Annotated in this window: 45 protein-coding genes (2 of these 45 only partly in view); 19 read left to right on the plus strand and 26 right to left on the minus strand. The window is 33.0% G+C overall.

All coding sequences use genetic code 11. The features are described 5' to 3' along the window. The 6 genes from WN975_RS10740 to WN975_RS10765 all read left to right on the plus strand — a co-directional run. Nucleotides 1–365 carry the 3' portion of a DUF4159 domain-containing protein gene (locus WN975_RS10740; RefSeq protein ID WP_337966523.1) on the plus strand. Its footprint begins 274 nt before the window's first position, so only the last 365 of its 639 coding nucleotides appear in the window; its start codon lies beyond the left edge, outside the window; the stop codon is at nt 363–365. Nucleotides 366–375: 10 nt separating this feature from the next. Continuing rightward, entirely contained in the window at nt 376–873 is a 498-nt protein-coding gene (locus WN975_RS10745; protein ID WP_337966524.1) for a TrmH family RNA methyltransferase, read from the plus strand. Between the two features lie 305 nt (nt 874–1,178). Then, nucleotides 1,179–2,129, plus strand: a complete 951-nt coding sequence (locus tag WN975_RS10750) for a zinc metalloprotease (protein WP_337966525.1) — start codon at nt 1,179–1,181, stop codon at nt 2,127–2,129. A 112-nt stretch (nt 2,130–2,241) separates the two neighbouring features. Beyond that, nucleotides 2,242–3,333 (plus strand): AI-2E family transporter, encoded by a 1,092-nt coding sequence (locus WN975_RS10755; protein WP_337966526.1) that lies wholly within the window; start codon nt 2,242–2,244, stop codon nt 3,331–3,333. A gap of 3 nt (nt 3,334–3,336) precedes the next feature. Then, nucleotides 3,337–4,518 (plus strand): class I SAM-dependent methyltransferase, encoded by a 1,182-nt coding sequence (locus tag WN975_RS10760; protein ID WP_337966527.1) that lies wholly within the window; start codon nt 3,337–3,339, stop codon nt 4,516–4,518. A 2-nt stretch (nt 4,519–4,520) separates the two neighbouring features. Beyond that, the gene (locus WN975_RS10765) at nt 4,521–5,087 is read left to right on the plus strand and encodes a hypothetical protein (RefSeq protein ID WP_337966528.1); all 567 of its coding nucleotides are present in this window, start codon (nt 4,521–4,523) and stop codon (nt 5,085–5,087) included. Here the strand turns inward: WN975_RS10765 and WN975_RS10770 are convergent, their stop codons facing one another. The 15 genes from WN975_RS10770 to WN975_RS10840 form a co-directional block, all read right to left on the minus strand. After that, entirely contained in the window at nt 5,088–5,741 is a 654-nt protein-coding gene (locus WN975_RS10770) for a M15 family metallopeptidase (RefSeq protein ID WP_337966529.1), read from the minus strand. 141 nt (nt 5,742–5,882) lie between these two features. Then, entirely contained in the window at nt 5,883–6,527 is a 645-nt protein-coding gene (locus tag WN975_RS10775) for a hypothetical protein (RefSeq protein ID WP_337966530.1), read from the minus strand. Between the two features lie 148 nt (nt 6,528–6,675). Further along, on the minus strand, nt 6,676–7,308 hold the full coding sequence (locus WN975_RS10780) for a hypothetical protein (RefSeq protein ID WP_337966531.1): 633 nt from the start codon (nt 7,306–7,308) through the stop codon (nt 6,676–6,678). Beyond that, entirely contained in the window at nt 7,308–7,436 is a 129-nt protein-coding gene (locus WN975_RS10785; RefSeq protein WP_337966532.1) for a hypothetical protein, read from the minus strand. The genes WN975_RS10780 and WN975_RS10785 overlap by 1 nt, the downstream gene beginning before the upstream one ends. Before the next feature lie 438 nt (nt 7,437–7,874). After that, complete coding sequence (locus WN975_RS10790; protein WP_337966533.1) at nt 7,875–8,708, minus strand: hypothetical protein; 834 nt, start codon at nt 8,706–8,708, stop codon at nt 7,875–7,877. A 219-nt stretch (nt 8,709–8,927) separates the two neighbouring features. Then, a complete protein-coding gene (locus WN975_RS10795) occupies nt 8,928–9,740 on the minus strand; it encodes a hypothetical protein (RefSeq protein WP_337966534.1) in 813 nt (270 codons plus the stop codon). Continuing rightward, nucleotides 9,740–19,528: a SpvB/TcaC N-terminal domain-containing protein gene (locus tag WN975_RS10800; RefSeq protein WP_337966535.1), complete on the minus strand. Its 9,789-nt coding sequence runs from the start codon at nt 19,526–19,528 to the stop codon at nt 9,740–9,742. The genes WN975_RS10795 and WN975_RS10800 overlap by 1 nt, the downstream gene beginning before the upstream one ends. Nucleotides 19,529–19,808: 280 nt before the next feature. After that, nucleotides 19,809–21,773, minus strand: a complete 1,965-nt coding sequence (locus WN975_RS10805) for a T9SS type A sorting domain-containing protein (protein ID WP_337966536.1) — start codon at nt 21,771–21,773, stop codon at nt 19,809–19,811. A gap of 31 nt (nt 21,774–21,804) precedes the next feature. After that, on the minus strand, nt 21,805–22,536 hold the full coding sequence (locus tag WN975_RS10810; protein WP_337966537.1) for an outer membrane beta-barrel protein: 732 nt from the start codon (nt 22,534–22,536) through the stop codon (nt 21,805–21,807). Between the two features lie 14 nt (nt 22,537–22,550). Next, nucleotides 22,551–23,252: an outer membrane beta-barrel protein gene (locus tag WN975_RS10815; protein ID WP_337966538.1), complete on the minus strand. Its 702-nt coding sequence runs from the start codon at nt 23,250–23,252 to the stop codon at nt 22,551–22,553. Nucleotides 23,253–23,713: 461 nt separating this feature from the next. After that, nucleotides 23,714–24,817 carry a fatty acid desaturase gene (locus tag WN975_RS10820; RefSeq protein ID WP_337966539.1) on the minus strand — a complete coding sequence of 368 codons (1,104 nt, stop codon included), beginning with the start codon at nt 24,815–24,817 and terminating at the stop codon, nt 23,714–23,716. A 364-nt stretch (nt 24,818–25,181) separates the two neighbouring features. Beyond that, the gene (locus WN975_RS10825; RefSeq protein ID WP_337966540.1) at nt 25,182–27,116 is read right to left on the minus strand and encodes an oleate hydratase; all 1,935 of its coding nucleotides are present in this window, start codon (nt 27,114–27,116) and stop codon (nt 25,182–25,184) included. 492 nt (nt 27,117–27,608) lie between these two features. Continuing rightward, complete coding sequence (locus WN975_RS10830) at nt 27,609–28,583, minus strand: integrase core domain-containing protein (RefSeq protein WP_337964803.1); 975 nt, start codon at nt 28,581–28,583, stop codon at nt 27,609–27,611. Nucleotides 28,584–28,732: 149 nt separating this feature from the next. Further along, a complete protein-coding gene (locus tag WN975_RS10835) occupies nt 28,733–29,554 on the minus strand; it encodes a phospholipase A (protein WP_337966541.1) in 822 nt (273 codons plus the stop codon). A gap of 98 nt (nt 29,555–29,652) precedes the next feature. Then, complete coding sequence (locus WN975_RS10840; RefSeq protein WP_337966542.1) at nt 29,653–30,675, minus strand: hypothetical protein; 1,023 nt, start codon at nt 30,673–30,675, stop codon at nt 29,653–29,655. 199 nt (nt 30,676–30,874) lie between these two features. Here WN975_RS10840 and WN975_RS10845 point away from each other — a divergent pair, with 199 nt between their 5' ends. From WN975_RS10845 to WN975_RS10885, 9 genes are all read left to right on the plus strand, one after another. Continuing rightward, nucleotides 30,875–31,390, plus strand: coding sequence for a sigma-70 family RNA polymerase sigma factor (locus WN975_RS10845; RefSeq protein WP_337966543.1), 516 nt, complete (start codon nt 30,875–30,877; stop codon nt 31,388–31,390). 49 nt (nt 31,391–31,439) lie between these two features. Continuing rightward, entirely contained in the window at nt 31,440–32,339 is a 900-nt protein-coding gene (locus tag WN975_RS10850; RefSeq protein ID WP_337966544.1) for a FecR family protein, read from the plus strand. 27 nt (nt 32,340–32,366) lie between these two features. Beyond that, on the plus strand, nt 32,367–34,874 hold the full coding sequence (locus WN975_RS10855) for a TonB-dependent receptor (protein WP_337966545.1): 2,508 nt from the start codon (nt 32,367–32,369) through the stop codon (nt 34,872–34,874). A gap of 310 nt (nt 34,875–35,184) precedes the next feature. Beyond that, nucleotides 35,185–36,090, plus strand: coding sequence for a hypothetical protein (locus WN975_RS10860; RefSeq protein WP_337966546.1), 906 nt, complete (start codon nt 35,185–35,187; stop codon nt 36,088–36,090). Nucleotides 36,091–36,305: 215 nt separating this feature from the next. Next, nucleotides 36,306–36,710, plus strand: coding sequence for a hypothetical protein (locus WN975_RS10865; protein ID WP_337966547.1), 405 nt, complete (start codon nt 36,306–36,308; stop codon nt 36,708–36,710). 7 nt (nt 36,711–36,717) lie between these two features. After that, nucleotides 36,718–37,560, plus strand: a complete 843-nt coding sequence (locus WN975_RS10870) for a DUF5777 family beta-barrel protein (protein WP_337966548.1) — start codon at nt 36,718–36,720, stop codon at nt 37,558–37,560. Nucleotides 37,561–37,583: 23 nt separating this feature from the next. Further along, nucleotides 37,584–37,988, plus strand: a complete 405-nt coding sequence (locus WN975_RS10875) for a cytochrome c (protein ID WP_337966549.1) — start codon at nt 37,584–37,586, stop codon at nt 37,986–37,988. 5 nt (nt 37,989–37,993) lie between these two features. Continuing rightward, nucleotides 37,994–38,548, plus strand: a complete 555-nt coding sequence (locus tag WN975_RS10880) for a YceI family protein (protein WP_337966550.1) — start codon at nt 37,994–37,996, stop codon at nt 38,546–38,548. A 161-nt stretch (nt 38,549–38,709) separates the two neighbouring features. Continuing rightward, the gene (locus WN975_RS10885) at nt 38,710–39,135 is read left to right on the plus strand and encodes a hypothetical protein (protein ID WP_337966551.1); all 426 of its coding nucleotides are present in this window, start codon (nt 38,710–38,712) and stop codon (nt 39,133–39,135) included. 28 nt (nt 39,136–39,163) lie between these two features. Here WN975_RS10885 and WN975_RS10890 read toward each other — a convergent pair whose 3' ends face one another. After that, nucleotides 39,164–39,403: a CopG family transcriptional regulator gene (locus tag WN975_RS10890; protein ID WP_337966552.1), complete on the minus strand. Its 240-nt coding sequence runs from the start codon at nt 39,401–39,403 to the stop codon at nt 39,164–39,166. A 348-nt stretch (nt 39,404–39,751) separates the two neighbouring features. Between WN975_RS10890 and WN975_RS10895 the strand changes: the two genes are divergently transcribed. From WN975_RS10895 to WN975_RS10905, 3 genes are all read left to right on the plus strand, one after another. Continuing rightward, nucleotides 39,752–40,897, plus strand: a complete 1,146-nt coding sequence (locus WN975_RS10895; RefSeq protein WP_337966553.1) for an AraC family transcriptional regulator — start codon at nt 39,752–39,754, stop codon at nt 40,895–40,897. Nucleotides 40,898–40,993: 96 nt separating this feature from the next. Continuing rightward, nucleotides 40,994–41,722, plus strand: coding sequence for a hypothetical protein (locus tag WN975_RS10900; protein ID WP_337966554.1), 729 nt, complete (start codon nt 40,994–40,996; stop codon nt 41,720–41,722). Between the two features lie 2 nt (nt 41,723–41,724). Then, nucleotides 41,725–42,426 carry a M23 family metallopeptidase gene (locus WN975_RS10905; RefSeq protein ID WP_337966555.1) on the plus strand — a complete coding sequence of 234 codons (702 nt, stop codon included), beginning with the start codon at nt 41,725–41,727 and terminating at the stop codon, nt 42,424–42,426. A 315-nt stretch (nt 42,427–42,741) separates the two neighbouring features. On the opposite strand, the gene WN975_RS10910 is transcribed toward WN975_RS10905, so the two are convergent. From WN975_RS10910 to WN975_RS10955, 10 genes are all read right to left on the minus strand, one after another. Further along, nucleotides 42,742–43,743, minus strand: coding sequence for an NADP-dependent oxidoreductase (locus WN975_RS10910; protein ID WP_337966556.1), 1,002 nt, complete (start codon nt 43,741–43,743; stop codon nt 42,742–42,744). A 21-nt stretch (nt 43,744–43,764) separates the two neighbouring features. Then, nucleotides 43,765–44,532 carry an SDR family NAD(P)-dependent oxidoreductase gene (locus tag WN975_RS10915; protein ID WP_337966557.1) on the minus strand — a complete coding sequence of 256 codons (768 nt, stop codon included), beginning with the start codon at nt 44,530–44,532 and terminating at the stop codon, nt 43,765–43,767. Nucleotides 44,533–44,538: 6 nt separating this feature from the next. After that, the gene (locus WN975_RS10920; RefSeq protein WP_337966558.1) at nt 44,539–45,231 is read right to left on the minus strand and encodes an SDR family NAD(P)-dependent oxidoreductase; all 693 of its coding nucleotides are present in this window, start codon (nt 45,229–45,231) and stop codon (nt 44,539–44,541) included. 89 nt (nt 45,232–45,320) lie between these two features. Beyond that, complete coding sequence (locus WN975_RS10925; protein ID WP_099708693.1) at nt 45,321–45,911, minus strand: TetR/AcrR family transcriptional regulator; 591 nt, start codon at nt 45,909–45,911, stop codon at nt 45,321–45,323. 420 nt (nt 45,912–46,331) lie between these two features. Beyond that, complete coding sequence (locus WN975_RS10930) at nt 46,332–48,770, minus strand: DUF4982 domain-containing protein (protein ID WP_337966559.1); 2,439 nt, start codon at nt 48,768–48,770, stop codon at nt 46,332–46,334. Between the two features lie 86 nt (nt 48,771–48,856). Then, entirely contained in the window at nt 48,857–49,888 is a 1,032-nt protein-coding gene (locus WN975_RS10935; protein WP_337966560.1) for a glycosyl hydrolase 53 family protein, read from the minus strand. Nucleotides 49,889–49,891: 3 nt separating this feature from the next. Continuing rightward, a complete protein-coding gene (locus WN975_RS10940; RefSeq protein WP_337966561.1) occupies nt 49,892–50,989 on the minus strand; it encodes a glycosyl hydrolase 53 family protein in 1,098 nt (365 codons plus the stop codon). A gap of 100 nt (nt 50,990–51,089) precedes the next feature. Beyond that, the gene (locus WN975_RS10945) at nt 51,090–52,157 is read right to left on the minus strand and encodes a SusE domain-containing protein (protein WP_337966562.1); all 1,068 of its coding nucleotides are present in this window, start codon (nt 52,155–52,157) and stop codon (nt 51,090–51,092) included. Between the two features lie 30 nt (nt 52,158–52,187). Next, nucleotides 52,188–53,795, minus strand: coding sequence for a RagB/SusD family nutrient uptake outer membrane protein (locus WN975_RS10950; protein ID WP_337966563.1), 1,608 nt, complete (start codon nt 53,793–53,795; stop codon nt 52,188–52,190). Nucleotides 53,796–53,805: 10 nt separating this feature from the next. Then, entirely contained in the window at nt 53,806–56,748 is a 2,943-nt protein-coding gene (locus WN975_RS10955) for a SusC/RagA family TonB-linked outer membrane protein (RefSeq protein WP_337966564.1), read from the minus strand. A 703-nt stretch (nt 56,749–57,451) separates the two neighbouring features. Between WN975_RS10955 and WN975_RS10960 the strand changes: the two genes are divergently transcribed. Next, nucleotides 57,452–57,671, plus strand: partial view of a hypothetical protein gene (locus WN975_RS10960; RefSeq protein ID WP_337966565.1) — the start only. It continues 743 nt past the right edge of the window; the window shows 220 of its 963 coding nt (coding positions 1–220); its start codon is at nt 57,452–57,454; its stop codon lies beyond the right edge, outside the window.

Consider the following 57,671-nt stretch of genomic DNA (forward strand, 5'->3'; position numbering starts at 1 on the left):
GAAATTATCTAAATGGCGGAGGATTTCTTCATATTGATGATAATTATGGAATGGATCAATATATTCGAAAAGAAATCAAAAAAATATTCCCTAATAATAATTTAGTCGAACTTCCGGCAAATCATCCAATTTTTCAAAAACCGTTTCCATTTCCGAATGGATTACCAAAAATTCACGAACATGATGGAACTCGTGCTCAGGCTTTTGGGATTTTTATAGACAATAAACTTGTTTTATTATATACTTACGAATGTGATTTAGGTGATGGCTGGGAAGATGCAGAAGTGCATAACGATCCATTGGCCGTTCGAGAAAAAGCATTAAAAATGGGTGCTAATATTATCAATTATATCTTTACCAATTAAACTTAAAAAAGTGCAGCTTACTCACGAAGAAAATCAATTTCAAAGAAAAACATTTCCGATAACACTGGTTTGTGATCACATATATTTTCAACAGAATATTGGTTCTCTCTTTAGAATTGCTGAAGCTTTTGGTGTCGAAAATATCATCTTTTTAGGAAAAGATATTCCGCTGACGCCCCGTAAAATCAACAAAACTTCAAGAAGCACGCATCTTCACGTGCCTCATTCTGTAATCGAAGAAACTAGTGTTCTTAAAGATTACTTACTTCAAAATAACTTTGAAATTATTGCTTTGGAAATCGCAAGCAATAGTAAACCTCTTAAAGAAGTTGTTATTCCTGACAATAAAAAAATTGCACTTTTACTGGGAAGTGAAATCGATGGAATCTCAGACGAACTTTTAAAAATTTCAAACCAAATTGTCCACATAAATATGTTTGGCCAAAATTCAAGCATGAATGTGGTGCAGGCCGCAAGTATAGCTTTATACGAGATTACTTCTTTGTGAGATTTTGTTAAAATATTACAAAACAATTACTAAAATCTGAACCGATTTTGGATAGCCTTTAACAGAAATATTTAAAACCCTCGATTAAAGACAAATAACATCGTCAAAATACATCCAAAAAACAATAAGTAAGAAAAAACATCTTAAAAATAACTTTAACATTTTTGTAAGAACTAGATTATACAAGGGATTGTAAAATTCTCACAAATATTTTATTGTAAAAGTTTTGCTACAACATGTTTTTGTTATAAAATTGCCACATAATTAACCAAATGTAATTTTTTATAACAAAAATCCAAATTATTATGAAAAAAGTTCTGATTACCGCATTCACAGCGTTAGTGCTGTTTTCTTGTCAAAATGACCAATCTGAAGCTGCTGGCTCAGAAACAAGTGCAACAGCTCGTCGTGGATGCGCCACACAAGAAGTTTTAGAAGCGCAATTAAAAGCTGATCCGATGTTAGCGATCAGAATGAATGAAATTGAAGCATACACAAACAAAGCAATGCTTTCCGGAAAACTTGTAAATGGCAAAGTTCAAATTCCGGTTGTAGTAAATGTTTTGTACAAAACAGCTGCTCAGAATATATCTGATGCTCAAATTCAATCTCAAATTGATGTTCTTAACAAAGATTTCAATGCATTAAACTCAGATTACAATAGCGTACCTGCTCTTTTTGCTGGTGTAAAAGCTAATGTTGGTATTTCTTTTGTTCTTGACCAAATCATCAGAAAATCAACTACAAAAACTTCATGGGGTACAAACGACGCTGTGAAAAAAGTTGCACAAGGTGGTTTAGCGCCAACTTCGCCAACTACAAAACTTAACTTATGGGCTTGCGCAATTGGCGGCGGAATCCTGGGTTATGCACAATTTCCTGGAGGAGCTTCTGCTACAGACGGAGTTGTAATTGATTCTAGATATTTTGGATTATCAGGTGCTGCAAATGCTCCTTTTAACTTAGGTAGAACTGCAACTCACGAAGTTGGTCACTGGATGAACTTACGTCACATCTGGGGAGATGCAACTTGCGGAAGCGATTTAGTATCTGATACTCCAACTCACAACGAGGAAAACTATGGTGTACCTGCTTACCCTCACTACAGTACTTGTTCTGGTACTCCTGTAGAAATGACAATGAATTACATGGATTATGTTGACGATAACGCAATGTACATGTTCTCTAACGGGCAAAAAAGCAGAATGGCTGCAATATTCCTTTCTGGAGGTCCAAGAGCTGCTTTTGGAATCTAAGAAAAGAAATCAAGATAGCAAACTTAAAAGCGAGATGTATTCATCTCGCTTTTTTTTGTTTCCATCAAAATTTTAAAAGCTTTTTCCTATATTTATCCTCTAAAACCTAAACATGATAACATCTAAAACTATTTCAAACGGAATCCTAAGAGCTTTGGCAACAATCTTAATTATCGCCGCCATTTTATTCTTTTTGTACGAAATACAAACCGTAATTGTTTATTTATGTGTTTCCTTGTTATTATGTTTGCTTGCCAATCCGTTGGTACAGTTTTTAAGAAAAAGATTGAAATTCAGTAATTCACTTGCCGCAACAACTGCGCTGATTATTTTTATACTTGCAATTGTTGGTTTTATTCTATTGTTTGTTCCGTTGATTATTTCGCAAGCCAATAATTTATCTTTATTAGATACCAATCAGTTACAACATCAATTTATTGAAAGTGAGAAAAGTATCGAAACTTATTTCAATATTCAGCATGTTGATTTTGACAAGGTTTTAAAGAATCCTAAAGTAACTTCATTATTAGATTTTAGTTATTTCACAGCATTTCTAAACTCTATTTTTGGGTTTATGGCCGATATGGGAATGGGATTGGTTTCTGTATTTTTTATTACTTTCTTCTTTATAAAAGATCAGGACGCTTTTAAAGTTAGCGCAAGAAAAATTCTTCCTGATACAAATGAAGATAAAATTCTAAACTCAGTTACAAAAATAAATCACTTTTTAACCCGCTATTTTATTGGTTTATTGCTTCAATTAACGGTTGTGTTTATTCTGTATTTTATTGTTTTAATAATTTTTGGAAATAAAAATGCTTTTGTAATTGCGTTTTTATGTGCCATTTTAAACATTATTCCTTACATCGGACCAATTATCGGAACTATATTAGCCGGAATTTTAACGATGATTAGTTTAATTGGAAGTGATTTCAGATCTGAAATTCTGCCTACAACTATATATGTAATCATTGGCTTTTTGCTGGTTCAGGCGATTGATAATAATATTAGTCAACCTATAATTTCGTCAAAAAGTGTAAATTCGCACCCGCTGGAAATATTCTTAGTTACTTTAATCAGCGGAATTACTTTTGGAATCGTCGGAATGATTATTGCAATTCCTGTTTTTACAATGCTGAAAGTAATTTTGAAAGAGTTTTTTCCTAACAACAAAATTGTCTCCATATTAACCGAAAGAATTTAAACATTGAATACTTCTATTTTAAGCCAAAATATTCAGGATTTTATAACTCAAAATAGTGGTGCCCCAATTACAAAATTAGCGCTTCAGAAAAATCCATTTCCTGAAGTAGACTGGATTTTGATTTTAAATCAGATTGAAGCTAAATCTAAAGCAAAAGACAAATTACCAACCTGGTTTTTGACAGAAAACATCATTTATCCAAGTAAAATTTCTGTAGAACAAACCTCATCCGAAAAAACGGCAGCTTACAAAGCTTCTTTGATTTCGGGAGAATGTTTAATTGATCTTACGGGAGGTTTTGGCGTTGATGATTATTACTTTTCAAAAAGATTTAAAAACATTGCGCATTGCGAAATAAACGAAGATTTATCTGCAATTGTAAAACATAATTTTGAACAGCTTAAAGTTGAAAATTGTGTTTGTTATGCCGATGATTCTGCTAATGTTCTGAAAGAATCAAATCAAAAATGGGATTGGATTTATATCGATCCTTCCCGCAGAAATGATGCAAAAGGCAAAGTCTTTATGCTTAAGGATTGTTTGCCGAATGTTCCGGAATCTTTAGATTTTTACTTCGAAAAAACAGACTCTATTTTAATAAAAACAGCTCCTTTACTTGATATTTCTGCTGGTTTATCTGAACTCAAATTCGTAAAAAACATTCATATTATTGCGCTTGAAAATGAAGTAAAAGAATTGCTTTTTGAAATTCACAATAATTATTCGGGCGAAATCACGATTAAAACTGCCAATATTCTAAAACAGAAAACTGAAACTTTTGAGTTTGTTTTAGGTGACGATTCGGTTTTTGCTTTTTATCATTTGCCTCAAAAATACGTTTACGAACCCAATTCTGCTATTATGAAATCTGGTGGTTTTGATGAAGTAAGTGTTATTTTCGATATTAATAAATTGCACAAACATTCTCATTTATATACTTCAGATGAATTAATTGACTTTCCGGGAAGAACTTTCGAAATAGAAAAAGTGATTCCGTACAGTAAAAATGAAATGAAATCTGAACTTGCAAATCAACAGGCAAACCTTACTACGCGAAACTTTCCGGACACGGTAGAAAACATTCGGAAAAAATGGAAAATAAAAAATGGTGGAAATTTGTATTGTTTTTTTACAACAGATAAAAATGATAACAAAATAGTTTTAATTTGCAGAAAAATAACTTAACAATGAAACAACTAATTACACTAACTTTTTTTCTATTAACCCTTACTGCATTTGCCCAAAAACCATGTGAATACAGTGCTAATGTAACCGACTCGATTGGTACTTATAAAATAACTAACGAATACTTAATCAGTGAGAAAAACTTTGGAGGAACATCCAATTATGTTTTCTTCGCATTGGCTCAAACGGATGGTTTACCAACCTTAAACCTGCAATTGATTCAAAAAAGTAAAGACTTTATAAAAGCAAATTGTTTTGACAAAAACTCAAAAGTATTTTTACAATTAGAAAACGGTAAAATCGTTACTTTAATTCACGTTAATCAGGAAAATTGTGGAACTCTTATTCACGATGACAAAGGTTTTGACAATCGTGTAAACACCGGATATTTTATGTTCCTGAAAGATAACTATGATGAACTAAAAAAATCGCCGGTTTCTATTATGAGAATAAAATACTTAACAGATGTTGAAGATTATATTGTCAGACCTGATTTAACATCTGAATTGAATGGTAAAGTTTATCATCCAAATACTTATTTTATTGACAACATTAGATGTGTTGAATAATTAATTACAATCCCATTTTTGATTGGAAACTTTATCATTTAAACCTGTTTTTAGATTATAATGCCACCATTCTGAATCAAACGAATTAAAGCCATTTTGAATCATTACCATTTTCAGATACTTTCTGTTTGCTCGTACTGATGTTGGAAATTTTTTATAATTATGGCTTGCTTCAATTCCAAAGAAATCAAAAGTTGTTCCCATTTCGAGATCTTCTCCCTGGGCATTTACTAAAGTAATATCTACGGCTCCTCCTCTATTATGGATGGAGCCTTTTTTTGGATCTGCCACATACTCCGGATTCGAAACGATTTCCCACATTTTTTTCTGAATAGATAAAGGTCGGTAACAATCGAAAAGTTTTATTTTGCAGCCTTGCTTCATAAATTCTTTATTGGCTGCAATTAAAGCTTTTACGGTTTTATAACGCAACATACATTCGGCACAATCATAAACTTTGGCTTTCAGGAAATTATCTTCTGTCGCATACTTCATATCATAAATAAAGTCCTGACTGTAATCTTTTAAATTCACAAAAGTAGTATCCTCAACCTGATGTTCTGCAGGAGTTGTATATACTTCATGTTGCGCATTTGAGAAAGTCACCCAAAAAAGAAATCCTGCACAAAAAATAGCTTTCATTAATTGTTTCATGAGTCATATAATTTGAGAAATGAAATTACGTAAAAAAAATCAATCTCCTGTTTAATATTTTTAAGTACTAAATTTATCGTTAATCAAAAACAAAACCCACTCATTTTGAGTGGGTTTTGTTTTCTATATTTTTTAAAATGCTTATTTACATTTATACTTTTCGAAAATTGCTTTCAATTGATTCAAAACATCTCCGTTTTTGAAATTTTCTTTTGCGATTGCATCAATTAATTTAGGACAATCTGCAAAAGCTTCTTTAGACATTTTTCTGATTAATGAATCTGTTCCTATCGCAAAACCCATTGAAGCTGTAGTTGCATTACCAAAAACCAATTCTTCACTGTTTTTTTTACCAAAATAATATGCCGTATTTGCAAAAGTAACTATGGTACTTGTTCCGCCTGCATTTGGTCTTCTGCTTCCTTCGGCACTAATACCGCCAATTTTTACATCTTTGTCGTAAATAATATAAAACCATAACTTTTTTCTGGATCTGGAAAATTTTCCGGTCAAAAGATTGGCTGTTGTTGCATATAATCTTTCGGCTATATACTTACTCTCATCAGATGATAGATATTCGATTTTTTTGATATCTGTACTTGCAATTTTTTCTTTTTTTGCTTCTTCATCAGTTTTGAAATTCACTTTAGAATCGTCACTTTCTACCATTTCAGCAAGACCTTTTTTTATTGATCCGTCTTCCATATACAAAACTGCTTTATTGTATTTGGCGTGTCCTACAGTTGCAAATAAAAAGGCTATTGCAACTAAAATTATTTTTTTCATCGTTTATTATATTAACAGTAAATATAGTATAAATCTCTACATATTCTCTTAGAGTAGTTTTTCTGCTTCGGTAATTTTGTTGGGCGCTTTAGTGTATTAGAAACTGTATCTTTTATTGAATCGTAAATTACAGGCTCGGTAGCAGAATTTAAAACATATCCCTTTCATGTTTTTCTATCGGAATCAAATCATAAAAAGTATAATTTTCTAAATCAACAAATAAATCATCAATATGAAGATATTTCTTTGTTTTATGGGTAGACCAATTTTTATCAGCTGGTATAAAATCAACTTCAAACTCATATGCTGCAAAAAAACAAATTGTAACGAAGAAATCTAATCCAGACATATCTATTCTAACAACATAATCATCTATTTTTTGGCTATTTACAATCCTTAATGAAAATTTCTTCCATAAAGTCTGAATCGTTTTTTTTGATTTACATTCAAAATAAAAAAATTGCTCTAATTGTTTACATTTTATAAGATTTTGTAAATATTCAATATACTCTAAGGCATCTTCTACAATATCAAACTGCTTTAAGGTAGTATCATAATTTAAATATTGTTTCACACCATAAACAGACTGATTTAATACTTCCTCTTCTGTATAATAAACATATATCTTCTGATCAAATCCTAAATAAATGCCATTACTAAAATTGAACCTGCTTATATTTTTTGAAAGATCAACTTCATAATCTAAATATTTAAGTTCATCTTTCGACTTTAAAATATTAAATACTTTTACATTAAAACTTTCCAAATTACTATTTATCATTATTCAACAAGTTTATTTACAACCACTTTTCCTTCTCTAATTATTTGAAAACCACCATTTTCTAATATCCTAGTATAATTTCCTTTTCCGGCCTGCATTATAATCCTTTCTCCAACTTTTTCAATCACATTTGTTTCACCAACTAAGATATTTTAAAACTTTATTTATATTAGAATAAGACAATCCGAAACACATAAAAAAAACCTCGCTTCTCAGTAAGGTTTTTATTTTTATTTGTTCTTTGTCCATTCTTTGCATTCATAAGCAAGATGCTAGCGCCAGAATGAGAGTACAGAAAATATCCAAGCAATCAACTCTTCTATTCCTGTTCACTTCGAGAGATTTTTTTTAAAATAATTTTTAATCCAATAATTATAAGAATATTTATTAAAATCGAAAAAATAAAAGATCTATCTGTTTCAATTGGAATCTTATGACCGCTTCCGTGGTACATAAACCACAAAATAACGACTAATCCAAGCAATATATAAAATACTACTAATAAAATGTAAATTGATATTCTCATTACTATCTATTATTTATCATTGATATATCAAAAAAAAAAATCACATTTTATATTTGTAATCATTAAAATTTACTCCTTTACTTTTAAGTTTCTCAATAAGTTTTTGCGTCTTTTTATAGCCCTCAGTTCCTTTTTCATAAGAAAAAAAATTATTTATATAATCTTGTACATAAAGCTCTGTCAATTCATTTGAAGGTTGTCTATTAACAATACTTAATGGCTCTTTTAAATCAACATTTAAACTATCAATATAGTAATTTGTTATCTCGAATTTATTCTTAAATCCTTTTAAAGCACTTGAAAAAGGAGAGCTTTGATTTTGTTCCAATTTTTTATAAGGATTCGCTCCTCCTTTTATTAAGATTTTAACCATTGTCAGATCTAATGCACTAGCTTCATGAAGTGCAGAAGTTGCCATGTGATAGTTCCCTTCTTTGTCTGTAAAATCATTTTCTACAATGTAATTTGGATTAGCCCCTTTCTCTAACAATAATCTAATATATCTTAAATCAATAGTATAAGGTTCTGGTTTATTGTAAAAAGTAGAAGCATCTATTAAAACACTTCGTTTAGTAATAGGATTAATAAAATTTGGATTAGCTCCTAATGCCAATAATTTATTAAAAGATTCAAAATTTTCAATTGTCAATGCTAAACTTAAAACATTAGAACCTGAAATAGGATCAATTACTTCCAGTAGTTTTGCATCGCTTTTAACTAAATTTTCAACTTCATCTAAATCTTCTTTTTCAACAGCTTTAGCTAAATCATAAGCTTTTGTATCTTTAAAAAATACAACATTCCTATCCTCTTGTTTACAACTTACTAATAACATAGAAATTGCAAAAATTACAAGTTTAAAATAAATCTTCATAATTCTTTTGTATTTTTTAATTCATTTAAATTTATATGATAACACGAATTAAAGAGTCATTTTAAAACTTTATTTGTATTAAAATAAGACAATTCTAAACCAACAAAAAAACCTCGCTTCTCAGTGAGGTTTTTGTTTTTATTACGTTTTTATCTGTGCATTTTACAAGTGAAAAGTCAGAGATATTTGCAAAGCATCTACACTTTGCGGAGCCAGGAATTAAAGCTTATAGAACCATTTAGATTTTTTTCTGTCAAACATGTCATAAGGCAATATTACACCATTTTCTTTCATCATTTTAACTTGTTCTTTTGATTGCTGCACTTTTATAAAATGTTTCTCATCAATGTCAAAGTTATTATTTTTTAAAGAATATAAAGGAATCGTGTCTTTTTTAAAATCCCAATTCATATAATCCAAAAAACCATCATTATTGAAATCTCCAAAGCAATCTTTGCCAGAAATATATCCATCTATAAAACAAAAATATTTGATAACATCTCGATCTTTAACTTGCAGTAATATCCAATAATTTCTTTCTAAATTTCTAAAAAATCGTCTATCTCTTGCTGATAATAAAATAAAATCATTTCCATTAAAACTGAAGCTATCAATACTTTTTGTGAAAACAATATAATTTTCATCTGAATACTTTTTTTTACTTATATTCTTTTCTAAAAGCGAATTGATATTTATTTTTGTATCATAAAACTGCAAATATTCCTTATTGTTTATTTGATTTTCATTTGGAATAAAATCATAACAACCATGATAGATCTCGTATTTACCACTTAGTTTTACTGGGTAAATCTTAGATTCTGTAACGCTATCAGCTTCCTCAATTAATGAAATTCGATCATCATAAATTTGACCTTCAACATTAGCTAACATAATATCTTTAAATATTATTTTTCCACATTTTAATTTGTCAAATGCAAATTGCTCATGATTTTTATTTTCTGTAAAATTGCTAAAAAGCAATATTGAAAAAAAGCTTAATAAAAGCGTATTTTTCATTTTCAATTTTCTCATTATTCAATAATTTTTGCTTGTCCCGAGTATTTTGTATTTAACTTGAAAAATCTATGCCAATATTTAGATCCTGCTGGTAAATTTAACTGCATTTCGCCAGAACCTTTTCCTCCACGCCATTGATTAGAACCACCAGTTGGGTCTTTTTCTGGATGCAACTGCGTTTTAAACACTGCTGCCACTTCTCCCATCATTTCACTAGTCATTTTTGAAAAATCTTTTCTAGCTTCCCAAAACGGTTTACCACTCTGATTTTCATAGCCACCTGATAAATACTTACTTTTATCCAATCTCCTTACTTTCCCTGTATCTGGGTCAGTATCCTGCATACCATAAAAATACATTTTTTTCTCATTTCCTGCCACCTTCTGAAAATTATTCATAGAATAAGCATAGTATTCCGGAGCATATCCTTTTCCTTCCGCATAAGCCCAGTTTGCCCTGTCTAATACTTGGGTATGAGTCAAACCGTATTTTTCTGTAAAGTCAGTAGTATTTGAAGATGATTTTACTGAATCCCAGTTTACTTTTTTATTTTTTGTATTATCATCAATAGTTTTTTTATTTGTTATATAAACTTTATCATCTACTTTTCCATCATTACCTAAATGTTTTCCTTCTTCTGTATAATAATCCCCAGGATCTCTACCATCAGGATCTGTAAACTTAACGGGATTATTATAACAATAGTTATACGCAGACCAACCTTGAAACTTTTCAGCAAGAGGGTCAACACTCAACCATAAACTGGTCTTCATGTCTAAATATCTCGCACCGTAATAGGAAGTATTCGTCTCCCTATCCAATTCCTTCCCGTTAAACAAATAAGGACTAGAAAATGAACTCGAATGTTCCTCAAACAAAACCTCTCCATATGCAATATACTCCACGTGTTGTGAGATAGAGCCGTTTCGAGTGGTAATATACGAAGTACTTCCTAAATGATCGGGATGAAAGTAAAAAATATCATTTTCCGGCATGCCAATTCCTGTGAAGCCTTCTCCTGCTTTTACCGTTGTAGGTTCTATTGGTGGTCCAAATTGTACTGGCGGTCCGGGAACATCTCCCGGAGCATTAAAAATTGGCTTACGTGGCCAGCCTTCCGGTGGTTCCTGATTTTCTTCTACTGGTTTTAGTACTCCGCTTGGATAAGGATTACCTGTAAACTCAGGCGTACCATAAATACCTTGTTGTGTTGGCGGACCCGGAGGCAATCCTAAACTTTTTACATATGCATCTAAAGCTTTTTGTTGCTCAGCGGTAAGTTTAGTATAATTTACTCCTCCGGCTGTAATGCCTAATGGCTGAGCAAAAGTTCCGTTACCTAACTTACTTACAATACGTCCTGCACCTTCAAAATAATGCTTGGTAAACTTTCCTTTGCTTATTACAAAATACGGAGAAACATAGCCTGTATAATCATCTGTATGGACTATAGTCGCCGCAGTTTCACCATTAATGGCTACATTTTGAAAATCCCCAGAACTTTTAATCACTCTTTCTCCACTTGCATCATACGTATATTGGTGAATTCTACCGTCGTCATTGATTCCGCTTAAACGGTTTTCTTCATCCCATGTCATTTTTCTGAAACTTTGATATTCCGTATAACTTGTTGGGTTTCCGTTCCCATCGTACGCATATTGTCGCGGTTCCTGTTTTCCGGTTTCGGCAATTTTGTTTGGCGCGTTAGGATGCAATTCATTGTCATAATTATAATCCAAAACATACCCTTTTTGCACATTATTTACTGTATGTACCAAATTTTTATTGGTAATATTATGCATCTTATTATAGCTCATATTCAGCTCATAACTTGCTTTGGTAAACTCGCCCTGATACGTCGCTTTTGCAGATTTTAACCTGTAAAAATCGTCGTATTGATATTCATGACTAGAGTTTCCGCCTAAGGTATTGTTTACGATTGGAGCCGTATTTTTAATTCCTAAAACATTTCCAACCAAATCATAACTATAACTGTTATTCATGACTTGTCTTGCACCGCTTTTTACCTGCAATTGCTGTAATCTGCGCAATACAGCATCATAAGTATAATTGGTTTCAGTTCCGTTACCATACTTTAAATACTTGCGTTGCTCAAATTCGTCATAACTCAATTGTTTGATATAATCATATGTATGGCTTTCTTTCTTCCCTTGCATACTTTGCAGATTTCCTGCACGGTTATAGGTATAATCCACCACTTCGCCATCAGGATAAGTCATTTTCTGGATTCTGTTCCAGGTATCGTATTCGAATTGAGAAATATAAGTCTGTACATCTGTTGGTGTGATACGAAGCGTACGAATTTCTTTTTCGACTTCACCCAGTTTTCCATAGAAAAATTCCTGTCCTCCACTCGCATCCTGTACAAACCAAAGCCTTCCTCTACGTGATGCAGTTCCATCGGCTTTGCCATAATTGTATTGTACATTATTTTGCGGGTTTTTAGGGTATTTTATAGACTCTAGTCTATTAAAATTATATTCATATTGTATTGCTCCGCCATTTGGTACTGTATTTTTGATGTCTTGCGTAATACGCGAAGTCAAATTACCTGCCAAATCATATTGTAACGTTGTTGTTCCTGCATCAGGATGTGTAAACTCAATACGTCGGCCTAACCAGTCATAACTGCTTTTGGTAATATGATCCATAGCATCCGTCACTTTTATGGTTTCGCCCAAAGCATTCGTTTCAAACTTTGTAAGCAAATCATTTTGCTTACTAGCCATATTCAGACCTGTTGCATCTGTGTAAGTTTCACTTGTTTTATTTAAAGCATCGGTTTGAGTAGTTCGCAATGCCGGAACTCCATCATAATCTTCTAATGCAAATGTCGTTGTATTGCTGCTTCCATCCGGAAGAGTCACTTTTACAGCACGCCCAACCTCATCATATTCCGTTTTGGTTGGTGCTACTGTTGATAAAGCTGTGCTAAAATTGTTATCTACAGTTGTTGTCGTAGTTGGATAATAACTGGCGGTTTGTCTTCCTAATCCATCATAAATAGTTTTTCCGGAAACAATTTGGGCTTCCTGATCAGGACTTCCGGCTTGGGTAAATAAACTTGCTGTTTTTTTAACCTGCAAAGCTCTTCCTAAGCCATCTGTGTAGGTAAAAGTCTCAATATCTTTGTCTAATTCCGGATCATAATTTTTGGTTTTGGCATATGGAACTTTTGCTTCCGGAAAATATTCATACGCAATTGTATATGGTTTTCCTGAAGCAATTTCATAAGGTGCTTTTATAGTTGCCAGACGTCCCTTAGCATCCAGTGTGATGATATTACTTTGATCATTGCGATCTGTAGTTTTTAATACAACTCCAAAACTATAATCGTATTCCATTTTACTCTGATACCCAAATGCATCTTTTATTACCGTCATATACTGATGATTGTCTGCATCATAAGTATATTCTAATGTCATTCGCTGTGCTTTGTAATTGGCTGTCCCTGTTATTTTTTGCAGGTTTCCGTACGTATCATATTCAATATCCGTAAGTGCAATTTTATCGGCAGCACTATAATTTTTTATTTGAGTAACTTCTGCTGTTGTTGTATTTATAGAAGTAGCTCTTTTACGACGTAAACCATCAGTTGTGAACACTTCCAATTGTTTCGGAATTCCGCCATAATAAGGCGTTGTGCTTTCGTAATAGCTAATTTTTGCTGTTACTTTATCATCGGCCGTTCCGTTTCCTAAATCTTCATATTGTATGATGTTTCCATTCGCATCATACGTATTAAAAGTATTAGTTTCCAAATAATCGCTTCCGCCTTCATATACTTTTTGATTGACATGAATCAATCCCACAAAAATACGTTTAGCATCACATATTGGTAAATTCAAGTCAGATACCGGAACGCTTGCCTGCGTTGCAACATCAATAAGACTATATTCGTTTTCTGACTCCTGACGCATTTTACCGTTTTTATCTTTTGTATAACTGTGTTTCAAAAGATTTTTACGGAAATAATCCTGATTGTAAAATTCCTGAACAGTTGTCATAAAAACCGAATTATCGGCAGCGTCAATTTGTTCCTGAATTATTTTTCCAAAACCATAAAATTCTCTTTCACGACGATCATGATAGCCGTCTTCATATCTGAATTTTGCAATCGTATGATCGATTCCATCACCTACGTGTCCATCAAAAATATCTACAGATTGTAAAACCCATTTTGCAGAAGGATTTTCATAACTTGGTTTTAATAATTCATAATCGACCACATAACTATTTCCTGCGGCATTGGTAACGCTTTTTAATTTATTGGTTCTTCTAATGTTCGAAAGCTGCGCTGTAAGATGTCCATCATCTTTAGAAATAATATAATCAAGATTTCCGTCGCCATCAATATCCGTAAAAGTCCCCTCAGAACGATTGGTACTCCATCCTTTACTTCCTCCAATAGTTGGTGTAATTCGTAACAACCAGATACTAATATCGATCGATACATTGGCATTAAAACCATAACTAACTCCTTTGTTCTGGTTCATTTCTGCGAATCTCGGATAGTTAATTGGTGTATCAAAAGAGCCTCCTAAATTCAGGGAAACCAACATGCTATTTCCCTCATATCTTATTTTATCAGCTAATCCGTCACCGTTAATATCCATGAAAGATTCGTCACTATCAGACTGAGATCTCGAATAATTGGCACCTCCGGAAATTGAACCTTGCTTAATACTATATCCCAAACCAGCACTCCAATCTGTAGAATTACCACTATTTATACTGTCAAAATTCCATTTTTCGACCGGTAAAAAACCATATCCAGTATTCAAAAATACATCTCCTGATTCTGATATTTTATCCGGCAATCCGTCTCCATTAATATCGCTGTGTATCATTGTCGAACGGTCTTCACCTTTTCCTTTAGAAGCACTTACAGAAATGCTGTTTCCTCCTTTTTCGGCTTCGTCTGAAGCGGTGCCTTTTGCAGAATCTTTTTTGACACTTGCTTTTCCAATTGTGACACTCAGGGAATTTGAAGGTGATCCGTGGCTATAACTTCCTCCAAAATTAGGTCCCTCAGAACTTGTTTTAGAATGACTGAAATTATCTCCAAGATTGACAACCTCATCTGATACAGATCCAACAGGAGCGGTTAATTGTACGTTTTCTCCACGAATATAATCCGGAAATCTATCGCCATTAAAATCACTCATCGTTTGTGTCACATACGAATCTCCATCAATCGATTTACTGTAACCAATGTTTGCCTGACCCGCAGAAACTCCCGCAGAAATACTTTTACTCTTGCTTTCGTTAATCATATCAAGCGCCGAAGTACTTCCTCCAGTTAAAGTTGGCATAGAAAAATCAGTATAATCGGCAATATCATCTTCTCCCAATCTCGAAGTTCCTATTGTTTGTCCTTTTATATAAATTCCTTCTTCCAGACCTTCCCATTTTGATCTTGCGTAAGATGGATTCAGAGAAACAAAATAACTATTGGCAACTTCATACCCTTTTCCGTTATAATTTTCGGGATCTGTATTGTTCAAATCAGGTTCTGTATTGTAAGCATCTGATTGTTTTAGCAACGTTTGATCGATAGTATCCGAAGCCAGATTTCCGTTAATAACAAATCCGCCCCAATTGTGCTGATACAATCCAAGCGTTCTTTCATCTGTATTTAAAAGGCTGTAAATCGCAAAATCATTGGTCATATTATTGGACACAACATCATCTGTAAGATCCACTATATCTTTTAAATCGGTTACCTGAACCTGAATATTTAGCGCATTTAATTTTGGATAATTTCTAAGAATAGCAACAGATTGCGGATTAGAAACCGTTACTTCCAACTGAATTGGAATCCCCGCAACAGCCAATGGATAATCAACAGCATTATCAAAAGCATTGATAACTTCGGTCAAAGTTCCCGTTGTTAATTTATATCGTTTACGTGCTAACAAAACATTATTTTGCTTCGCCGATAAAATAACATCACCGTTATAAGTATTTACCGTTCCGGCAGGAAAAGGCGGAGCCAGAACCAAATCTGCAGGTAAAATATTTAGTTTTACTTTTCCGTTTACAGTCGTAGTTATTCCCGGAATAGCATAATTTCCTTCTCTCTTATTGTATAATAAATGAGAAACTTCCATAGGAACTTCTTCTAATGTTCCTCCTGAAATTACAGGTACAGTTACCGTTGGCGCAAAAGAAATGGTTTGCCAATTGATATTTGTTTCCGTTTCTAATGCTACGGTTATTTGCGTTTCGGCTTCGAATGCCGACAAACTTACAGTTGACAAATCGAAATTTGCTACATCATTTGCCAGGAAAGTTTTCTCGAATAAAACCACTGAAGGATTGGAACCATCCAGATAGTTTTTGGAAATCTTTAATTTGATATAATCTGAAGTAACAGGTTTATTCAATATTCCTTTCAATAAAACATTTCCGGCAACAGGAACTACTTTTCCGGCAGGAGAACTGCTAAAAAAATCTGTACTTGCCTTGTAGGTCGCTAATGAATAAGCATTTACATCTTTTAAAGTTGAAGCAACTGTAAAATCGCTGTTTACTAAATTTCCGTTAATATCTCTGTCATATTGTTTTACCTGCGAATACGTAATAACCGGATCCCAAATCACGGTATCAAAATTTCCGTCTTTTACAGAACTGACTCTGAAATACAATCGTTCTCCTTTTTCTACAGAAATCGCTGTATTTTGTTTGGTTTTCACCGAATAATCAGTTGCGCCAATAGCTTCTTTCCAAACTAATTGGTTTCCTTTTTGAAAATACAAACGAACGCCATCTGCTTTATCGGTTCCTGCATTATTCACATATTCTGCACGTGCTTTAATTCGTTCCGGTGTAGATTCTGCTAAAAGTTGGTATTGATGCGAAACTGAAATAATTCCTTTTGCAGGAGCTTCCCACATACGAACAACATCGTGCAGCGGATTTTGTTTTTCTATTTCTTCTGCCGAAATAGTTGTAAATCCTGGAATCGTCACATTTCCACCTCCAAAAACGGGAGACGGAGTTCCTGTACTGCTATTTCTAAAAGTCGGAATTCCATTTTCCAATCGGTTATAATATACTTGTCCGTTACGAACAAAATCCGTTAGTCCATCACCATTAAAGTCCATAAAATAAACTTTGGTTTTATTGGTCGAACGCTGTTCTTCGTATCCTATGTTTCCGTATTTTAAATTCAAATCTACTCCCCAATTAAACGAAGTTGATTTAGAATATCCAACATCACTAATATTAAGGCTTTGCAGATCGCCAAAGGAATTTTGTCCAGATGCTGATAAGTTTTTTCGATAATAAACACCATCTTTGGTTTTAAACACTTTATCCGGCAATCCGTCTCCGTCAAGATCTTCTAATACCACGGCAACATCAGACGAACCCCAATTATTTCCTCCATGACCACCAACTGTAAAACCTTTCAGACTTCCGCTATTAAGCGCTAATCCAACTCCAATACGGTAACTTACTCCTGCGGTAGAACCTTCAGAACTGCTTACCAAAGAGTGCTTTCCTGAAAATAAAATATCACTAAACGAAGGAATTGAACTGTTTTTAAGATTATCATTTGGAACACTCCACGTTTGTTCCGGTCCAAACGGATTGTATTTTCCGGAAGCATCACGAATATCATCAAAATAATCTAAGGTATTGGTATAAAACAATTTGGACTCAGAATCATATTCTGAAACCGATTTAAGCAATGTTTTCTTAAATGCTCCCAAAGTATAATTCAGCTCATAACTGCGAATCATATCGTTTTTATAACGCACTTCTATTTTTCGCAACAATTGATCGTTCAGTTGTCTGAATCCTAATCTTGCCGAAATTTGTACGTCTGGTCGGTTTGCTTCTCCTAAATCTCCACTTTTTACAAAAGTGACACTGTAGTTTCCTTTATCAGATCCAAAACCGGTGTAATATACTTTTTTGAGATAGAGTTGACCGTATTTTTTATCGTACTCATAAGTAACTGTATTTCCTTTTAAATCGACTTGCAGACAAAGTCCCCAATGTCCAACGTTTCCATTGGCATCCTGCAAAACTCCATTTGACGAAAGTCCGGAATCCGTTCCTCCGTAATAACTCGTAACTCCGCTTTTATCTTTTACAACCCAATAATAATTTTTAGGAGAAGATCCTTTACGGATAATCTGCTGAAAAGCACCTTCGCGTCTTGGGTAAAATTGCTTGTCTGTAGTTCGTCCAATCCAGTCTACTCTATGCGAATTAGGAATTAATTGTTCTCCACCAATCAAATACGTTTCGGTTTCTTTTGAAGCATCATATCGTGGCGCTCCCCAACGGGTTTCGATACTTACTGTTGGTGCCGAAATATCCCAGCCCATTCCTGCCCAACTATGACCGCCGTCACTATCATATTGCAAATTCAGCGATGGCTGCATTCCTCCTCTTCCGCTTGGTATTGCAACAGAAAAACCTGTACTTGCTGTTCCTCTTCCGTTTGGAGAAGGCGGAGCAAATGACTGAATTCCTACTAACGGACTTGCCGCTTTTAGATCTTTAATACTCGTTGGTGTATAACTTGAAGTTTCCGGAGATTCCGGCATTTTGATAATTCCGGCGATAAAATCCGTAAAATGAGTCGTTTTAGCCTTGATAATTCCTTGTTTAATATCTAAGGAATCTTTGGTTACTTCCTGCCACAATCTCTTATTTTCATCAAAATAAAATACATTAATATCTTTTTCTGTATAACCTTCGGGAATTGCTTTTTTATCAAATGGAAGTGATAATGTTACTGCTTTTTCAAAAATAGTTCCGTGTGGCAATAATCTAAAACCGGCATTTGTTCCCGTAACGTTTACCATTGCAGCATTCAGTGGCGCAACGTCAATTTTTCGTAATCCGCTTACAGAAACTGATATATTATTTTTTAAAGCTCCAACCGGAAAAACAGCCAGAAAATCTTTGTATGCTAATTTATTTTCTGTCTGAAAATCGACAATTTTTGAAATACGTTCTTTTGCATTTTCAATTGGTCTGAAACGTTCGACTTTTAGAAATTGATTGGTTTCTAATCGCTCATTTACAATAATTCCTGTTGAAGTTTCTTTGGTAACCAAAATAGATTTACCAGAAGTTTCAGTATCAAATACCAATTCAAATTCAGGCTGATTTACATCAATTGCAATTCCGCCAATACTCATTTTTCTAATCTCAGAAGGAAAATTTGTTCCTTTGATGTATAGTTTATTTTCTGATTTTAGTAACGTATAATGAAAGGAAGGTTTTACCGATTTGTAGACAATTCGAACATTTTTAACTTTATATCCATTCAAAATTCCTTCGGGAGCGGTAAACAATAAAACGTTATCACCTTCTCGCAATGACTTTTCTGAAAGTAATTCGGATTGTTTAGTCCAGTTTTTATTTTGTGATAAAAATTGCCCTCCAATACTTGGCTGATTGTTTAAACTTCTTGAAATCGAAGCCGCCTGATCATAACCGTACAATTCATATTCCAGATAAGCATGTTCTTCATTTGATGGCAAAACATCCACTTTAAGATGAAAAACGTTATCATAAGCATCGTCAATATCTTCTTCGTCTTTTGTACCAATAATTCCCTCAGCAATATCTGCAGAAAATGATTTTATGTTTTTGTTTTCGCTGTTAAAGATTCCAATAGAATCTGTCTTTGAAATAACGGTTTCCTTTTCTAAAATAGTTTCAGTAAATAAAGAAGCTATTTTGTAAGGTCCAAAATTGGCTGCAAACAAAAAAGAACCTATTAAAAATACCAGTATTATTATTTTATTTTTCATAAAGTATGATAATCGATTATGGGGCAACCGATTTATTTTTAATTATTTCAATATTCTAATCCTTAAACCTTTGAGTGCAATTAATTCTAACACATAGAAACATAGCGTTTGACTCTGAAAAAAGGCGTTTCACTTATTTCAAATACACATAACTATCTATGTGATAGAAATGTATTTCTTTTTATATTCTTTTTTACACCAAAAAATCTATGTTTCTATGTGTTAAATAAAATTTTCAGTGCTTAATCCTTATTAATCTATTTTGAAAAACAGCTTTAGATTACTTCACAATAACTTTAAAAGTTTTAGTACCAAAATCAGAATTCACAGTAACTAAATACATTCCTGCAGCGCTTTTAATACTCTCATCGTACAAATAAGTTTCTATTTGCGGCAACTGTTTTTGTTTTACCAGCGAACCGGTTGGACTATAAATAGAAATTGTTGTGTTTGTCTTTTTAGGAAACTGCATTGCGATCGAAAATTGCCCGTCTATTGTAGGATTTGGATATAAAATCAACACACTCGAATCTGTAATTTCTTTTCCGTCTGTTGCTACTACAATCTTTGTAGATGTTTTACATTCCTGACCATTTAGTAATCTCAATTCATAATTACCTGGCTGATCAATTAGTATTTTTGGGTTATTATCGATAAAATCACCTTCATAAAACCATTGATATTGATAATTGCCATTTGGTAAACCTTCGCTTGCATCAAAGGTTAAAGCATTGCCATCTGTCAACAAATAATTTGGTTTAAGATTAGGGAATGTTCCTTGTTTATCAGCAACAAAAACGGTTTCTGAATATAAATTTCCTTTTCCGTCTCGTACGATATAATCATAAGTTCCTGACGAAAGCTGTAATCCTGAAGTACTTTTTGCCGCTTGATTCCATTGTTTGACTACGGCTTCACTTCCTTCTTTTTTAACGGTAACGGTAAATGGCGCCTGACCTCCTTCTATGGTATAATTTAATTCTCCAGATCCGGCAACTCCGCAATTAGCTTCAGTAATCCAGACTCTGCTGAACATTTCCGGCGCAACTTTTAGTGTAAATTTTGCTTTACCGTTTTTTTGTTTGTCCCAATTAAAATCGTTCAGTGTTAGTTTTTCTTTACTAGAAGTACTCGCCAAACGAACGTATTCAGAATCTTTTTCGTCATAAGTTCCTTTGCCGGAATAATCAACCAACAACCAGTAATAGGTATCTTTTGGTAATGTCCCTTTTATAAAATTCGGATTAAAACTCCAATCCAAACTTAAATCAGCGGGATTAGAAAAATCCAATTGCCATTCTCTTGAAATCCCAATTGGTTCTCCTTGTTCTTGTTTTTTAACCAAAAGGTTTTTACCATTATCACTCCAAAAAGCAAAATAATTATCCGGAATTTTATCTGATTTACTTTTAAGCTCAATTGTCAAAAGTCCTTCATCAATCATATTATTACTTTTGGTTTGTAATAATCCGCTGGCATCATCACGCCCAATTCCTGTAATGGAAGATTCAAATCCTTTGTGTTTTTCGATATCCCAAATCGTTTCACCTTTACTATTCAGGTAATTTTTGATATCAAACTGTGAAAGCGAAATACCATATTTAATGGCTAAATAACTGGCTACTTTTTGAGTTTCAAGCCCGGACAAAACTCTGTTATAAACCAGAATTTCACTTATATTTCCTTTAAATTCTTCTGGCGGAAGTTTTTCAAATTTTGACTTTTGTCCAATAGTTAAAGACGATAACTTTGCAACACTATCTGTTACGTTTTGCTGAAAAAAATGTATGTTCGCTTTATGCGGTTTAATTTTTTCCTGATAGGTTTGATAAGAGAATTTCTTTAAATCGACTAATCGTTTATTGGTCGCAACCGAAAGTGTTTTTTTAGGATCGTTTATGGTCCATAAAAATTGTTCTTTCAAACTATCTTTTACTTTGTAAACCATAAACAAAGTCTGTTTTCTTTTACTATCTGTTCCCAAAGGCAAGATCAAAGAATCCTGCGTTGTATCAAAAACAATACTTGGATTAAAATTAAAAACAGCTCCGGTGTGTTTTCTTCCTGATATTTTAGCTTCTTTTTTTGTCAAACTTTCCCAATAATAAGCGTCTCCGCTATTTCGGGATTTTATCCAATATTGTGGTTCTTCTACTAATCCGGGTAAAACTTTCTTTTGAGAAAAAACAGCATTACCTCCCAATAAAATTCCAAAAAAAGCGATTAAAAAAATCTTTTTATACATAATTCCTATGTTTTTAAAGCATGGCAAACGATTAGAAATTGGCTAAATCATCAAAGTCAAATGAGTAACCAATAATCAATGAAATACTATTGATTTTATTATTGTTTTCGCTATAGCGATGACCATTTTCTTCGGTGGCCAAAGCATCTGTAAGTCCCAAAGTATATCGCGCTCCAATAGAAAGATTCGAACTAAACTCATATCCGGCAGATAACATTCCGTAGAAATAATTTTTACCGGTCAAAGATTCTTTTAGCACTTTCTGAACATTGGCATCCGGCTCAAAATAAGCCCCTGAACCGCCAAAAACTTCCTGAGCATTTGAGGTATATTTTATATTATCACTCGCAATATTGAATCCCAAATAAGGACCTGCGCCAATATAAAATCCTTCGACAGGATAATATTTAAATTGTGCTCCAACATTGATATAACTGTAACCAAAAGTCATTTTATATTTGAGTCCTTTCGTATCTTCATAATTCAAATCTGTACTTTGTCCGGAATATGAAAGTTCGGTTTGAATACTAACTTTTGCATAAGGATATTTCCAATTGATCATAAGACCTGCTGTGCCGCCAAACTTTCCATCTTCGGTAAAAGTATAACCCTCGTAAATTCCTTTTGGAACAATTACATCCGGAAGATTAGACATTTTAGAATAGATTCCGCCTGCAAAAAGACCGTAAGTAATCTCTCTGTCACCTTGTGCAAATAGCGATTTTGTACTTACTAATAATAGAAGTATAATAAATTTTTTCATGTTTTTTATTGAAATTACCATTGATGAAAACTGTAGCCTAACGAGAAGCAAATCACACTGCTTTTGTTCTGATTTTCGATAAACTGAAAGGAAGAGGAATTACTTTTAACAACATCTTTTACGCCCAAATAGTAGCGTAAATCAAAATGAATACTTTGATGTAATTCATATCCTAATGCAAAACACAACGAAAAATCATCTGTCCCGTCCAAACCATCTTTATAGAATTGTCTGGTAGCAACATCATACATTCCGTCTGCTTCATTAGATTTATAAGTAACATTATTTGCTGATAAACTGATTCCGTAGAATGCACCAAATCCTAAATTCAAACCTTCATAAGGATATACTTTATACAAAGCCCCGATTTGCAAATACGAATAATGCAATCCTAACTCAAATTCTTTCCCTGTAGCATCATGATAATTAACAGTTTCGCCAGCTTGTCTGTATAAAATCTCGGGCTGAATCGCAACTCGTGTATCATGAAGTTTGCAATTCATAAAAAATCCGCCTTCTAATCCGTACGCACCTTTGCTTTCCATGACACTATTATCAAAAGTATTATCGCGCCCTTTTATACTTTCCGGCAAATTACTGATTTTAGAAAACAGCCCGCCAAACTTTAAACCATAGGTAATATTAGTCTCATTTTGCCCATAAAGAGCACCACTAAAAAAGCAACTAAATATTAATAAGTGTAATATTACTTTCATTCACAAAAATTTTTGCGAATATATGTATTAATATTTGATAAATATTGCTTTGAAAATCGACCAAATACACAATAAGCCGACGAATTACATATAATTCAACGTTTAAAAAGAAAAATAGCATAATTGATAAAATACTGATTCAGATACCATCAAGCTGATTTATTTTTTAGAATTGTTTAATGTTTATTAAAAATTAACCTGTTGAGTACCATTAATTTTAACACATAGTTCCGAAGCTTCGAGAAATATCATCAAGTAAAGGGAAAATCTATAAAATTACTTAACAGTTTAATCAAGAAGGTAATTAGAAAAATCCGTTTTTATCAGCGTTTTCGCTTTAGCGAATCAGTAAAATCAGTGTCTAATTTTGACGCGGATAAAACAGATTTACTTCGTAAAAACGCGGATAAAAACGGATTTGATTTGCAATAATTTTATTTTCAAAAACTTTACTTTCTATTTTATATCTCGCCTGTCATCATAATGTTTTCATGTACGCCTTTATTTTTTAGCATTCTGAAATGCGAACGTACAGCATGATAAAATGGATAAGAAGTATACGGAAGATCATATTCCTGCGCATAACGCCTGATAATTGGCGTGATATAAGGATAATAAGTATGTCCAACTCCGGGAAAAAGATGATGTGCAACATGATGCGTAAAACCACCATATAAAAAATTAGCCAATTTACTTTCTGTACTAAAATCTTTAGTAACAATCATTTGATGCATTGCCCATGTTGCCGAAAGATTTCCGTTATCGTCCGTTACCGGAAAATGCGCATCTTCATCAACATGAGTCGATACGAGCGCGACAACTCCAAGTGTGCTTCCGGATAAATGCATCGCAAACCAACCTCCTAAAACTATATACCACGGTTGATGAAGCAAAATCATTGGAATAAAAAGCAAATAAAAAAGATTAATCACTTTTGCTGCAATCATTTTATAGATTTCACTTCTGGGAATCTTGTCTACAACTTTTTTTACGTAGTTGTCTTTCTTCCCAAAAAAGTCTTTAAAATCACGGATATAAATCCAATTTAAACTGTAAAACGGATAAATCATCCACATATAAATATGCTGGTATTTATGATAATCAAACAACGGACTATTGGGGAAAATTCTAATAATATCGCTTTGTTTGATGTCTATATCCCAATCCGGAACGTTTGGATAAGCATGATGAAGATTAATATGCCGACGTGTCCAAAGCCAGTGGTTGCCACCAAAGAGTTCGAGAACATACATAAACCATTCGTTATGTTTTGATATCCTGAACAATGCTCCATGCGCCGCATCGTGAAAGGCATTTATAAAAAGTACGATCATTGTGATACCGCACAAAATATAAAAGAGAAATAATAAAGGCGTATGGTCTCCAAACAACAAAATACAGGAATAAAATAAAAAGAAAAAAAATACAAGTGCCAGAGACTTAATAATATTGAATTGGTACAAGGATGAATTTTGTAAAATAGTTTCGTTCACTTCTGTGCGCATCTTTTTAAAAAAATCATCAGTACCGGCTTTTAAATAAACCGGGCGTTTTAATTTTTCCATAACAGGTATTGCTAGAAATTGTACTATCAAAATTAATAAAAATAGTTAAACCACACAATAACAAACCATTACACTTAAATAAAGAAAAAAATTATGACAACAAAAAAGCCAAATCTTAGCGATGAGATTTGGCTTTTGACATTGTTTAAAAGAAATAATAATTTTAGGATATAATTAATTTTAACGCATAGAAACATAAATTTTGGGGCTTGAAAAAAAGGCGTTTCACTTATTTAAAATAGACATAGCTAGCTATGTGAAAGAAATGTATTTCTTTTTGCATTCTTTTTAGCTAAAAAAATCTATGTTTCTATGTGTTAAATATATTTTTTTGAATTACATCAACTGATTCTAAAACATAATTTTATAACGCTTTGAACCAATCCTGAAGTCTTCCAAATTGTTCTGCAAAAAAGGATTCGTTTTCTTCTTTCTCCTCTTTTGTATTGGCCAAAACATGCTCATAATAAGTTCCTTTCAATACTTTTCGCAATATACCTTCGCCTGGGAAAGATTGATAATCATTGAGTGATTGTACGGCTTTAAGCAAATGACGAATATCATATTGCAAAGGATTGATATCCGGAACTTGTTTATTTAAATTTAATAATCCGTAAACCGCCAATCTTGCTGTACGAACAGAACTTTCCATTGTGAAAACAATATCATTATTAGTTTCTACGAATTGACCAACCAATCCTAAATTTGTACAACCCTCTGGAATAACTCTTGGACGGTCACCTTTTGCTCTAGGCATAAACATCGACGTGATATAAGGCATAAATGAGCTTCGTACAATCGTATTTTCGACCACATTATCTAACTGATCGATGATTCCTAAGTGATAACATAATTCCGCTAAAAGCTCATTTCCTGTACATTGTGGCATTGTCTTTTTAATATAATTTCCTTCTTTATCCATAAACAAAGCATAAACCCAAATCACAAGAATATCGTCTGGCTGAGTAGGAAAATGTGGCTGACGGTTGCAAGTAAAACTCATTAACCAATTAGAATCTGTAATCGTTATGATTCCGCCTGTAACGGTTTTCCCAGAATAGGGATCATTTACAGACAATTCTTTTAACTTATCTATAAAAGCTGAAGGTTTGCAAGTAAGCGTTGCTGATTCCCAGGAAGATTTTTTAATGTCGCTGCAAAATTTCTCCGGTTTACCAAATACTTCGGATTTTGCAGCCAGATTTTTCCATAATTTCCAACCGTCGCTGTGACCACTTTGGCTTTTATTAATTTCTAAAATCGGTGCTTTATTATTATCTCCGTAAAAGGTATCTTCGGTCATTGAACTTGTCGTTACAATAACAAAATCGTCTTTTTCTATCGCAATTTCTACTTCTTTTCCGTCTTGGACCGTCATAATGCCTTTTACCAATTTCCCATCAGTATTAATAAGCATATCAAGATCTTTCACCAAAGTATTCAACTGAATACCAACGCCTTTGTCTACCAAAAACTTTCTTAGCGGCGTAACAAATGTGTCGTATTGATTGTATTTTGGAAAAACAAGACAAGAGAAATCTTTCATTCCGTCAATCGCGTGTAGAAAACGATGCATATAAAGTTTGCATTCTAATAAACTATGCCAGTTTTCGAAAGCAAACATCGTACGCCAAAAAGTCCAAAAATTGCTGCTTAAAAACGACTCGCTAAAATAATCCTGAATGGTTAAATCGTCAAGTTCTTCTTTTTTCTTCATTAAGAGTTTCACGATTGCTAATTGGTCTTTTTTATGCAAACCAAAAGTGCTGAAATCCTTAATTTCGCCTTTATTGTGAATTAATCTTGCTTTTGAAAAATTTGGATCGTTATCATTTATCAAACGATATTCATCTAAAACACTATAAGGTTCCGGAAGTTCAAGCGCTGGAATATCCTGAAAAATATCCCAAAGATTTTCATAAGTCATATCCATTTCGCGACCACCACGAATAATAAATCCTTGTTCAGCATTTCCTGCGCCATCCAATGAACCGCCATCAATGTGCGCCTGATCTAAGAAAATTATATTTTTTCCGGGAATTCTACCGTCTTTAATAAAATAATAAGCTGCAGCCATTCCGGCAATTCCGCTTCCAACAATATAGACTTTACTATTGTCGAATGACTTTGATGGAATTCCTTTATTGCGTTGATAATTTCCGATTTGATCCGAAAAAGGCATTGTTTTTTCCGGAGTATTAAGCTGAACTTCTTTGCTCGAATCTGGTTCATGCTCTACTTTTCCGTGTTGATAAGAAGTATTAAGAAATTTGTCGAATTGTGAATTTTTACTGCTCATAATTTATCATTTTTATACTTTGATACTAAAGATATTAAATTATTAAGCAAGACGTAAGATCTTAAATGTTAATAAATTACAAAAATAATCCCCATTCCAAAGGATTATACATTAAAAATAGATTTCATTAATGATGAAAATCAAGATTAAAAAAATGTGCCGCTAGGCACATCTCATTGGTAGAAAAAAACAATTGATTATAAATAATTTAGCGTGCCGTAGGTACGCAACAAAACGATTACCATTGCGTACCTACGGCACGCATGCGCATTCCTGGTTTAATTTTTACCGATATGATGTACCTAACGGCACATTTCAATCTTTGACTGTTACATTGATTTTTTTTACCAATGAGATGTACCTAAAGGCACATTTCTAAACACAACGTTACATTTATATTTTTTTCTACCAATGAGATGTGCCTAGCGGCACATTTCAATCTTTGTCGAGTATCTTGTGTGATTTCTCCTCCGTCGAAATTGTAAAAGTCACTTATTTCGGTAACGGATTTATCATTTCAATTGGTCTTTTTCCGTCAATACCTTGATGTGGTCTTTCATGGTTATAATAATATAAATATTGCAATAGCTCTTCTTTTAATTCTTCTTGAGAATCAAAATCCGTATCCCTTAATAAATCATCTTCGAGAGTTCTCCAGAAACGTTCAACCTTGCCATTTGTCTGTGGTCTGTAAGGTTTTGTGTACCTATGAGTAATTCCTAATTCCATCAGCATTCTCTCAAAAGGATGCTGATATTTTTGTTTACTTGTTTTGATTCCAAATTCAGGTCCATTATCAGACAATACTTCTTCAAATTTTATCTCATAATGATCACTCAGGATGTTTAAACATTTTAATGTGGCAAACATAACGGTTAAAGCGGTAATATCAGGAATCACTTCAGCCCAGGCAATCCGGCTGTAATCATCAATTACACAAACTAAATATCGTTTTTTACTTTCTCCTCTTATGATACTTTTACTTAAGTGATGACAATCAATATGCCCAAGTTCTCCCATTCTTTCCTTGATTATTTTTTGATGATTCTTTTTAATCTTCGGAGTTAATCTATTGATTTTATTACGTTTTAAAATATTATAAACTCCAGAATATGATGGTGTATGCTTTCCTAATTTGGGCCTTAAGATACTAACAATTTCATATTTGTTGTTTCCTTTTTCTCGTAATTCAATTACTTTCTGCTCTATAAAAGCTAGCGGTCTTCTGGTTTTATATCTGGGACCTCGTTTCTGAGGAAGCAGATCCAATGATTTCCCACTTTGCTTATATCGATTATAATACTTTAAAAAACTCTTGCGGCAAGTGTCATTTGCTGCATAAAAATCCATTACCTTTTTATACAAAGGATGAGTTTTATTTTTTACCTGCTCATATTCTTTTATTAAAAAACGATACTTCTCTAAATAGTTTCGTTCTAAAGTGGAATCCTGACTATTATTTCTCATCGTAACAAAATTTATTAAAGTTAAATTTTGTTACCGAAATATCTAACCTTTACAGAAATGACAAAAACTTTGGGACTTTGCGCGATAAATTTTCAGCCATAATTGTAAAATAAACTTACTGACATTGATTAAAATCTCAATGAAAAAACTTAAAAAATTCCCATACTTTCTGGTTTGATTGTAAAACCTAAACGTATCATACTTTTGTGTTCCTGATAATCAATCAAACTTTCGGTATAACCTACAAACCATTGCAATGTTAGATAATAATTTTCCTTTTTATAAGGTCTCCAATTTACTTGTGTCTGCAAAGATCCGTAATTAATAAGGCCGCTTCCTTTTCTAAAGAGAATATCTGCACTCCATCTTCCGGGTTGTATTTGATACGTTGCGCTTGCTTCTCCATATCCCACATATTTGGTTAATCCGGGATTATCTTCTTTATCAACAAGCGGAATCCAGCCTCTTAAGCCAACAACCCAACGTGGAGAAATCTGTGATTTTAAGGAAAACGCTAACATATTCCAGGTTCTGGAATAAATAGAATCTCTTCCGTTTGATTCGTGCTCGAGCGAAATTGTTCCGTAAGTTAGTCTTCCGCCTTTTAAGTAAAACGGACGAACGATGGCAACACCTGGATTAAAATTAATTTCAGAAAATGGTTTTGAACTTGCATAAATATCCCAAAAGGCTTTTTGAGTATACATTAAATAAGGAAAAAAACCTCCCCATAATGGCTTTGATTTTAATCGTAATTTAAAACTTACCTGATATTTTACATCGGCAGAATTTCTGGTAATGGGTTCATTTATTGGAACTCCTGTCAAGAAATAATTGTCTTTGTGAACCGAGAAACTTGGTTCTTTTAACAGCGAATCTGCTGCGCGAAAATTTTTCTTATCTTCTAAAAGTTGTGAATGTGATTGGATCGAAAATAAAACAAAAAAGACCAATAGATATTTGAAATGCATTTATAAAAGTTTAATTAAAATAACTTTTATAAAAATCTATTATTCTAAGGAATCCTATTGACGCAATAAAAACAAGGGTTAACTCAAAAAATCTGAATTTATTCTTTTTCGAAATAAAGATATTTCGTGCTATTACTTACGTCGCGCAATCTTACTTGGGAATTATTAAACTCAAACAATTTCCAACTATTATTATTCAATTTACTAAGTAATTCTGAACTAAAAGTTAGCTTTAAATCTCTAACTCCGTATTGCAAAGAAGTTTCCCATTGACCAGTTTCTGAAGTTCCGCCTTTGGTTGCAACCACAGATTTATCACTATTAAATACAAATGAATATCCGGCATAAGAAGAAGTTTTCTCAGAATCAGCAAAGAAATAAGGTATTGACCACGAACCGTTTGTAATTGTTGTAGCAAAATCAAGTGTTACAAGGTTGTTTTCCGGACAATAATCAATCGCATTTTTAATCGCATTTTCGAAATCTAAATTGCTCGTAATCGATTTTGTCTGATTATTGTAGTCTACTATCGAAATTGGATATTTTAATGAAATATACTGACTGCTGCTTAAATTTTGGATAAAATTAAAAAATGCTTCATCACTAATAATCGATACTGAACTACCAATTTGGTTTGCGCTGTTATAGATATTAATGGTTATTGGATAATTGATATTCAGACCATTTATTTTGGATAAAAGATCAGGAAGATGATTCCAATAATCGATCAAAGAATCAAAATCAGCTTCGTTAGGAATAAATTTTTCAATATAATTATAGTAAACCATTGTTACCGGAAAACTTATTTTTACAATATCATCATCATAATAATCTGCATTGATATTGTCAATTACTTTTTGATAATCTGCAGTTGTATTAATGGCAATTGTTTCGTTGTTAACCGTAACAGTATAAGGGAGTTTTATGGTACAATAAGAAGATCTGTCGATTACATTATCCTGCACCGTTTTTACCATTGCAACCCTTTGCAAATAGGTCGTAAGCGGAGAAGCATTCGTAACTGTTCCCTGCGGATTATAATTCTCCTCTACCATATCGCTTTGGCAAGACAATAAGAACAAGAAAGCTACTATTGATAAATATTTTTTTAAAGGGAACATAATTATGTTTTTACAAAGATAATAAAATTAAGAGAAATTGCTTTTTAATAAATTCGGCATCAAGGATTTCGATCGCTTCATCTGTACTAAATTATCAAAAGCCAATACCATTTTATTCTTCTATAAAACAATCATCTTTACTTTTACCCTACTTAAACTAAAAACAAATACTTTTGTTGGGTACAAATTGAAAATCCAAATGCCAAACAAACCCGAATCAAACACTTGTGATGAAATAGTCTTTTCGTCTTTTTTCAAAAGTCACGTAAAAGCACTTCGAAATTTTCTTTTATACAAATTCGGCAATAGTGATCAGGCAGAAGATCTTGCTCAGGAAGCATTTGTAAAACTGTGGCAAAACTGCGCTTCTGTACCACTCGAAAAAGCAAAATCATACATTTATACGATTGCAAATAATAGTAGTCTTAACGAAATCGCGCATCAGAAAGTTGTTTTGAGATATGAAAAAAACTTCAGCGGTTTAGACAAAACAAATGAAAATCCCGAATACCTTTTAGAAGAAAAACAATTTCAATCTAAACTATTAAAAGCTATTGAAAACCTCAACGAAAAACAACGTATCGCTTTTTTGATGCATCGAATTGACGGAAAGAAATACAGCGAAATCGCTTTGGAATTAGAAATTAGCGTAAAGGCAGTAGAAAAGCGCATTCATCTGGCTTTGTTAAGTCTGCGTAAAGAAATTGATTTATAAAAGTAGGGTAAAATAAGTTCCAATTGTTTTAATATATAATACTAGTACAATGAAAGAAAATCGATTATTAGCAAAATGGCTCAACAATGATTTGTCGGAAGACGAATTGGCCGAATTTAAAGCAAGTCCCGATTTTGAAAAATACCAAAAAATAAAGAATTATACAGAACATTTGGCGGTAGATGATTTTGACGAAAATGCCATGTTATCGAACATTCTTAAACAGAAAAAAGTGACTCCAAAAGTAGTTCCTTTATATAAAAAATGGATGTTTCGAGCGGCTGCAATATTTGTTTTGGCACTTGGAATTACGTTTGCAATGAAAGTTTATGTGCCTCATACAGAAAAAGCAGATTTTGGAGAAAAAACGACTTTTTCATTACCGGATAAATCTGAAGTAGTTCTGAATTCAGGTTCTGAAATTAATTATAAAAAATGGAACTGGGACAATAACAGAAGACTTGAATTAAAAGGTGAAGCTTATTTCAGAGTTTCAAAAGGCCGACGATTTGAAGTACAAACTGATCTTGGAAAAGTATCGGTTTTAGGAACTCAATTTAATGTTAAAGCCCGAAAAAACAGGTTTGATGTCGTATGTTATGAAGGACGCGTAAAGGTAAATTACGGAAACACCGAAATTTTATTAACGCACGGACAAGGTGTGAGTTTTGAAAACGGAAAACAAATAAAAATGACCATAACTTCATTGAAACCAGAATGGACAGAAAATCAAATATCTTTCTATAAAGAAAATATTAGAACGCTTCTGGATGAAGTTGAAAGGCAATATAATATTAAAATCGAATTGAAAACTAAAGACACAATCTCCTTATTTACAGGAAAATTACCAGCCAAAAACCTCGAAGTCGCCTTGCATATTATTGGTACAACTTATCATTTAGAGGCTAAAAAAGTCTCAGAAAATAAAATAATTTTTGACGAAAAATAAATGTTGGCCCCCAAACAATTTCATTTTTTGTTTTTTACATTTTTCCTTGTCCTGAATCTTTTTGCTCAGGACAAAGGAAAACTTGTGCCTTTTAAAAAAATCATAATTGACATTGAACGCCAACATCAGGTAACTTTTAATTATACCGAAGATTTAATTGCTAATCTTCAAATAAACCCTCCTAAAAAATCACTTTCGCTAGATCAAAAACTGCAATATCTTGCCAGAAATACCAATTTATCTTTCGAAAATATTGGAAACAAATTCATCAATATTTATAAAAAAGACGTTGAATCTAAAGTAATTTGCGGTTACGTTTTTTCTAGTTCAGATAAGAAACCTATTGAAAATGCTAATATTAGTTTGGCTAATAAAAATCAGGTTTCTACCAATTCCAGCGGTTATTTTGAATTTGAAGAACAAGATAAAAACAGCTTTTTGGTTAGTCACATCGGGTTTGTAACCAAAAGATTTATTGGAGATAATCCTGATCCAAAAAATTGTTTCCAAATATTATTAGATCCCGAAATCACACAACTTGAAGAAATTAAAACAACTGCAATTTTAGCTTCGGGAATTTCGAAGAATAATGATGGATCTTTCGAAATTAAACCGAAGAAATTTGGTATTCTTCCCGGACTTATCGAACCTGACGCTTTGCAAACTATGCAGCAAATTCCGGGCGTAAACAGTCTCGACGAAAGTGTATCGAGTATTAATGTTCGCGGCGGAACTCACGATCAGAATTTATTTTTATGGAACGGAATCCGAATGTTTCAAACGGGACATTTTTTTGGTTTAATATCTGTTTTCAATCCAAATTTGGCACATACTATTTCTATTTATAAAAACGGAAGTTCTGCCTTTTATGGCGAAAGCGTTTCTAGTGTTGTATCAATTTCTTCGACTCCGGAAACTACAGAAAAGAACTCTTTTAGCGCTGGAATAAATATGATTAATGCGGATGTTTATGGAAAATATAATCTTTCGAAAAAGAGTTATATCGAAATTTCGGCACGTAAATCTATTACTGATTTTGTAGAAACGCCTACGTATAAAGAATATTTCAATAAAGTATTTCAAAACACTACAATCACTGATTTTTCGGAAAAGCAAAATGTAGATTATCGAAGTGACAAAAAATTTGGTTTCTACGATGCGACGCTTAAATATGCTCAAAAAATTGGAAGCAAAGATCAATTAATTCTGGATTTAATTACGATTAAAGATAATCTGGAAGTTTTTCAAAGTGCGACAGTTTATGATATGAATAAATCCGAAAACAATGTTTTACGCCAGCAAAATTATGGTGGAAATTTGTCCTGGATAAGAAACTGGAACAACTTTAATACAACTAAAATTAATGTTTACAATTCCTCTTATGAACTTTTGGCAAACCAAAAAACTACGATGGGAGATCAAATTGTAATTCAGGAAAATACGGTAAATAATAACGGCCTTAATCTGGAAAACAATCATATTATTAATTCTAAAATTACTTTGAACGATGGATATCAATTTAACGAATTAGGCATTTCTAACTTGGAGGAAGTTACAAATCCTGATTTCTATCGTAAAGTAAAAGATGTTTTAAGAACTCACGCTTTAATTTTGGAAGGAAAATACAACGATACACTTTCAAGAACTTATTTTAAAGTTGGAACCCGAATAAATTATATCGAAAAATTTAAAAAATTCATTGTAGAACCGCGAGTTCAATTTAGTTATGGCATTAGTAAAAGCATGAATTTAGAATTTCTTGGCGAAATGAAAAGTCAAAATTCACAGCAAATCATTGATTTGCAAAAGGATTATTTTGGTATTGAAAAAAGACGTTGGATTATCTCAAACAACAACACAATTCCTATTCAAAGAAGTAAACAATTGTCTATAAATTTATTTTACAAAAAGAATGACTGGCTTCTTGATATAGAGAATTTTTATAAAAAAGTAACCGGAATTACTACTTCAAGTCAGGGTTTTCAGAATCAGTTAGAGTTTGTTAGAACAACTGGCGATTATGAAATTTGGGGCGCCGAAATGCTTGTTCAAAAAAGAATGAACCACTTTCTAACGTGGTTGAGTTATACGTACAATCATAATAATTATCATTTTCCTGATTACGAAATTCCTGTTTTCCCAAATAACTTCGAGTTAATGCACAGCGTTTCATGGGCGGGAATTTATGAGAAAAATAATTTCAAAATCGCTTTGGGAACAAAATGGACTTCTGGTCGTCCAAAAACTTCTCCGGATATTTCTCAAATTGATCTTACAAATCCTGTTTTGATTTACAACAGACCAAACAATACGAATTTGCATATCTTTTCGCAGGTTAATGTTTCTTCGACTTATAAGTGGGAAACTGATAACGGAATTCAGTACAAATTAGGAATATCAATCCTGAATATCCTTAACAGGAAAAATGAAATTAGCGAATATTATAGAATGACTACTCTAACAAATTCTATAGAAGAAGTTGAAACTTTTGCATTGCAAAGAACTCCAAATGTGAGTTTTAGAGTTTCTCTGTAATACTATTTCTACAAGGTTTTCACAAATTCCTACATCTTTTTAAATTTTTTTTCAGAAAATATCATTTTTTTGGTAGGGTAATCTACTACAAGCCTGTTTTATTATTGAATCCCATCAAAACAATAAAAATGGCTCTCTTAAAAAAATTGATATTTTCTTCTTATGACAGTTCGTAACCTAATATTAGGAGAACGAAATCCTCATTAAAATAGATACAACTTTTGATATCTAATCAAACAATAAAAGACTTTACGAATTCTGTAAAGTATGTTTTTTCCCTTTCTATAAAATTAATCTAATCAAAAAGACAATGAAATTAAATCAAATTAAACTCGTTTTGGCTGCACTTATAGCAACTACATTTTTTGCTGGTTGCAGTAGTGATAACAGCAATGATAATAGTACTCCTACTCCACCGGTTTTAAAAACAGAAGTTAATCTTTCTACGAGTGCTACTTTGGGTTCTTATCTAACGGATAAAAGCGGAAGATCTTTATATTTCTTCGGAACTGATGCAAACGGACAGGTTTCTTGTACTGGAGGTTGTGAAGCTTTATGGCCAGCTTTTGTAGTAGATAATTTGACTGCAGATAAATTAGGCGCAGGATTAACATTGGCAGATTTTAGTACTGTAACCACTGCATCAGGCAAAAAACAAGTAACTTATAAAGGTTGGCCATTGTATTATTATGCGCCAGTTTCTGCAGGTGATGCATACGGCAACGCAGGTAAAAACGTACCTGAAGTTGCAGGTCAAACAACTGGAGACGGAGTTGGCGGTATTTGGTTTATCGCAAAACCAGATTATTCGATTATGCTTGTAAGAAGCCAGCTTAAAGGTCATGACGGTAAAAATTACAAATCAGATTATACGGTTGGAGATGGCGTAACTACTTATTTTACTGACGCTAAAGGTTTGACTTTGTATACTTTTAAAAATGATAATTTCAAGAAAAACAATTTTACAAAATCAGACTTTTCAAACAATGGAGTTTGGCCAATATATGAAACTGATAAAATTGTAGTTCCTTCAGTTCTTGACAAAGCTAAATTTAGTATTATCACTGTATTTGGTAAATCTCAAATAGCTTACAATGGTTGGCCTTTGTACTATTTTGGACAAGATGCAAGCGTAAGAGGTTCAAATAAAGGAATCAGTTTTCCTGCTCCGGCTGTTTGGCCTGTACCGGTAAAAGATTCGCCATTAGCAATCTAAAATTATCGATCTCTTTATAAAATAGTAAAGCAAATTTCAGATTAGTTCAATGCTTTATTGAGCTAATTTGAAATTTCAATAATCTTAGAATTCTATTCTGACAGGATTTTAAAGAATCTTGTTTTCCCCTTTTAGTTTATTACAAATAACAATTCTTTGGTAGCTCAATTTCTACCAAGGCTGTTAGACTATTGTCTATTACCAAATGAAAAAATATGAAAAGAAAAAAAATAGCATTTGTAATTGCGGCCATATTGATACTGGCTTCGGCGGGCATTTATTTCTATTACGGCGTTCTCTTTAAAGAAGCCCGAAATATAGAATCTGAAATGCCGGATTTCAGCATATCGGCAAAAAAATTACTTGAAGATTATGATGCCGATCCCAAAAAAGCTGACGCATTATACCTAAACAAAACTATTGAAATAACAGGCCAAGTAACCAAACAAACGGATTCTGAAATCATACTTGAAATGAATGTTTTTTGTCTGTTTACTCAAAAAGTTAAACCAGCACTTTTAAATAATAAAGTAACGGTAAAAGGCAAATGCATTGGTTACGACGAACTGTTTCAAGAGGTTAAAATAGACCAATGCACCATTAATAAACAAACCAATTAATCGATTTATGAAAAATTTTCTAGTTACAATCTGCCTTTTTTTAGTCACGATGTCCTATTCGCAAGATGATTTATTAAAAAGTCTTGATTCTACTCAAGTAGTAGACACGTATTCTACCGCAACTTTCAAAGCTTTACAGCTGGTAACATTACAGACCACAAAAATGGCTGGAAAAAAAGAATTCTACTTTGTGGTTTCTCACCGTTTTGGAAGCGTTAAAGATGGTTTTGACAGTTTCTTTGGTCTTGATAATGCAACTACAAAACTGGGCGGTATTTATGGCGTTACAGATTGGTTGTCTGTTAGTCTTTCGAGACATACACTAAACAAGATGTATGAAACCGGATTAAAATACAGAATGGCAAGACAAAGCGATAATTTCCCGGTTGACATTGTTGGTTACAGCGTTGCAGATATTAATACGTTTTTAGAAAAAGAACAATATCCGCGCTTAGAATTTAAAGATCGTATGACTTATGTGCAACAATTACTGATTTCCAGAAAAATAGGTCAAAAACTTTCCTTAGAATTAGTGCCTTCATTTGTACACAAAAACCTTTACAATCCAGATATCGAAAGAGACAATCAGTTTTCTTTTGGAGGAGGCGGACGTTATAAAATCACCAAAAGATTGTCTGTTAATTTAGAATACATGCACAATTTTGACAAACCTGAATTTTACAAAAATCCACTTTCTGTAGGTCTTGATGTCGAAACTGGCGGACACGTATTTCAGTTAATCTTTACCAATTCGCAATCCATGAGTGAGAGCGGATATCTTACCAATGCTTCCGGAAATTGGGGCAAAGGAGATTTCTTTTTCGGTTTTAACCTCTACCGAGTATTTTAATAACTACATATAAATAGAAAATCATGAAAAAAACACTAGCACTTACAATTTTACTGGCAGCTTTTGCAAGCTGTAGTGATTCTGATACTTACCAGGATATTGAAAAACCAATAGATTCAGGAAATCCGCCAACAAATCCTACTGGTCCTACTAATCCAACAACTCCAACAGCGCTTACTTATAATAAAGATGTAAAATCTATTATTGATGCAAATTGTGTGAGCTGTCATCAAAATGGAAGATCTGCAGGTTTTAGACCTTTAACCACTTTTGCCGAAGTTAAAGTAGCGGTTGAAAGCGCTGGTTTATTGACTAGAATTCAGTTGCAAAATGGCCAGCAAGGTATTATGCCTCAAGGCGGAAGAATGTCTCAGACCAATATTGACGCAATCGTAAAATGGAATACTGACGGACTAAAAGAAAATTAATTATTATGAAAAAATCATTTCTAAATTTATTTGTACTACTGCTTATTATTGTGGCAAATACAGATGGATTTGCTCAAAAACTGATCACAAAAACAGGAAGTATAAAATTTCAGGCTTCAACGCCAAATAATGAAGAAGTTGCTGCCGAAAACAAAAGTGTATCTGCAGTTTTGGACCAATCAACGGGAGATTTTGCTGCATTGGTTCTTATAAAAGGTTTTCGTTTTAAGGTTGCTTTAATGGAAGAACATTTCAATGAAAATTATATGGAATCTGAGAAGTTTTCAAAAGCAACTTTAAAAGGTAAAATAGACGATTTTGATATTTCGAAAATTACAAACACGGCTAAAAATTTTACTTTAAAAGGAGATCTTACGATTCACGGAAAAACAAAACCTGTTACCGTAATTGTAAAAATTTCAAAGGCTGCCAACGGAGTAATTGCCGTTGGTTCATTTGAAGTAAAACCGGAAGATTATGATATCGAAATACCAAATCTTGTCAGAAAAAAAATTGCTAATAAGATAAAAATCAGTTACAACTTTCTACTAACCAATTGATCGCCCTTAATAAAATAAAATATTTAGATAATAGATGTCACCCACTGCATATTAGCTGAATACTTTATTTTGATTTTGGAAGATCAGCAAACATGACTAATGTTATGAGGTCAGTTTCATACTTAGCTGACCTCTTTTTTTTAATCTTAACTACACTTAAAATGATCTGCAAAAATTATGTTGTTTCCGGCGAAGATGTAAATGATTTTATGGTTATGGAAGATGCTGCATACATCTCTTATACACTTCGATTATTATATCATTTTCTATTTAATAATGGTTTTTCAAGAGAAAAACTCAATACTTTGCATCTTGGATTGCAAGAAGGAAATCATGCATTAGTCTGCCATAAAAATCTAATGTTTACCGAACCTTTTTTTGTAGAAATGAAATATTGTTATGTAGAAGATAAAATAAATATTAAAAGCTGTTTTTTCAATTCAAAAAACGAATGTTGTGCCGAAGTTGTTAAAGAAGTAGAATGGTTTGACTCTATTCGCAGAGAAGTTATTGCTGCGCCAAAACAGATTTTGAAGCATTTTAAAGTGAATAATACATTGCAAACCAATTATTTTCAGCAAATATAAATCTTGTAAAAAATAATTTTACAGTAAATTAGGGCAGGTCTTTTTTAAATTCTGCTAACATTTCTTCTCTGGTTTGTTTTTTCGTTAAACCGCTTTTTTCTCCCTTATCTATTTTAGCCCTCACAAACTCATAGTATTCTTCTTGTGAACGCGCTTGTTTAATCAAATAATTAATAGCTTCGCTTTTACTATTAAACTCTTCTGTATCAACCTGATTTTTTAACCACTCTTCATTAGGTGCAGTTAATGATATACTTTGTCGTGGCATAACAATAATTTTTAGTTGGTGTAAATTTACACCAACTTTTTAAAATGAAGATATATTTTAGGAATTATTAAACATAATTCCATTTTTCTTAAACTGAAGTTTTTGAAGAAAATGAAAAAACGGAAAGCCACTTGATATGAGTGAGTTTTGTCATATAAAAGTAGTCTCATTCTAATAATTTAGCATAAAAAACAAAATAGGATTATTTGTATTTTTTTTAGTTTTTATTGTGTTCGATTTAACAGTAAGTAAGACAATTTAGACATATTTTCGTCAAAAATTTAAGCTTATAACAAAACATTACTGCATTTTTCGGCTCTTTAAATTCTAACCAATACGATATAAATATTGATTTTTACTATACTTCTTAGCATCGCAATTTTTCAGGGAATAGTTCTGGGTTTAATAATTTTAAAATCGCCATTATTTTATAGCATTGCAAACAAATACTTGTCTTATGCAATATTTACACTCTCGTTGCTTATTCTAAATCTTGTACTCGAAAGATTAGAATTATATGAGCCTTTACCCGTTTTACGTTTTATCGATGACATCGAATGGATGTTTGTTTTCCCCGTTTTTATTTTTCTATTTATCGTACATCAGGTAAATCATCCGATAAAGAATTCAAAAAAAAATCTACTGCTTTTTATTCCATTTTTTTATTCGACCATTACAAATGTATTTTATGATTGTGATGTTGTAGCGCATATTTTTAAAATTCCGAATTCACTAAAAACTACATTGGAATTTTTAGGTAACTATGATCTTTACATCATTATGATATTCCTGCCGTTTATGGCAATATATACGTATCGATTTATCAAATTTTCGAAAGACAAACAAGAAAAGAAATGGATCACATTTTTATGGTCACAGACATTTATAGTATCACTTTCGTGGTTATTAGCCGTTTTAGTATTCTTGTTTTTCGAATATGACATTTCTCGTTTTATGGTTATTCTGGCGCTGCTTTCGACGCTTTTAATTCATCTTACCTCCTTTTATGGCATCTTTAAATATAGACTTGCGAGCGATCAGGAAGGAATAGCTGCTTTACTAAATAAAAAAATTCCCGCTTTCGCTGAAGATTTATCAGAAGATATTATCCTTAAAAAGGAAAGCGAAGTAACCAATTTAGAATTTCTCACAAAAGAAAATCCTTATTTCAAAAAGCTGGAAACACTTTGCGAAGTACATCAAATTTACAGAGATCATACTTTAAACCGCGAAAAAGTTGCAGAACAATTAGGCATAAGTTCCGGTTATGTTTCTCAAGTTGTAAATGCAATTACGGGAGATAATTTTGCAAATTACATCAACAACTATCGTGTCGAAGCGGTTAAAAAAATGATTCTGGATTCGGAATACGAAAAGTACAGTCTTCTCGCAATTGGTTTGGAATCTGGTTTTACTTCGAAAACTACATTTCATAATGCATTCAAAAAAGCAACCGGAATGACTCCAAATACCTATCGGAATACCAATAAATAAGTACGGATTTGTTTAGTTTTAAGGTATTGAACCCTTGACTGATTTAGCTTCCCATACTTTTGACCATGATAATCAACTTAATCATCTCAATTGTATATGAAATTAAATCGAATCCTTTTTACTACCGCAATTTTGTCTGCGGTAGCTGTTCAATCACAAACTACTCCAAAAAAGAACCAACTGGAATTTTCGGTAGGAAATGATTTTGGCTTTTTAAAAAATCTCGAATTTGCTCCGGTAAAAATGTACGAATATGAAGGTTTAGTTTATAAATTAGGCTACACCAGAACCAGTAAAAATCAAAACCTATTTGAAGTTAAACTGGATTATCTCAAAGCCGAATTAAAAACAGATGTATTATCCAATTTAAACACAGATTATTCTAAAGTTGGAGTCGGTTTTTCGTATCTAAAACAAGTTTATAATAAAAATCAGTTTGCTGTTCATGTAGGACTTCAATCGCAAACCAATACTTCTACTTATCTTAATGGAGATTATTCTCCGTTTCATGATGAGAATTATTTTACTTTTCATCAGGAATTTGGTATCAAAGGTCGATTTAGTTATCAAATAGATGAAAAACAATATTTAGTATCAAAACTAACTCTTCCTATAATTTTATTAAGAGCTAATAATGCCGATGGTAAATTTCATACTCTGGACAGTTATCAAAGTGTTGTATGGGATTTAGAATACGGTTACAAACTTTCTAATCATTTTGATGTAAAGGCGGCATACAACTTCAATTATTCACGACTTCAAGTATCGAGCGCATATAGAGAATTGCAACATCAACTAAATCTTGGTATTAACTATAAATTTTAATTATGAAACTTATCAAAGCTACAGCTTACACTTTTACTTTTACATTGATTCTTTTATTGATCTCTTGCGCTGATACATTAATTGGCGATGATGGCAAGTTAGACGAAGATATTTACCTGAATTACAAAACAAAAACCACATTAGAATTGCCTTTTGATGGTGAATGGTATATCGTTGCAGGAGGAAAAACTTTAGAACAAAATCATCATTTTGCACCTCATCGTCATCAAAGATATGCGCTGGATATTGTTCAGGTAATAAATGGAAAAGGATTTTCAGGAGACGGAACCAAAAATGAAGATTATTATTGTTTCGGAAAACGTTTAAATGCGCCCGGAGACGGAAAAATCGTTGCCGTTGTAAATAATGTCGAAGACAATGTCCCAGGAGTTCTTAACACAAAACAAGTTTGGGGAAACTATATTATAATTGATCATTTAAATGGAGAGTTTTCGTGTATGGTTCATTTCAAAAAAGGTACTATAATAGTAAAGGAAGGAGATACTGTAATCAGAGGTCAAATGGTTGGTCAGGTTGGAAATAGTGGTAATTCTTACGGACCACACCTTCATTATCATTTACAAACAACATCATATCTTTGGAATGCCGTTGGACTTCCTATGCAATTCTCGAACTATTATGCTGATACTGTTTTTAAAGAAAGAGGAGAACCTGTTACTGGTCAAAGAATTAAGAAAGAGTAGAGAAAAAGAAGAAAGAGTAAAGAAGAAAGATGAAAAATATCAGATGAAAGATGTCAGAAATCTAACTATGAAATTTTAAATCTCTAATTCATTAAAAATATTAATCACACACATCCAATTCAAAACAAGCATTCGGTTTTGGCTTAAATCAGTTAAATTCCAGTCCCCGAATTTAAATCATAATGATTTTCTTTAAATTTACTTTATAGGGCCACAATGAATGAAAATTACAGCGTTTTCATTTATAACTACGTGGTAAATTAGGTGCTCATTTTAAATTGGAAGTGTGTGATTAATTTTCTAAAAAAATATTGTTTACTTTATTTTAATAACAACTTTACCTTTGGCGCGACCACTTTCTACATAAGATAAAGCTTCATTTGTTTCTTCGAAAGGGAAAACTTTATCTAAAACCGGTTTAATAATTCCTGATTCTATAAGTGTTGTGATTTTGCTTAATTGCTCACCATTCGCTTTCATAAATAAGAAAGAATAGTCTACATTTTTATTAGATGCTTTTTTACGAATACCGGAACTTAGCAACGAAAGAACTATTTTTACAAACCACGGCGCTTTAATTTCTTTTGCAAAATCTGGCGTTGGCGGTCCTGAAATCGAAATTAGTTTTCCGCCCGATTTTAATATTCTTAATGATTTTTCGAGTGTTTTTTGATCCTGACTATTCAATACAACATCGTAATTACTTAGTCGGTTTTCGAAATCACTGTTCTTATAATCAACAATAACATCGGCTCCAAGTTTTTCGAGTAAATCAAAACTTTTGGCACTTGCCGTTGTCGCAATCGTAGCTCCTAAATGTTTTGCCAACTGAATAGCGATTGTCCCAACTCCTCCGGAACCAGCCTGAATAAATACTTTTTGTCCCTGTTTTATATTTGCTTTTTCTACCAAAACTTGCCACGCTGTCAAAGCCACTAACGGAATTGAAGCGGCTTCTTCCATCGAAAGATTCTTTGGTTTTAGTGCAACATCTTTTTCATTTATAGCGATTGATTCGGCAAACGTACCAATGCGATGATCTGACGGACGGGAATAAACCTCATCGCCAACTTTAAAATTCTTTACGTTTTTTCCAACTTTCGTAATAATTCCGGCTACGTCGTGTCCTAAAATCAAAGGAAGTTTATAGGGCAAAATAAGTTTGAATTCTCCTGTCTTTATTTTAGAATCTAACAGGTTTATTCCTGCTGCATAAACATCAACTAAAACATCGTTGTCTTTTAACTCAGGAACAGGCATATCTGCAAATTCTAAAGTTCCGTTTTTGCTGTATTTATTAATTATAAATGCTTTCATTTTATATCTTTAAAGTTCAAATTATTGTTTTAGGCTTGCATATATCTTTTTAGGATTCACTAAATTGAAAGCTAACTTTGGAAAAAATCTGCTTACGATATAAAGCGATTTTGCATCACCAACTCTAATTGTAAATTGATCTTTTTTAATTCCCGAAATAAGTGCTTTTACCAATTGTTCCGGTGTGATTTTCTTATCATTTCTGTTCGCTGTCATTTCTGTTGCGACAACCGGAGGAAGCAATTCGAATACTTTTACGTTGCTTTTCAAAATCTCTAAATTCTTTCTAAGCGTTCTCGTATAAAAACTCAAAGCCGTTTTGGTTGGTGCATAAGTTGGTTCTTCAAGAGCCGGAACCAAACTCAAAATCGAAGTTGTATTGATTATCGCAGCTTCTTTTCGTGATTTTAGCATGTTTATAAAAAGGTTATTCAATCTTATAACACCAAAATAATTGACATTCATTTCATAAACTGCATTTTTCAGGATTTGATCGTTTGCAATTCCAAGGTTAAGCGCCGGACTTCCAACTCCAGCGTTGTTATACAAAATATCGATTCCGCCCAAAGAAATCACTTTATCGAAAAGTGCCTTAGTATCTTCTTCATTTTCAACATCACTTTTAATAATTATTAAGGATGGCAATAACTTTTTTGCTGCTTCTAATTTTGCTAAATTTCTACCTGTAATAATAACTTTTGCTCCTTCGGCTAAAAATTGTTTTGCAGATTCCAGTCCAATTCCGGATCCACCTCCGGTAATCAATATCGTTTTTCCTTTGATATTCATATCTCGTTATTTAAAAAATTGCTTAGAATCTCCTACCGGAACATCAAACTGACTTTTTTCAAGAGCAATAAATAATTCATCTGAAACTTCTTCCGGTGGAATTCCATTTGCTCCGCCAATTTCTGCCGAGAATTCTGTATTTACCAACGGAGGATAAACTTCATAAATCTGAAGATTTTTTTCTTCTTCATAGGTATATCGCAACGCAACGGTATAACTGTGTAATGCGGCTTTTGTAGCGCCATAAGTAGGCACTAATTTATGACTGCCAAAAACAGCGATAGACGAAATATTTACTATTGCAGCTTCTGCTTTTTGTATAAGATGAGGCAATAAAAGTTCCGTAAAATGAATTACACTTAAATAGTTTGTATTCATTTCTATAGCTGCTTTTTCGTGTGCATTTAAAGTTTCATTTAAAAGATAACTAAAAGCTGCGCCAGCATTATTGATGATGATATTCACATCTGGATAATCTTCTTTTAATTGTTTTGCAATACGAATTCGATCAGATTCTATAGACAAATCGCCTTGTATTGCTACTGCATTATCCAATTGTTTTAATGCATTTTCAAGACGTTCACTATTACGTCCGTTTATGATTATTTTATTTCCTGCTGCATTTAGCTTTTTTGCTATTGCTAATCCTATTCCTGCGCTTCCGCCACTGATGAATATTGTATTTCCTGATGTTTTCATTATTATATATTTATAATTTAAATTTTACATTTTAGACTTTTTAGTATATTTAAAAATAAACTTTTTGGTATATTTTAGAATAAAAAAAATCAAATCACATATTGCTCTAATTCATTTTTTAGGCTTTTTACAAGACCTTGCATTGGTTTTGCTGTATTCATAACTCTGCACATTACAATTCCTCCTTCTACCGAAGCTACTAATTTAAAAGCAAAAACGGCAGGATCAAGTTTATTAGAAAACTCACCAATATTAATTCCTTCCTGAAGTAGCGCCGTTAATTCCAGTTGACCATTTTTTAATACTTTGGCAACTTTTTCCTTTATAAAAGGATAATTATCATCAGATTCTACAGCGGTATTAAATATGGGACATCCGCCTGAAATAAAAGTTTCGATTGGGTTTTTATAAAAATCTAAAAAAGCAAATATTTTACCTTTTATGGTTTTTCCGCTATAAACGGCAGCTCTAATTTTGTCCGAAACCATTTTTAGCGATAAGTCAATAACTTGTTCAGTCAAATCTTCTTTATTCTCAAAATGTCCGTAAAGACAACCTTTTGTAAGCTTAGTTGCCTCCAAAACATCATCAATATTAACTCCCGAAATGCCTTTTTCATTATAAAGCGGCACTGCAGTTTCTAATATAAATTGTTTTGTCTTTTCGGCTTTTGTAAGCATTATGTTTTGTAATTAGATTGCAAATATACTAAAAAGTATATTTTAAAATCAAAAAATAAATATTTTTTTTCATATTTATTCACAACCTCAGCATTTTAGTACAGAATTAATCCGTTTGGTGTAATTGAAAAAAAAATTAATAACAATATTTTGGTCTAGTTTGTCATTTCGACGGAGGAGAAATCACACACGTAGCTCGGCAAAAATTGACGACAATAGTTATGGAGTTCCTAGTGTGATTTCTCCTCCGTCGAAATGACAAAAACTTTGCGTCTTAGCGCCTTTGAGAGATTAATTTACTTTCTAAAAAACCTTAACTTAAATACAAAAAGCCACTCGATTTGAGTGGCTTTTTTCGAAGTAACTAACTAACTTAATACCTGCAAACTAATTTAATGTAATTGCGATATTTTGTTATTATTAAAGTTCAGATTTTAAATTAATCTTCCCTTTCTGAAGTCCTTTTCCTGTAACTTCCAATTGGATTGCGCCCGGAGTTTTAATCGCTTTAACCAAAACCACCAATTTACCGCTGAAAAGCTTCATTTTATTTTCGTGAAATATTTCTAATGATGTTGCATCTCCATTACACGCTGCTCTGTAAGTTGCTGCGCCAGTAACTTTAAATTGTAATTCATTGATTGCCGTTGGACACGGAATTCCGTTTTTATCTACTACCGAAACTGTTACAAAAGAAATATCTTCGCCATCAGCTTTGATAGTTTGACGATCTGCTTCAAGTACAATTTTATATGCATCTCCGGCAGTTTTCACTTCGCTTTCTGCTGCTATTTTTCCATTCGAATCAAAAGCTACAACTTTTACAGTTCCAGGTTCATATTTAACATCATTCCACATTAAACGATAACGGTTTTGTGGAGTTGAATTGTTTTTCTTCTGAATTCCCATACTTTTTCCATTTACAAAAAGCTCAGCGCTGTCGTAATTTGTGTATACGAAAACCGGAGTAATTTCGCCTTCTCTTCCTTTCCAATTCCAATGTGGTAATATGTGAAGCGTTTTATCGGTCTTATTCCATCTGCTTCTGTAAAGATAAAAACGATCTTTAGGAAGTCCCGCCAAATCTGATATTCCAAAATAAGAACTTCTTGACGGCCATTTTTCATCATAAGGCGTTGGTTCTCCTAAATAATCAAAACCTGTCCAGACAAATTCTCCAATAACCCACGGTTTGTCATCCTGAAGAACGAAATCTTCATCAGGAACATTTGACCAGCTACAAGCTTCAAGATCATAAGAAGAAGATTGAAAATCATCGTATTCTTTATTCTTTGCCTGCACTACAGGAAACTTATAAATTCCTCTTGAACTAACCGTTGAAGCTGTTTCTGATCCTAATATAAATCCTTGGGGGAATGATTTATATGCTTCTTCATAAAGATGAACTCTATAATTTAATCCCGGAACATCGAGCAAAGCTCCAAAGCCAGATTCCATAGTTGCTTTTACCTGATCCATACCAACAGTCACGGGTCTTGTAGGATCTTCACGGTGAAAAATGTCCTGTAACCATCTGGCACGTTTTACCCCTTCAGCTCCCCATTGATCCGGAACTTCATTTCCTGAACTCCACATTACAATACAAGGATGATTTCTTGTGGCTCTCACTAAATTTACGATGTCTTTTTCTGCGTATTCTTCAAAAAAGCGGTGATATCCGTTTTCTACTTTTGGCTTTGCCCATTCGTCAAAACTTTCAGCAAGAAACATAAATCCCATTTCGTCAGCCAATTCAAGCTGCTCAAAAGAAGGCATATTATGAGAACTTCTGATTGCGTTACATCCCAAATCTTTTAGAATCGTCAATTGTCTGCGAAGTGCCGCTTTGTTTACCGCCGCGCCAAGTGGTCCTAAATCATGATGAAGACAAACTCCTTTAAATTTGGTCACTTTACCATTTAGACTAAATCCTGTGTTTGGTTCGTATTTTATAAATCTTATACCAAATTTTATGTTTTGTTCGTCTTTTAAAGTTCCGTCGGCTGCGTATAATTTGGTTGTCGCAGTATATAAATAAGGCGTTTCAGGACTCCATAAATGAGGGTTTACAACTGACATTACTTGATGGAATTTTCCATCCTTAATTTCTGTATCTTTTTGCGTTGCTACTACATTATTACTTGCATCTTTTATTTCAGTTACCATTGACGTATTACTGCCAAGAACCTCAGCTTTAATATCTACAACAGCATTATTATCTTTCATTTCAGGAGTAGTAATAGAAGTTCCCCATTGCGTGAAACTTTCCTCTTCTTTTACTACGATACTAACTTTTCTATAAAGACCTGCACCCGGATACCATCTTGAAGAAAATGGCAAATTGGTCAATTTTACAGCCAATACATTTTCTGAACCTACTTTAAGATCGTTGGTAATATCGATATAAAAATAGCTGTATCCATAACCCCAATTTCCTATTTTTTTTCCATTCAAATAAACCTGAGGTTCGCTCATTGCGCCTTCGAAAATAAGAAGTGCTTTCTTTCCTTTTTTAAATTCCGGAAGCGAAAATTTATTGCGATACCAACCCGTTCCAATATGCGGAAGTGCTCCGGTACGTCCCGTTTTTTCAGTCGCTTCTTTTTCGCCATTCTGCTCAATGATACCGGTCTGAATGTCCCATTTTTTGTCAAAAGGTCCGTAAATTGCCCAATCGTGAGGAACACTAACTTTTTCCCATTTTGAAGCATCAAAATCTACAGAAAAAGCATCTCCTTTTACTTCTTTAGAAAAGCGCCAGTTATCTTTTAAAACAACAGTAGTGGATTGTGACATTATTTTTCCTGACGAAAAAACAAGTAGAAATAAGAATAATACTGATTTAAAAATTAATTTCATTTTTCTGTATATTTTTTACCATTAAGAAATTAAGCTCATAAAGCTTAAATCACTTAATTTCTTAATGGTAAAATTTAATTGTTTATTTAATTTTTGAAAGCATCCAATGCCGGCGAAGGTTTTCCGTCAGAAAGCCAGGCATTAAGTTGATAACCGCTCCAGCTTTTTTCGCCTTGTGGTTCCCAATAAATAACTCCTAAACCTTTATTATTAGGTACGCTTTTTACCGCTTTTATAGTAGCTTCAAGCATTTCTTTGGTGTTTTGTACTTGTTCAAAATCTCCACCAACTTCAACAACCATAACTTCTTTGTTGTAACGTGAAGCCATATCTTTTAGATTATTTTCTAAATCTAAAATCGTGCTTTGATAATCGGTTTTGATCCAATATGGATAATACGACAATCCTATTACATCATATTTCACCTTATTTTCTGTGGCTTTATCAAAAAACCATCTGAATTTTTCGCTTTTATTTCCTTCGTCCAAATGAACAATTACTTTAATCTTTGGATCAACCGCTTTTGTCGCTTCGTATCCTTTATCAAGCAATTGCGCTAATTGTTTGAAATTATCTGTACTGCCTTCCGGCCAAAGCATTCCACCTGGAATTTCATTTCCAACCTGAACCCATTCCGGAGTTACTCCGGCTTTTTTCAACATTTTCAAGACGTCATAAGTATGCTGATAAACATCGGTTAACAATTCTGGAAAAGAATGTTTTTCCCATGCAGCAGGTTTTTTTTGTTTTCCGGGATCTGCCCAAGAATCGCTGTAATGAAAATCGATCATAATTCGCATTCCCATTTTTTGAGCACGAACAGCCATTACAACAGTTTCTTCGGGACTGCAATGTCCGCTTGCTTTATCATCATTTGGATTTACCCAAACACGCAAACGAATGGTATTTATTCCGCGGTCTTTTAATAATTGCAGACAGTCCTTTTGAGAACCGTCTGCATCATAAAATTTATAACCAGTTGCTTCCATTTGCGGCAGCCAGCCAACATCTGCTCCGTTTGAAAAGGAGTTTTTTTCGCTAATCATTTTTGGTTTACATGAAGTAAAAGCAACACCAATTAGCATTAAAAAAGAAACAATTTTAAGTGATTTTTTCATGTTTTATTCTTTACTGAAAGCTTGCATTACTGATAAAGCATTGTTATCAAAACTGTATAAAGCCTGATTTTCGAATGTAGAACCGCTTTGAGATTGTGGCCCTTTAAAAGCAACCCATTCTCCACCCCAATACGCAAATCCTTGTCCGAATTCTGATGCTTTTACGATGTTTTTAATATCTGTAACAAAAGTTCTTTGTCCGGCAGGAGTTGCAGAATATCCAGGAACTAATTGATCACTTGAACCTACAATGTTATTTGTTTGATCGTTGTGTAATAAAGTAAAAGGATAAGCAGTTTCTGCGATCAAAACTTTTTTGCTGAATTTCTTTCCTAAAGCATCAATAGTATTTTTTACTTCTGTTAAATCTTTACCGTGCCAAACTGGGTAATAAGACAATCCGATATAATCGTAATCAACGCTTTTCATTTTATTAAAAAACCAATCTGTACCGCCGGCACTTACGCCTGCATAGTGAATCATGATTTTTGTACTTGGTGATTTACTGCGAACTGTTGCACTTGCAGCAGATAATATTGCAAGACATTGTTGTTCGTTGCTGATTAAGTTTCCTTGTGGCCACAATAATCCGCTATTGATTTCATTACCAATTTGAATAATATCAGGATTGATTTCTGTAATTATTGTTGAAGTATAATTTGTAACGGCTGTTTTTAAATCATTAAAATTTAGATTTTTCCATTCTTCCGGAGTTGTCTGAACGCCTGGATCTGCCCAATCATCAGAATAATGAACGGTAAGCCAAACTCTTAAACCGGCTTGTCTTGCTTGTTGCGCCAATTGTTTTACTTCGGCTAGACCGGAACGACCGTTTACAGGGTTTTTCCATAAACGAATTCGGACTGTATTACAACCTGCATTTTTAAGCGTTGTAAGCATTGGTTCGGCTTTGCCATTATTGTAAAATTTAGTTCCTAAAGATTCCATTTGAGGAAGAAAAGAAACATCTGATGCTCTGATAAAAGTATCGGTTGCATCTGGCGGATTAACCGCTTCTTTGTCTGCAGAATCATTACTTGAGCACGAAAACTGAATTGCAGTTATGGCAAGTAACCCAAGAATTTTTATATATTTTTTCATGATAAGATTTATAACTGGTGAAATTTTGAATTTTAAAAAACTTTAATTTAAAGAAGCCTCAAAATAATAGCATCAAGGCTTCTTTAATTTTTAAATTCAATTATGGAGTTGTGATAAACATATAACGACCGTCTAAGTCATTGAACCAGATATCATATTTTCCAGCTTCAACAATAATGTCTCCACCATTATCTCCCCAGCTTGTATCCCATCCACCGTTTGCTTTAAATTTCATTTTTCCGGCTTTTAAAGTTTGAGTAACTTTCCAGATATGAGCATCAAATGTTGATTGAACCATAGGAACATTCATATCCCAACCCGTATCATCGCCTGTTAATACAGATCCAGCCACAGTAATTGTTGTATACGTTGTCAATGGTCCTGTATAAGGTGTGATTTTGTATGTTAACTCTTCAAGGTTAATTTCAAAACTGTAATAACCTGCCGCTGTCGTTGGGAAAACTCCCGGATCAGTATCGCTTTCTGTTGCTCTGTATTGTACTTTGGCACCGTTTGTTCCGTAAGCAGGAGCCCAGAAACCAATTTGTTCAATTAATTTAAAGCCATCTTTGTTAAAATATCCTGTATAATACTGTTTTGCATTTTCTTTTGGATCTCTGAAAATTGGCATATTGTTGCTTGTTACGCTCCATCCTGCAGCAGTTCCAGGTCCAACTAAAAACAAATCAACTCTAGGGAAAACACCTCTGTAAGGAGTTAAATTAATTGTGATTGGCGTAGAAGTTTTTGGTTCTGATAAAGTTGTTCCAACAGTAGATTTAATTCTCACATCGATTGTTCCTTCAACACCAGCTGTAAGTCCAAGTTCTAGTGCTTTTGCGTTCAATTCTGCAACAGTAATAGTTGCGTGAGTTACTGTAGAAGTTGTAATATCTACCGGCGCTGCAAACTCTGTATTACTCGCCGCAAATTGCACTGTGTAAGTAACAATTGTTGGAGTTCCGTAACTTACTTTTTCCCAAGTCAATGTCAATGCAGTATTGTTTGGCGTGTCTTTATTTAGAATTGTCGAAGAACCACTTTCTGGAGTTATGATAGAAAAAGCAGCCGCTTGTGGCTCTAAAATCATTAAATTTTCTTCGTTTTCACAAGACCAAAATCCTGTAAGTAAAACAACAGCTATAAATATTTTATATATAAGTTTCATTTTGTGTATCGTTTATGTTTAAAAAAAGTCTTAGTAACCTGTGTTTTGAGTCAAATTTCTATTTGCTCCCAATGATCCTTCCGGAATAGGAAAAACGCTCATGTAAGAAGGAATTGAAACTCCTTTTGAAGAATTTCCTTTCCAAGCCCAATTGTAAGATCCTCCGGTATATTTTCCAAAACGAATTAAATCTTGTCTTCTGTGCGCTTCCCAGTGCAATTCACGTGCTCTTTCATCAATTAAGAAATCAAGCGTTAAATCACTTAAAGTGATATTTCCAACAGTTGAATTATTGTTAGCTCTTTGTCTTAAAGCATTTACATATTCTAATGCTTTCGCCGAAGTTCCGTTTCCACCTCTTAAAGTTGCTTCTGCATACATTAAATAAACATCGGCTAATCTGAATAATGGGAAATCAGTATCAGCATAAGTAGAGCTGATTCCGTTAACTCCAGTTGAAGTTTTATTTGAGAATTTAGACAAAATATAACCTTGTGTTTTTACACCAATATCTTCAATATCAATAGATCTTTGTTTTCCAGGATCACCTGCAACTCCTTTTCCGATTGTATTTCTGGTATCTTGACTGAATTTTGCACCATCAAATTTCTGAGCAAATTCTTTTCTGATTCTAAGCGCTCCAGTCCATCCGCCAATTCCAAAATCAGCACCATTATTTTCCCACGCACCAATTTGTCCGTTTGTTAAAACAGTTGTTGCGCCCCAGTTTTGAGAAACTGATCCATCAGATTGGATTCCGAAAATGATTTCAGCAGAAGTATTGTTGTCTGCTTTAAAATTGTCCAGATATTTTGGTTTCAAAGTATAACCTCCGGCGATAATTTCGTTACACATTGTAATACAATCATTAAAACGATCCGCCTGAATATAAACCTGAGCATTCAAATACATTTTAGCCAAAATCATACGCGCCATAGATTGATCTAATCTTCCGTATTCATTTGTTCTTGCCGCTTTTAAATCCGGTAAAACTGCTGTTAATTCTTTTTCGATAAAATCAAATAATTGTTTTCTGTTAAATTCAGGTCCTGTGAAGTTTATAGGATCATTTTCAGTATACATTGGCGCTTTTCCAAATAAATCCATCATGTTGTAATAAGCGTACGCTCTTAAAACACGAACTTCTTTGCGGTAAAGTGCAATATCTGCCAAGGTTGCAGCATTTGTAATACCTCTTGAACTTAATTTTTCTGGTGTACTTTGACGCAAAAACTCATTTGCATACGATACAGAAACCATAGTTCTACTAAACATTCCAAGAATAACAGGATTTGCGGCTGTCCAGATATTACGCTGTAATTCTGCTGTTCCTCCGTCATTTTCATAACTCCAAACCAATTCGTCTGTAGTTAATTCCTGCATGTACAATAAACATCTTGTAAACTGGCTTGTTCCTGCATCTACACCTTCTAGCGAAGAATCATTAGGACCAATAACTCCTGTTAAAGTTAAGTTTCCGTATACTCCTGCGAAAGCTTTTTTGTATCCGTCAGGCGTAGAAAATAACACATCCGAAGAAAGAACGTCGTCATCTTTTGAGACTACATTTAAATCATCTGTACAAGACTGAAAAATTACAGTCAATGCAACTATTGTTATTAAAATATATTTTTTCATGATTTCGTTATTAAAATTTAAGATTAAGACCAAATAATACTGATCGTTGTCTTGGATAAATCGTTTTGTCTACACCGTTGTTTGTAATTTCAGGATCTAAACCACTGTATTTAGTAAGTACAAAAACGTTCTGAACTCCTGTTGATACTCTTAATGAAGCTTTACTGTTTACCCAGTTATTTAGCGTATATCCTAAAGTAATGTTATCCATTTTTAAGAAAGAAGCATTCTCAATATAAAGATCTGATAATACTACATTTGAAGTAGTTTGAAAATTAGTCTGAGTTACCTGACTTGGGATATTACTTAAAACACCTCCGTTTTCCATCGCATCATATTGTGCTCTGCTCGCATCTACAGCATTAAAAATTCTATTACCAATACTTGCTCTTAAATTGAATGAAAAGTCAAACTTTTTATAATTCATATTAGAGGCAAATCCCAATGTAAAATCCGGATCTGGATTATTATAAATGTATTTATCCGAATCATTTTTGATATTATCACCATTCAAATCTGCAAAAGCACCATCGATTGGTTTTCCTTCTTTATTATATAATTGTTTGTAAACGTAGAAAGAATAAGGCGTATATCCTTCTCTGAAAATTTGTCCCGGAGTTCCTGTTCCTGCAATATTATCTCCTAAAAAGATATCAGTTCCGTTAACCAGATTTTTGATTCTTCTTTCGAATTTTGAAATATTGAAATTCATATTCCAGTTGAAATCTTCCGTTTTAATAGCGTTCGCATTAATCGTAAACTCAACTCCTTTTGTTGTAAAACTACCAACGTTTTGATACACACGATTAGAGAAGTTACTTCCATCAGATATTGCTGCGTTTACCAATAAATCTTTAGATTCTTTGTAATAAACATCAAGTCCCGCAGTTAAACGATTGTCTAAAAATCCAAAATCAAGACCTGCATTGTAAGAAGATGTTTCTTCCCATTTCAAGTTGTTTGTTCTTTTTGAAGGAAGCGCAACCGGAACTGGGCTTGTTCCAAAATAGTATTCAGCATTTCCGCCACCTACCATATATTTTTGTAAGTATCCGTTTGGTTCAGGAATATCTTGTTGTCCTGTAATACCATAACTTAATCTTAATTTTAAATCAGATAATACCGTACTTTCTTTAAAGAAATCTTCTTTGATTTTCCATGCAAATGCTACAGATGGGAAATTCCCCCAACGATTTGCTTCTTCAAATCTAGAAGAACCATCTCTTCTATAAGATAGTGTCAATAAATATTTGTCTCTGAAGTTTAAGTTTGTTCTTGCAAAGAATCCTAATAAAACAACATCTGTATCTAAAGTAGTTTCAGGAAATGTCGATGGCAAATCAGGGTTTAAAATATTACCGGTTTCAAATTTTGAGCTTTGAAATTTTTGATAAGAATAACCACCTGTCATTTCAAAATTCAATGAATTGAACTTTTTATTATAAACTAAATAAGTATCTAATAACTTATTTCTTCTCATCGCTTCTGTATATTCATTTGTACCATACGGAATATTGTTGTTTGATGGAGCAGAACCTGCATCAGCACCAACCAATCTTCTTCTTTCTCCGTTTGATTCATCAAAACCAACATTTACAACGGCTCTTAAAGCAGGGAAAAAGTGAAATTTATAATCAACTTCAAAATTTCCAAAAAATCTGTCGTTCTTTCCTCTGTCATTTGTATTCAACAATTGCGAAACTGGGTTTCTTGCTGCCGTTGAAACTAACGGATAATTTCCGTTTGCATCTACGCCTGTAGTATATTCAAAATATCCTCCATAAGGCGCGCCTTCAACTTTTATAGGTTGTGTTGGATCAAAACCAATAGCAGCTCCTTCAACACCATCTGTAAATCTGTTTCTTTCGTTTGTATAATTCGCAGAAAGTCTCAATTTTAAATGATTGTCAAAGAAAGTTGGATTCATTACTAAACCAACAGTATTTCTTTTAAACTCATTCGTCAAGCGTAAACCTTGTTGATCTGTATTTCCAAGCGTTAAACTTGTTGGAATAACATTAAACAAACTTCCTCTAACTGCTAAACTTTGATCTATTGTTCCAGTGTTTCTGTAAATTGCTCTTTGCCAATCTGTATTTGCAGTTCCTAATTTACTTAAATCATCACTTCTTCTGTCTGCAATAACACTTCTAAATTCGTCTGCGCTAAAAACATCAACCGTTTTAGTCAAAGTTCCTGCAGCATATTGCACATTATAATCTACAGATAATGTTTTGCTTCCTTTTTTAGTCGTAATAATAATTACACCATTTGAAGCACGAGAACCGTAAATTGCAGAAGCTGATGCATCTTTTAAAACCGTAATCGATTCAACAGTTGCAGGATTCAGCGATGCCATAAACGAAGATGCTCCAACATTTGTACTGTTATCCAAAGGCAATCCGTCAATTACAATAAGTGGATCATTACTTGCAAAAAGTGAACTTCCTCCACGAATTCTAATTTGTGAACTAGAACCCGGCGCACCAGTTGAATTTACTGTTAAACCAGCAACTCGCCCGCTAAGTAAATTTTCTGTTGAAATATTATTTCCTTTGTTAAAGTCTTTTGTCGTAAGTGCAGTAACAGATCCTGTAGCATCTTTCTTTTTAACACTTCCGTATCCAACCTGAACAACAACTTCTTTCAGTTGATTATTATCTTCTTCAAGATTTACAGTTATGTTTTTCTGTCCGGCAACTGAAACAGTCTGATTAGTATAACCCGTATAAGAAAATACAATTTTACTATCTGCTTTTACTCCGGATAATTGAAATTTTCCGTCAAAATCAGTCGTGGTACTGATATTTGTTCCTAATACTTTTATGTTGGCTCCCGGTATGGGCTGCTTGGTAGACTTTTCCAAGACAATACCACTAATTGTGTTCTGAGCAAAAACACAAAAAGGAAGTAAGAGTAATAAAAGTAAAAATTTGGTTTTAATTCTTTTCATACTTTTTAAAAATTGGTTTTGTTTAAGTTAGTTTTTATTAATAAGTGTTGGTCACAAATTGATTGTAGAGATCTATAATTTTAAAAGAAACAAAGTCTGTTTTTTTGGATGATTGCTTCTAAATAGAAATCGTTTCTTAAAATTATAATCTCCTTTTGAAATAAGCTTACTCTATTTTTCTTAGAATGAGAAAAAGCTTTTCCCGATAAGTTTTAATTCGAATGTTAGTCATGTTTAATTTTTTTTTGGTTACGATAATTGGTTAGTTTGTTTTCGTTGACTTGCTCTGAACAAAAATTTTTCAAACGTTGTAGCTGATCAACTCATTCTGCAAATTAAGGATAGAAGAAGTTTTTAAGACAGGGAAAAATTCATTTATAAAAGGGGACATTTTCGTAAAAACCCACATACAACGCCTCATAAAAACATATTATGTAATTTTTCGTTCAAAAAAAAATGACAAAACCAATAATTAACCATTAAAATAATATTTTTAATAATTAACTTAGAGTATAATTTTGAATCGATATATTATCAAAAATTTACCTGAAAAAAAGCTCAAAATTTTAATCTTAAAAAATCATAGAAACCACAACCTTTAATTAATCTAAAAAACAAATGTTGTTTTTACACATTATATAATAAATAAATTAATTTCGCAAACTATACAGTTTGTAGCAACCCTAAAAAGAAAATGTACAAAATGGTGAACCGAATTAAAATACTGATAATTATAAATTCTCTGATTATTATTTTATGCAATCAGACATTTGCTCAAAATTCGATAACAAAGGAAATTCTCTGGACAACGGATTGGAGTCCGAATGGGAAATTCATAGCGATTGGCGGAAATACAGACACTTTAAAAATTTATAATGAAAGCGATCTAAAACCATTCAAATCATTTCATATTAAGAACACTA

This window comes from uncultured Flavobacterium sp., assembly GCF_951805225.1.
Lineage (GTDB): Bacteria > Bacteroidota > Bacteroidia > Flavobacteriales > Flavobacteriaceae > Flavobacterium.

Coding starts and splice junctions, on each gene's coding strand:
- WN975_RS10750 (WP_337966525.1), top strand. CDS start 1,179: ATGAAAAAAGTTCTGATTACCGCATTCACAGCGTTAGTGCTGTTTTCT.
- WN975_RS10755 (WP_337966526.1), top strand. CDS start 2,242: ATGATAACATCTAAAACTATTTCAAACGGAATCCTAAGAGCTTTGGCA.
- WN975_RS10765 (WP_337966528.1), top strand. CDS start 4,521: ATGAAACAACTAATTACACTAACTTTTTTTCTATTAACCCTTACTGCA.
- WN975_RS10770 (WP_337966529.1), bottom strand. CDS start 5,741: ATGAAACAATTAATGAAAGCTATTTTTTGTGCAGGATTTCTTTTTTGG.
- WN975_RS10775 (WP_337966530.1), bottom strand. CDS start 6,527: ATGAAAAAAATAATTTTAGTTGCAATAGCCTTTTTATTTGCAACTGTA.
- WN975_RS10780 (WP_337966531.1), bottom strand. CDS start 7,308: ATGATAAATAGTAATTTGGAAAGTTTTAATGTAAAAGTATTTAATATT.
- WN975_RS10790 (WP_337966533.1), bottom strand. CDS start 8,708: ATGAAGATTTATTTTAAACTTGTAATTTTTGCAATTTCTATGTTATTA.
- WN975_RS10795 (WP_337966534.1), bottom strand. CDS start 9,740: ATGAGAAAATTGAAAATGAAAAATACGCTTTTATTAAGCTTTTTTTCA.
- WN975_RS10800 (WP_337966535.1), bottom strand. CDS start 19,528: ATGAAAAATAAAATAATAATACTGGTATTTTTAATAGGTTCTTTTTTG.
- WN975_RS10805 (WP_337966536.1), bottom strand. CDS start 21,773: ATGTATAAAAAGATTTTTTTAATCGCTTTTTTTGGAATTTTATTGGGA.
- WN975_RS10810 (WP_337966537.1), bottom strand. CDS start 22,536: ATGAAAAAATTTATTATACTTCTATTATTAGTAAGTACAAAATCGCTA.
- WN975_RS10815 (WP_337966538.1), bottom strand. CDS start 23,252: ATGAAAGTAATATTACACTTATTAATATTTAGTTGCTTTTTTAGTGGT.
- WN975_RS10820 (WP_337966539.1), bottom strand. CDS start 24,817: ATGGAAAAATTAAAACGCCCGGTTTATTTAAAAGCCGGTACTGATGAT.
- WN975_RS10825 (WP_337966540.1), bottom strand. CDS start 27,116: ATGAGCAGTAAAAATTCACAATTCGACAAATTTCTTAATACTTCTTAT.
- WN975_RS10830 (WP_337964803.1), bottom strand. CDS start 28,583: ATGAGAAATAATAGTCAGGATTCCACTTTAGAACGAAACTATTTAGAG.
- WN975_RS10835 (WP_337966541.1), bottom strand. CDS start 29,554: ATGCATTTCAAATATCTATTGGTCTTTTTTGTTTTATTTTCGATCCAA.
- WN975_RS10840 (WP_337966542.1), bottom strand. CDS start 30,675: ATGTTCCCTTTAAAAAAATATTTATCAATAGTAGCTTTCTTGTTCTTA.
- WN975_RS10845 (WP_337966543.1), top strand. CDS start 30,875: ATGCCAAACAAACCCGAATCAAACACTTGTGATGAAATAGTCTTTTCG.
- WN975_RS10850 (WP_337966544.1), top strand. CDS start 31,440: ATGAAAGAAAATCGATTATTAGCAAAATGGCTCAACAATGATTTGTCG.
- WN975_RS10860 (WP_337966546.1), top strand. CDS start 35,185: ATGAAATTAAATCAAATTAAACTCGTTTTGGCTGCACTTATAGCAACT.
- WN975_RS10865 (WP_337966547.1), top strand. CDS start 36,306: ATGAAAAGAAAAAAAATAGCATTTGTAATTGCGGCCATATTGATACTG.
- WN975_RS10870 (WP_337966548.1), top strand. CDS start 36,718: ATGAAAAATTTTCTAGTTACAATCTGCCTTTTTTTAGTCACGATGTCC.
- WN975_RS10875 (WP_337966549.1), top strand. CDS start 37,584: ATGAAAAAAACACTAGCACTTACAATTTTACTGGCAGCTTTTGCAAGC.
- WN975_RS10880 (WP_337966550.1), top strand. CDS start 37,994: ATGAAAAAATCATTTCTAAATTTATTTGTACTACTGCTTATTATTGTG.
- WN975_RS10885 (WP_337966551.1), top strand. CDS start 38,710: ATGATCTGCAAAAATTATGTTGTTTCCGGCGAAGATGTAAATGATTTT.
- WN975_RS10890 (WP_337966552.1), bottom strand. CDS start 39,403: ATGCCACGACAAAGTATATCATTAACTGCACCTAATGAAGAGTGGTTA.
- WN975_RS10900 (WP_337966554.1), top strand. CDS start 40,994: ATGAAATTAAATCGAATCCTTTTTACTACCGCAATTTTGTCTGCGGTA.
- WN975_RS10905 (WP_337966555.1), top strand. CDS start 41,725: ATGAAACTTATCAAAGCTACAGCTTACACTTTTACTTTTACATTGATT.
- WN975_RS10910 (WP_337966556.1), bottom strand. CDS start 43,743: ATGAAAGCATTTATAATTAATAAATACAGCAAAAACGGAACTTTAGAA.
- WN975_RS10915 (WP_337966557.1), bottom strand. CDS start 44,532: ATGAATATCAAAGGAAAAACGATATTGATTACCGGAGGTGGATCCGGA.
- WN975_RS10920 (WP_337966558.1), bottom strand. CDS start 45,231: ATGAAAACATCAGGAAATACAATATTCATCAGTGGCGGAAGCGCAGGA.
- WN975_RS10925 (WP_099708693.1), bottom strand. CDS start 45,911: ATGCTTACAAAAGCCGAAAAGACAAAACAATTTATATTAGAAACTGCA.
- WN975_RS10930 (WP_337966559.1), bottom strand. CDS start 48,770: ATGAAATTAATTTTTAAATCAGTATTATTCTTATTTCTACTTGTTTTT.
- WN975_RS10935 (WP_337966560.1), bottom strand. CDS start 49,888: ATGAAAAAATCACTTAAAATTGTTTCTTTTTTAATGCTAATTGGTGTT.
- WN975_RS10940 (WP_337966561.1), bottom strand. CDS start 50,989: ATGAAAAAATATATAAAAATTCTTGGGTTACTTGCCATAACTGCAATT.
- WN975_RS10945 (WP_337966562.1), bottom strand. CDS start 52,157: ATGAAACTTATATATAAAATATTTATAGCTGTTGTTTTACTTACAGGA.
- WN975_RS10950 (WP_337966563.1), bottom strand. CDS start 53,795: ATGAAAAAATATATTTTAATAACAATAGTTGCATTGACTGTAATTTTT.
- WN975_RS10955 (WP_337966564.1), bottom strand. CDS start 56,748: ATGAAAAGAATTAAAACCAAATTTTTACTTTTATTACTCTTACTTCCT.